At 69.1% G+C, this 55,587-nt stretch carries 52 protein-coding genes and 1 tRNA gene (1 of these 53 only partly in view); 26 read left to right on the plus strand and 27 right to left on the minus strand.

The window, feature by feature from the left end; genetic code table 11:
- Both AC07OQ_RS19115 and icd read left to right on the plus strand, forming a co-directional pair.
- A partial coding sequence (locus tag AC07OQ_RS19115) for an urease accessory protein UreH domain-containing protein (protein WP_495054731.1) occupies positions 1-341 on the plus strand: 341 nt, incomplete at its 5' end.
- Positions 342-475: 134 nt separating this feature from the next.
- Complete coding sequence (gene icd / locus AC07OQ_RS19120; protein WP_495054732.1) at positions 476-1,732, plus strand: NADP-dependent isocitrate dehydrogenase; 1,257 nt, start codon at positions 476-478, stop codon at positions 1,730-1,732.
- Between the two features lie 87 nt (positions 1,733-1,819).
- Here the strand turns inward: icd and AC07OQ_RS19125 are convergent, their stop codons facing one another.
- The 3 genes from AC07OQ_RS19125 to AC07OQ_RS19135 are packed head-to-tail and all read right to left on the minus strand — an operon-like array spanning position 1,820 to position 4,105.
- Positions 1,820-3,010, minus strand: a complete 1,191-nt coding sequence (locus AC07OQ_RS19125; RefSeq protein WP_495054733.1) for a M20 aminoacylase family protein — start codon at positions 3,008-3,010, stop codon at positions 1,820-1,822.
- Positions 3,007-3,705 (minus strand): HAD-IA family hydrolase, encoded by a 699-nt coding sequence (locus AC07OQ_RS19130; protein ID WP_495054734.1) that lies wholly within the window; start codon positions 3,703-3,705, stop codon positions 3,007-3,009. The genes AC07OQ_RS19125 and AC07OQ_RS19130 overlap by 4 nt, the downstream gene beginning before the upstream one ends.
- A 10-nt stretch (positions 3,706-3,715) precedes the next feature.
- The gene (locus AC07OQ_RS19135; protein ID WP_495054735.1) at positions 3,716-4,105 is read right to left on the minus strand and encodes a helix-turn-helix domain-containing protein; all 390 of its coding nucleotides are present in this window, start codon (positions 4,103-4,105) and stop codon (positions 3,716-3,718) included.
- 194 nt (positions 4,106-4,299) lie between these two features.
- Here AC07OQ_RS19135 and AC07OQ_RS19140 point away from each other — a divergent pair, with 194 nt between their 5' ends.
- The gene (locus AC07OQ_RS19140) at positions 4,300-4,659 is read left to right on the plus strand and encodes a cupin domain-containing protein (protein WP_495054736.1); all 360 of its coding nucleotides are present in this window, start codon (positions 4,300-4,302) and stop codon (positions 4,657-4,659) included.
- Between the two features lie 46 nt (positions 4,660-4,705).
- On the opposite strand, the gene AC07OQ_RS19145 is transcribed toward AC07OQ_RS19140, so the two are convergent.
- The 10 genes from AC07OQ_RS19145 to AC07OQ_RS19190 all read right to left on the minus strand — a co-directional run bounded on the left by AC07OQ_RS19145 (position 4,706) and on the right by AC07OQ_RS19190 (position 16,144).
- A complete protein-coding gene (locus AC07OQ_RS19145) occupies positions 4,706-5,926 on the minus strand; it encodes an acetyltransferase domain-containing protein (protein WP_495054737.1) in 1,221 nt (406 codons plus the stop codon).
- Between the two features lie 56 nt (positions 5,927-5,982).
- Positions 5,983-6,768 (minus strand): cobalt ABC transporter substrate-binding protein, encoded by a 786-nt coding sequence (locus AC07OQ_RS19150; RefSeq protein WP_495054738.1) that lies wholly within the window; start codon positions 6,766-6,768, stop codon positions 5,983-5,985.
- Positions 6,769-6,780: 12 nt separating this feature from the next.
- On the minus strand, positions 6,781-8,910 hold the full coding sequence (locus tag AC07OQ_RS19155; RefSeq protein ID WP_495054739.1) for a TonB-dependent siderophore receptor: 2,130 nt from the start codon (positions 8,908-8,910) through the stop codon (positions 6,781-6,783).
- An 89-nt stretch (positions 8,911-8,999) separates the two neighbouring features.
- Positions 9,000-9,362, minus strand: coding sequence for a hypothetical protein (locus tag AC07OQ_RS19160; protein WP_495054740.1), 363 nt, complete (start codon positions 9,360-9,362; stop codon positions 9,000-9,002).
- Positions 9,363-9,472: 110 nt separating this feature from the next.
- The gene (locus AC07OQ_RS19165; protein WP_495054741.1) at positions 9,473-12,625 is read right to left on the minus strand and encodes an efflux RND transporter permease subunit; all 3,153 of its coding nucleotides are present in this window, start codon (positions 12,623-12,625) and stop codon (positions 9,473-9,475) included.
- Between the two features lie 16 nt (positions 12,626-12,641).
- Entirely contained in the window at positions 12,642-13,763 is a 1,122-nt protein-coding gene (locus AC07OQ_RS19170; protein WP_495054742.1) for an efflux RND transporter periplasmic adaptor subunit, read from the minus strand.
- A complete protein-coding gene (locus AC07OQ_RS19175) occupies positions 13,760-14,350 on the minus strand; it encodes a hypothetical protein (RefSeq protein ID WP_495054743.1) in 591 nt (196 codons plus the stop codon). The genes AC07OQ_RS19170 and AC07OQ_RS19175 overlap by 4 nt, the downstream gene beginning before the upstream one ends.
- Positions 14,347-14,880 carry a TolC family protein gene (locus tag AC07OQ_RS19180; protein ID WP_495054744.1) on the minus strand — a complete coding sequence of 178 codons (534 nt, stop codon included), beginning with the start codon at positions 14,878-14,880 and terminating at the stop codon, positions 14,347-14,349. Before AC07OQ_RS19180 ends, AC07OQ_RS19175 begins: the two co-directional genes overlap by 4 nt.
- Entirely contained in the window at positions 14,778-15,560 is a 783-nt protein-coding gene (locus AC07OQ_RS19185) for a hypothetical protein (RefSeq protein WP_495054745.1), read from the minus strand. Before AC07OQ_RS19185 ends, AC07OQ_RS19180 begins: the two co-directional genes overlap by 103 nt.
- 143 nt (positions 15,561-15,703) lie before the next feature.
- Positions 15,704-16,144 carry a hypothetical protein gene (locus tag AC07OQ_RS19190; protein WP_495054746.1) on the minus strand — a complete coding sequence of 147 codons (441 nt, stop codon included), beginning with the start codon at positions 16,142-16,144 and terminating at the stop codon, positions 15,704-15,706.
- A gap of 312 nt (positions 16,145-16,456) precedes the next feature.
- Here AC07OQ_RS19190 and AC07OQ_RS19195 point away from each other — a divergent pair, with 312 nt between their 5' ends.
- Together AC07OQ_RS19195 and AC07OQ_RS19200 are read left to right on the plus strand one after the other, a co-directional pair.
- The gene (locus AC07OQ_RS19195) at positions 16,457-16,924 is read left to right on the plus strand and encodes a (2Fe-2S)-binding protein (RefSeq protein WP_495054747.1); all 468 of its coding nucleotides are present in this window, start codon (positions 16,457-16,459) and stop codon (positions 16,922-16,924) included.
- A complete protein-coding gene (locus AC07OQ_RS19200; protein WP_495054748.1) occupies positions 16,921-19,239 on the plus strand; it encodes a xanthine dehydrogenase family protein molybdopterin-binding subunit in 2,319 nt (772 codons plus the stop codon). Before AC07OQ_RS19195 ends, AC07OQ_RS19200 begins: the two co-directional genes overlap by 4 nt.
- Positions 19,240-19,378: 139 nt before the next feature.
- Here the strand turns inward: AC07OQ_RS19200 and AC07OQ_RS19205 are convergent, their stop codons facing one another.
- The 7 genes from AC07OQ_RS19205 to AC07OQ_RS19235 form a co-directional block, all read right to left on the minus strand.
- Positions 19,379-20,527 carry an NAD(P)/FAD-dependent oxidoreductase gene (locus AC07OQ_RS19205; RefSeq protein WP_495054749.1) on the minus strand — a complete coding sequence of 383 codons (1,149 nt, stop codon included), beginning with the start codon at positions 20,525-20,527 and terminating at the stop codon, positions 19,379-19,381.
- Positions 20,524-21,924, minus strand: coding sequence for an FAD/NAD(P)-dependent oxidoreductase (locus AC07OQ_RS19210; RefSeq protein WP_495054750.1), 1,401 nt, complete (start codon positions 21,922-21,924; stop codon positions 20,524-20,526). Before AC07OQ_RS19210 ends, AC07OQ_RS19205 begins: the two co-directional genes overlap by 4 nt.
- On the minus strand, positions 21,921-22,286 hold the full coding sequence (locus tag AC07OQ_RS19215; RefSeq protein ID WP_495054751.1) for a (2Fe-2S)-binding protein: 366 nt from the start codon (positions 22,284-22,286) through the stop codon (positions 21,921-21,923). Before AC07OQ_RS19215 ends, AC07OQ_RS19210 begins: the two co-directional genes overlap by 4 nt.
- Positions 22,287-22,292: 6 nt before the next feature.
- A complete protein-coding gene (locus tag AC07OQ_RS19220) occupies positions 22,293-22,784 on the minus strand; it encodes an Lrp/AsnC family transcriptional regulator (protein ID WP_495054752.1) in 492 nt (163 codons plus the stop codon).
- Between the two features lie 81 nt (positions 22,785-22,865).
- Positions 22,866-24,266, minus strand: a complete 1,401-nt coding sequence (locus tag AC07OQ_RS19225) for an aspartate aminotransferase family protein (protein WP_495054753.1) — start codon at positions 24,264-24,266, stop codon at positions 22,866-22,868.
- Between the two features lie 288 nt (positions 24,267-24,554).
- Positions 24,555-25,487: a 2-hydroxyacid dehydrogenase gene (locus AC07OQ_RS19230; protein WP_495054754.1), complete on the minus strand. Its 933-nt coding sequence runs from the start codon at positions 25,485-25,487 to the stop codon at positions 24,555-24,557.
- A complete protein-coding gene (locus AC07OQ_RS19235; RefSeq protein WP_495054792.1) occupies positions 25,487-26,305 on the minus strand; it encodes a GNAT family N-acetyltransferase in 819 nt (272 codons plus the stop codon). Before AC07OQ_RS19235 ends, AC07OQ_RS19230 begins: the two co-directional genes overlap by 1 nt.
- A 305-nt stretch (positions 26,306-26,610) precedes the next feature.
- On the opposite strand from AC07OQ_RS19235, the gene AC07OQ_RS19240 reads away from it, so the two are divergent.
- From AC07OQ_RS19240 to AC07OQ_RS19280, 9 genes are all read left to right on the plus strand, one after another.
- Complete coding sequence (locus AC07OQ_RS19240; protein ID WP_495054755.1) at positions 26,611-28,098, plus strand: aldehyde dehydrogenase family protein; 1,488 nt, start codon at positions 26,611-26,613, stop codon at positions 28,096-28,098.
- Between the two features lie 200 nt (positions 28,099-28,298).
- Positions 28,299-28,964 carry a haloacid dehalogenase type II gene (locus AC07OQ_RS19245; RefSeq protein WP_495054756.1) on the plus strand — a complete coding sequence of 222 codons (666 nt, stop codon included), beginning with the start codon at positions 28,299-28,301 and terminating at the stop codon, positions 28,962-28,964.
- A gap of 41 nt (positions 28,965-29,005) precedes the next feature.
- Positions 29,006-30,295 carry an NAD(P)/FAD-dependent oxidoreductase gene (locus AC07OQ_RS19250; protein WP_495054757.1) on the plus strand — a complete coding sequence of 430 codons (1,290 nt, stop codon included), beginning with the start codon at positions 29,006-29,008 and terminating at the stop codon, positions 30,293-30,295.
- A 58-nt stretch (positions 30,296-30,353) separates the two neighbouring features.
- The gene (locus AC07OQ_RS19255) at positions 30,354-31,973 is read left to right on the plus strand and encodes an ABC transporter substrate-binding protein (protein WP_495054758.1); all 1,620 of its coding nucleotides are present in this window, start codon (positions 30,354-30,356) and stop codon (positions 31,971-31,973) included.
- Between the two features lie 22 nt (positions 31,974-31,995).
- Positions 31,996-32,952 carry an ABC transporter permease gene (locus AC07OQ_RS19260; RefSeq protein WP_495054759.1) on the plus strand — a complete coding sequence of 319 codons (957 nt, stop codon included), beginning with the start codon at positions 31,996-31,998 and terminating at the stop codon, positions 32,950-32,952.
- A 15-nt stretch (positions 32,953-32,967) separates the two neighbouring features.
- Positions 32,968-33,843, plus strand: a complete 876-nt coding sequence (locus AC07OQ_RS19265; protein WP_495054760.1) for an ABC transporter permease — start codon at positions 32,968-32,970, stop codon at positions 33,841-33,843.
- The gene (locus AC07OQ_RS19270; RefSeq protein ID WP_495054761.1) at positions 33,843-35,504 is read left to right on the plus strand and encodes an ABC transporter ATP-binding protein; all 1,662 of its coding nucleotides are present in this window, start codon (positions 33,843-33,845) and stop codon (positions 35,502-35,504) included. Before AC07OQ_RS19265 ends, AC07OQ_RS19270 begins: the two co-directional genes overlap by 1 nt.
- Positions 35,505-35,518: 14 nt before the next feature.
- Positions 35,519-36,595: a tartrate dehydrogenase gene (locus AC07OQ_RS19275; protein ID WP_495054762.1), complete on the plus strand. Its 1,077-nt coding sequence runs from the start codon at positions 35,519-35,521 to the stop codon at positions 36,593-36,595.
- A 9-nt stretch (positions 36,596-36,604) separates the two neighbouring features.
- A complete protein-coding gene (locus AC07OQ_RS19280; protein WP_495054763.1) occupies positions 36,605-38,083 on the plus strand; it encodes an NAD-dependent succinate-semialdehyde dehydrogenase in 1,479 nt (492 codons plus the stop codon).
- Between the two features lie 80 nt (positions 38,084-38,163).
- Here the strand turns inward: AC07OQ_RS19280 and AC07OQ_RS19285 are convergent, their stop codons facing one another.
- A complete protein-coding gene (locus tag AC07OQ_RS19285; protein WP_495054764.1) occupies positions 38,164-38,403 on the minus strand; it encodes a cold shock domain-containing protein in 240 nt (79 codons plus the stop codon).
- A 179-nt stretch (positions 38,404-38,582) separates the two neighbouring features.
- On the opposite strand from AC07OQ_RS19285, the gene clpS reads away from it, so the two are divergent.
- Together clpS and clpA are read left to right on the plus strand one after the other, a co-directional pair.
- On the plus strand, positions 38,583-38,951 hold the full coding sequence (gene clpS / locus AC07OQ_RS19290) for an ATP-dependent Clp protease adapter ClpS (protein WP_495054765.1): 369 nt from the start codon (positions 38,583-38,585) through the stop codon (positions 38,949-38,951).
- Positions 38,948-41,272, plus strand: coding sequence for an ATP-dependent Clp protease ATP-binding subunit ClpA (gene clpA / locus AC07OQ_RS19295; RefSeq protein WP_495054766.1), 2,325 nt, complete (start codon positions 38,948-38,950; stop codon positions 41,270-41,272). Before clpS ends, clpA begins: the two co-directional genes overlap by 4 nt.
- Before the next feature lie 121 nt (positions 41,273-41,393).
- Here the strand turns inward: clpA and AC07OQ_RS19300 are convergent, their stop codons facing one another.
- The 5 genes from AC07OQ_RS19300 to AC07OQ_RS19320 form a co-directional block, all read right to left on the minus strand.
- Positions 41,394-42,179, minus strand: coding sequence for a M90 family metallopeptidase (locus AC07OQ_RS19300; protein ID WP_495054767.1), 786 nt, complete (start codon positions 42,177-42,179; stop codon positions 41,394-41,396).
- Entirely contained in the window at positions 42,179-42,949 is a 771-nt protein-coding gene (locus tag AC07OQ_RS19305; protein ID WP_495054768.1) for a UDP-2,3-diacylglucosamine diphosphatase, read from the minus strand. The genes AC07OQ_RS19300 and AC07OQ_RS19305 overlap by 1 nt, the downstream gene beginning before the upstream one ends.
- Positions 42,936-43,442: a peptidylprolyl isomerase gene (locus AC07OQ_RS19310; protein WP_495054769.1), complete on the minus strand. Its 507-nt coding sequence runs from the start codon at positions 43,440-43,442 to the stop codon at positions 42,936-42,938. Before AC07OQ_RS19310 ends, AC07OQ_RS19305 begins: the two co-directional genes overlap by 14 nt.
- The gene (locus AC07OQ_RS19315) at positions 43,439-44,011 is read right to left on the minus strand and encodes a peptidylprolyl isomerase (RefSeq protein ID WP_495054770.1); all 573 of its coding nucleotides are present in this window, start codon (positions 44,009-44,011) and stop codon (positions 43,439-43,441) included. Before AC07OQ_RS19315 ends, AC07OQ_RS19310 begins: the two co-directional genes overlap by 4 nt.
- Positions 44,012-44,077: 66 nt before the next feature.
- Complete coding sequence (locus tag AC07OQ_RS19320) at positions 44,078-44,617, minus strand: tetratricopeptide repeat protein (RefSeq protein ID WP_495054771.1); 540 nt, start codon at positions 44,615-44,617, stop codon at positions 44,078-44,080.
- A 150-nt stretch (positions 44,618-44,767) separates the two neighbouring features.
- Between AC07OQ_RS19320 and cysS the strand changes: the two genes are divergently transcribed.
- From cysS to AC07OQ_RS19350, 6 genes are all read left to right on the plus strand, one after another.
- Positions 44,768-46,147, plus strand: a complete 1,380-nt coding sequence (gene cysS / locus AC07OQ_RS19325; RefSeq protein ID WP_495054772.1) for a cysteine--tRNA ligase — start codon at positions 44,768-44,770, stop codon at positions 46,145-46,147.
- 85 nt (positions 46,148-46,232) lie between these two features.
- Positions 46,233-46,805, plus strand: coding sequence for a DNA-3-methyladenine glycosylase family protein (locus tag AC07OQ_RS19330; RefSeq protein ID WP_495054793.1), 573 nt, complete (start codon positions 46,233-46,235; stop codon positions 46,803-46,805).
- A 58-nt stretch (positions 46,806-46,863) separates the two neighbouring features.
- Positions 46,864-47,835 carry an acetyl-CoA carboxylase carboxyltransferase subunit alpha gene (locus AC07OQ_RS19335; RefSeq protein ID WP_495054773.1) on the plus strand — a complete coding sequence of 324 codons (972 nt, stop codon included), beginning with the start codon at positions 46,864-46,866 and terminating at the stop codon, positions 47,833-47,835.
- A complete protein-coding gene (gene tilS, locus AC07OQ_RS19340) occupies positions 47,804-49,150 on the plus strand; it encodes a tRNA lysidine(34) synthetase TilS (RefSeq protein WP_495054774.1) in 1,347 nt (448 codons plus the stop codon). The genes AC07OQ_RS19335 and tilS overlap by 32 nt, the downstream gene beginning before the upstream one ends.
- A gap of 106 nt (positions 49,151-49,256) precedes the next feature.
- Entirely contained in the window at positions 49,257-50,528 is a 1,272-nt protein-coding gene (locus AC07OQ_RS19345; protein ID WP_495054775.1) for an aspartate kinase, read from the plus strand.
- 47 nt (positions 50,529-50,575) lie between these two features.
- Positions 50,576-50,668, plus strand: a tRNA-Ser gene (locus AC07OQ_RS19350).
- Between the two features lie 790 nt (positions 50,669-51,458).
- Here AC07OQ_RS19350 and AC07OQ_RS19355 read toward each other — a convergent pair.
- A complete protein-coding gene (locus tag AC07OQ_RS19355; protein ID WP_495054776.1) occupies positions 51,459-52,370 on the minus strand; it encodes a YicC/YloC family endoribonuclease in 912 nt (303 codons plus the stop codon).
- A 39-nt stretch (positions 52,371-52,409) separates the two neighbouring features.
- On the opposite strand from AC07OQ_RS19355, the gene AC07OQ_RS19360 reads away from it, so the two are divergent.
- From AC07OQ_RS19360 to rdgB, 4 genes are all read left to right on the plus strand, one after another.
- Complete coding sequence (locus AC07OQ_RS19360) at positions 52,410-53,378, plus strand: serine/threonine protein kinase (RefSeq protein WP_495054777.1); 969 nt, start codon at positions 52,410-52,412, stop codon at positions 53,376-53,378.
- Positions 53,379-53,457: 79 nt separating this feature from the next.
- The gene (locus tag AC07OQ_RS19365; protein WP_495054778.1) at positions 53,458-54,384 is read left to right on the plus strand and encodes a PP2C family protein-serine/threonine phosphatase; all 927 of its coding nucleotides are present in this window, start codon (positions 53,458-53,460) and stop codon (positions 54,382-54,384) included.
- A 19-nt stretch (positions 54,385-54,403) separates the two neighbouring features.
- Positions 54,404-55,132 carry a ribonuclease PH gene (gene rph, locus AC07OQ_RS19370; RefSeq protein ID WP_495054794.1) on the plus strand — a complete coding sequence of 243 codons (729 nt, stop codon included), beginning with the start codon at positions 54,404-54,406 and terminating at the stop codon, positions 55,130-55,132.
- Positions 55,133-55,137: 5 nt separating this feature from the next.
- Positions 55,138-55,587 carry the 5' portion of an RdgB/HAM1 family non-canonical purine NTP pyrophosphatase gene (rdgB, locus tag AC07OQ_RS19375; RefSeq protein ID WP_495054779.1) on the plus strand. The gene runs 156 nt beyond the window's last position, so the window shows 450 of its 606 coding nt (coding positions 1-450); its start codon is at positions 55,138-55,140; the stop codon falls past the right edge of the window.

The following is a 55,587-nucleotide window of genomic DNA, read 5'->3' on the forward strand; positions in this document are numbered from 1 at the left end:
GCGTCGCGCTGGCCGGCATCGGCCGCGGCCGCGCGGTGCTCGGGCGCGCCACGCTGGGCGGCCTGGCCTGGCTGGCCTGGCCCTGCGGGCTGCTGCAGTCGGCCCTGGTGGTGGCGGCGCTGGCCTCGGGGCCGGCGCAGGGCGCGGCGGTGATGGGCGTGTTCGCGGCCGCCTCGGGCCTGGGTCTGGCATTGGGCCCGGCCCTGCTGCAGCGCCTGTTCGGTCTGGGCCAGCGGGGCATGATCTGGGCCGTGCGGCTGGCGGGCCTGGGCCTGGCCGCCGCCTCGCTGTGGGCCCTGGGTCACGGGGTCTGGGCGCAGATCGCGGACCGGTGCCGCTAGCCGCGCGCGGGCCGGTTGCAGACCCAAGACTTATATAAGACTTGGACCCTTGGACGGCCATGCTGGCATAGAATCGATCGACCCTGTCGATTCCCATCCTTAAGTCTTAAGCCGCGCGCGGAAGAAGCTCACACATGTACCAACACATCCAGGTGCCCGAGGGCGGGCAGAAGATCACCGTCAACGCCGACTTCTCGCTGAACGTGCCCGACCAGCCGATCATTCCCTATATCGAGGGTGACGGCACCGGCTTCGACATCACGCCGGTGATGATCAAGGTGGTCGACGCCGCGGTCGGGAAGGCCTACGGCGGCCAGAAGAAGATCCACTGGATGGAGATCTACGCCGGCGAGAAGTCGACCAAGGTCTATGGCCCCGACGTGTGGCTGCCCGAGGAGACCCTGCAGGTCCTGCGGGACTATGTGGTCTCGATCAAGGGCCCGCTGACCACGCCGGTGGGCGGTGGCATCCGTTCGCTGAACGTGGCGCTGCGCCAGGAACTGGACCTCTACGTCTGCCTGCGCCCGGTGCGCTACTTCAAGGGCGTGCCCTCGCCGGTCAAGGAGCCCGAGAAGACCGACATGGTGATCTTCCGCGAGAACTCGGAGGACATCTATGCCGGCATCGAGTTCGAGGCCGAGAGCGAGAAGGCCAAGAAGCTGATCGCCTTCCTGCAGAACGAGTTCGGCGTCAAGAAGATCCGCTTTCCCGAGACCTCGGGTATCGGCGTCAAGCCGGTTTCGCGCGAGGGTACCGAGCGCCTGATGCGCAAGGCCATCCAGTACGCGATCGACAACAACCGGCCCAGCGTGACCATCGTGCACAAGGGCAACATCATGAAGTTCACCGAAGGGGCTTTTCGCGACTGGGCCTATGCCCTGGCGCAGAAGGAGTTCGGTGCCGAGCTGATCGACGGCGGCCCCTGGGTCAAGTTCAAGAACCCGAAGAGCGGCAAGGACATCGTGATCAAGGACTCGATCGCCGATGCCTTCTTGCAGCAGATCCTGCTGCGTCCGGCCGAGTACTCGGTGATCGCCACCCTGAACCTGAACGGCGACTATGTCTCCGACGCGCTGGCCGCCCAGGTCGGCGGCATCGGCATCGCGCCGGGCGCCAATATGTCCGACTCGGTCGCGATGTTCGAGGCCACCCATGGCACCGCGCCCAAGTACGCCGGCAAGGACTATGTGAACCCGGGCAGCGAGATCCTCTCGGCCGAGATGATGCTGCGTCACATGGGCTGGACCAAGGCGGCCGACCTGATCATCTCCTCGATGGAGAAGGCCATCCTGAGCAAGAAGGTCACCTACGACTTCGCCCGCCTGCTGGACGGCGCGACCCAGGTGTCCTGCTCCGGCTTCGGCCAGGTCATGATCGACCAGATGGACTGAAGCGCCGCGGCCGGCTCATGCCGGCCGGCGCATCCCGGAAGCGCCGGTGCCGGCCCGAGAGGGCGGCCCGGCGTTTTGCTTTGTGGCCTAGGCGCCCGCGAGCGCGCGCCGCGCCACGGCACAGAACCAGCGCAGCCCCAGCGGCAATGCGGCATCGTTGAAGTCGTAGCAGGGGTGGTGCAGTGGACGGTAGCTGCCGTCCTCGCCGCCGCCGCCCTCGGCGCGGCGCGGCCCCTGGCCCAGCCAGAGATAGGCGCCGGGCTTCTCGCGCAGCATGAAGGCGAAGTCCTCCGAGGTGAAGGCGGGGCGCGCCGCCGTCTCGGCACGCAGGCCGATCGCCGCGGCGGTCTGCAGCGCGAGCTCGGCCTCGGCCGCGCTGTTGACCGTGGCCGGGTAGTAGCGCGTGTACTTCACCTCGATCTCGCAGCCGCTGGCCAGGGCCTGGCCGGCGGCGGCCGCGCGCAGCGCGGTCTCGATGCGGTCCTGCGTCGCGGCGTCGAAGCTGCGCACGGTGCCGGTGATCTGCACCTCGGCCGGCAGCACATTGTGCGACTGCCCGCCCTCGATGCGGGTCACCGACAGCACGGCCGATTCGGCCGGGTCGATGCGGCGCGCGACGATGGTGTTGAGCTGCGCCACCAGCAGGCTGGCCGCAAGAATCGCGTCCGGCGTGTGCTGGGGCTGGGCCGCGTGGCCGCCGCGGCCGCGCACCGCGATGTCAAAGCGGTCGGCCGCCGCCATGATGGGGCCGGGTCTTGTCTGCGCCTGGCCCAGCGGCAGATCGGGCCAGTTGTGCAGTGCATAGACGGCGTCGCAGGGAAAGCGCTCGAACAGGCCGTCGCGCACCATGGCCTGGGCGCCGCCGCGGCCTTCCTCGGCCGGCTGGAAGATGAACACCACCGTGCCGACGAAGTCGCGCCGGCGCGCCAGCTGGCGCGCCGCGCCCAGCAGCATCGCGGTATGCCCGTCATGGCCGCAGCCGTGATGTCGGCCGCCGAACCGGCTGGCATGGGGCAGGCCGCTCTGCTCCTGCATCGCCAGCGCGTCCATGTCGGCGCGCAGGCCTACCATGCGACCCGCGCCATGGCGCAGCAGGCCGACCACGCCGGTGCCGCCGATGCCCTCGTGCACCTCCAGCCCCAGCTCGCGCAGCGCGGCCGCCACCAGGCCGGCGGTGCGATGCTCGGCATAGGCCAGCTCGGGGTGCGCGTGCAGATCGCGCCGCAGCGCGATCAGGTCAGTCAGCAGGTCGGCAATGTCTTCCGGGTCCGTGCTCACAGCCCGGCGTCGACCGCGTCGGCCAACTGGGCGAGGGTGTGGAAGTGGTAGTCGGGCGTGGTGATCTGCTTGACCTCCAGGGTGCCGCCGAAGCCCGGCTGGGCATGGCGGCGCTCGATCCAGCAGGTCTTCAGGCCCAGGCTCTTGGCCACGCCGATGTCGTGGTACTGGCTCTGCGCGACATGCAGATTGTCGGCCTGGCTGTAGCCGCGGGTGCTGAGGCGACCGCGCGCGAAGGCGAAGAACCTGGGGTCAGGTTTCTCGCACAGCGCATCGTCGCAGGTGACGCTGTCGTCGAAGGGTAGGTCCAGGGTCTGCTCGAAATGGCTCAGGGCCCAGCGCTGCGCATTGGTCATCGCCACCAGCTTGAAACGCTGGCGCAGGCGCTTGAGCGCAGCCACCGAGTCCGGGAAGGCCGGCCAGCGCGGCACCGAGTCGCGCAGCCCCCGGGCCAGTGCGGGCGAGTCGGGCAGGCCAAGCTCGGCGGCGATGGCATGCCAGCAGCGCTCTAGATCGTCGGGATAGGCGATCACGTCCTTGCTGGCGCGGGCGCGGCGGTAGGCGGCGAGGAAGTCCTCGTCGCCGACGGGGCTGTCGGGCAGGGCCTCGCGCAGATAGTTCAGCATGCCGCGCTCGAAGTCGATCAGCGTGCCCACAACGTCGAAAGTCAGAACCTTGAAGTCTTGCAAAGGCATGACAACACCTTCAGAGGGGAGTGGAGGATGGGGTGGCGGACTGCCCGGACTGGTACTGGCCGGGCGTCATGCCGCACAGGCGCTTGAAGCGGCGCGACAGATGGCTTTGGTCGTAGAAGCCCGATTCGCTGGCCGCGCGCGCGACCGGCATGCCCTGGCGCAGCAGGGCCTGGGCGCGCTGCACGCGCCGCTGGTTGATGTAGCGGTAGGGCGACATGCCGATGCGCTCGCGGAACACGGTGGCGAAGCGCCACAGGCTCAGGCCGCTGAGCGCGGCCAGGCTCTCCAGGCGCAGCGGTTCGCCGAGATGGGCGTCGATATGGGCCAGCACCGGGGCCAGCGAGCGTTGCCGCGGGGCGGGCGCGGCGGCGATGTCCAGGGGCTGCGGGGTGTTTGCCATGGCCACAGCTTAAGTCTGCTGCCGCCGTCGATGTGGCCGTAAACCCGGCGCGCGGCGGTAGCGAATTGCGTTTCGCGCGGCCGGCCGCGCAGATTCTGCGGCCTTGCGTGCATCAGCAAAAGCGTCCTATCAAGACCGGGGCCGGGCTCCCTAGGCTGCGGGCCCCGCAACGTCTTTTATCCGCTGGAACGCATATGCCCATCACCATCCTCAAGCAATCCGTCGGCTTCGGCCCCCTGCAGGACGAAGGCCCGGTCGCCAAGCCGCTGAGCCTGCCCGCCGCCACCACGCGCGGCCATGCCGTCAGCCTGGAGGGCGCGGGCGCCAACCGCAGCGGCGTCTGGGAATGCAGCCCCGGCCGCTTCGAGCGCCAGCTGGCCAATGCCGAGCTCATGCACATCCTCAGCGGCGCCTGCAGCTTCACGCCCAGCGGCGGCGAGACGCTGGAGATCGGTGCCGGCGACACCCTGTTCTTCCCGGCCCACACGACCGGGGTCTGGCACATCAGGGAGACCCTGCGCAAGGTCTATGTGGTGATGGCGGCGCAGGACTGAGCGCCGGCCCCGAACGAAAACCGGGAGCCAGGGCTCCCGGTCTGCTTCAGAAGTAGCGCACCCAGGCCTGGGTGGAGCGCCGCTTGTAGGCGGCGAAAGCGCGCACCGGGTAGTAGAGCAGGGGCACCATCGCCAGCCAGACCACCCAGACGATCCAGAAGGCATCGGCATCGACGCCGAAGCGCGTGCCCTGATTGGGGCCGAAGATCGCCAGCAGGATGCGGTAGCCGATCATCAGCACATAGAGGTGCAGCAGGTAGAAGAACATTGGCGCGCCGCCGAAAGTCGAGCACAGCCGGGTGAAGCCGTTGTCGGCGAATTCCAGCGCGGCCAGCAGCAGCATGCCGCCGCCCAGGGTCATCAGCAGGAAGTCCAGCGAGGGCGGGTACTTGGTGAAGTTGAGCCAAGACATCGCGGTCTCGATGCCGCTGGCGCCCGCCACCCAGGGCGCGTTCTCGCCGTAGATGTTGAAGCCGCGCAGCAGCAGCAGCGCGGCCAGGCAGGCCAGGCCGACCGCCACCAGCAACTTGCGTCGGGTCTGCCCGTCCAGGCGCTGCGAGAACAGCGGCGCGAAGCTGTAGCCCAGCAGGATCACGCCGACCCAGGGCAGGGCCGGGTAGGTCAGGCGCACCTTCAGCGCGCCCTCGGCCACCAGCCAGCCGCGATGCAGCATCAAGGTCCAGGGCGCGTACCAGGCGCTGTCCGGCGGGACGATGTAGCCTGCCACGGCGTTGTGGCCGCAGACGATGATCGCGCCCAGGGTGGCCAGGAACCAGCGCGGCAGTCCGCTGAGCAGGGCCAGCACCACCATGCTGAAGCCGATCGCCCACATCACCTGCAGATAGAGCACATGGTAGGTGCCGCTCCAGGCGAAGTTCACCAGGGTCAGCTCTAGCGCAATGATCAGCAGGCCGCGCTTGAGCAGATAGCCGCGCACATCGCGCGTCGTGCCGCTGGGCGGGTTGGCATAGAGCCAGGCCGACAGCCCGGTCAGGAACACGAACACCGGCGCGCAGAAATGTGCGGCCAGGCGGGAGAAGAAGACCTCGGGCGGCGTGCCCGGCACCGTCATCGGGTCGGTGACCTGCAGGTGCAGGTAGAGGGTCTCGCGCACATGGTCGAGCAGCATCACGATCATCACCAGGCCGCGCAGCGCATCGATCGAGGTGATGCGGGCCTTGTGCGCGGCGACGCCGTCGCTGCGCGCCGCCGCCGGGCGCGCGCCCGCCAGCCGCATGCCGGATGAAGGGGAAGAAGAAATGGACATGGTGTGAATTCCTCTCTGGGTGAGGCGGGCCTTGTCTCCGCGGCCCGGGGCTGTGCTTATTTCTTGGCCGCGCTGGCCGGCAGGGTGCGCGGTGCCGTCGGCAGCGGCGGCAGACCGGTAGCGCGGTGGAAGGACAGCGCCGTGTTGTAGCCCTCCAGCTGGTAGGGTTCGGCGCCCTGGGCGCCGGCTCGCTCGCCCGTCACCTCGTCGAGATGGTAGAGGCCGATCACATAGTTGCCGCGCCAGGGCAGGGGAAAGCGGAACTTGCCGTCGATGTCGCTGCTGGCCTGCAGGGTCCAGCCGGAAGGCGTTCCCAGGGCCATCTTGACGCCGGGCAACGCCTCACCGCGGAAGACGACGCGGAACTCGTGCAGCCCGCCGGCGCTGACGCCGGTCGGCAGGATGTCCAGCGGCAGCTTGGGCTCATGGGGGCGCAGCTCGGCCACCCAGCGCGTCGCCGGGATCCAGTAGGTGCGCAGCGACTTGCCTTCGCGCTTGGTGTCGAACATCGGGTAGAGCTTGTCGATCGCGATAAAGGAGTCGCTCTTGCCCGGCAGCACGCGCAGGCCCGGCAGCGCAAAGCCCTCGGTCTGCTTGCTCAGGGCCAGCGGCGTCTCGCCGCTCGGCGACAGCCAGCTGGCGCTGAGCTGGACGAACTTGTCCAGCCCGCCCGGCGACTGCTCGTGCATGTTCACGTCCAGTTCGCCATAGCGGAAGGTCAGGACCTTGCCCTCCTGCTCGAACCAGATCTGGTGGGCGTGCGCGCCGCCGGCCGACGCCAGCAGCGCGGCGCCGAGACACAGGGTCTTGCGAAGGCGGAGTGATGAAAGAGAACGAAGCATGGTGAGGGCTCCTCAGAACTTGTACTGGGCGGTGACGGTGAAGCGGCGGCCGTTGCCCGGGAACACCCACATCTGGCTGTAGGAGCTGGTGTAGAACAGCTTGTCGCTCAGGTTGTCGATGTCCAGCGACAGGCGCAGCTGCTTGCCCCATTGGTAGGACGAGATCAGCTTGACCGTGGTGTAGGCCGGCAGCTTGAAGTCGTCGGTCGCCGTCAGCGGGGCCACGGCGCCATCGCGCTCGCCGATGTAGTTGAGGCCCAGGCCCAGGGTGGCGTTGTTGCCGGCCAGCGCGAAGGACTTCACCAGCATCACGTTGGCGCTGTGGCGTGGCACATTGGCGAGCTGGCGGCCCACCAGGAAGGCGTTGTTGTCCTCGGTGACCTGGGCGTCGGTGAAGGCATAGGCGGCCGACAGGCGCAGGCCCGGCATCAGCTCGCCGGCGACATCGAGTTCGACGCCTTTGCTTTCCACCTCGCCCGCGGCGATCGAGAAGTTGTTCGGATCCACCGGGTCGGGGGTCAGAACATTGTTCTTCGAGATCTTGTAGAAGGCCAGGGTGCTGGTGATCTTGCCGTCGGCGCTGTCGAGCTTGGCGCCCAGTTCGCCCGCCTTGCCCTTCTCTGCCGGGAAGGATTCGAAGGCGCGGCTGATGCCGCTGTTGGGCCGGAAGCTCTTGGAGGCGGTGGCATAGAGCGACAGGCTCTTGCTTGGCTGGTAGACCAGGCCCACGCGCGGCGAGCTGGCGTCCAGGCTCTGTTCGGTGACGCGGCCGTTGCGGTGGTTCAGCACCGACTGCTCGTACTTGTCGTAGCGCAGGCCCAGCAAGGCCTTCCATTGCGCGCTCAGGTCGATCTGGTCCTGCGCATAGACCGAGTGCGCGCGCTGCTTTTCGCGCGTGTCGGTGTTCAGCGTCATCGGCGGCGCCACCTGGCCGTAGACCGGCGCATAGATGTCGATCGAGCTGGCATTGGCGACGCGGAACTGGCGGCGCTCATCGGTGAAGCGGTAGGCGTCGACGCCCACCAGCACATGGTGGGTCAGGCCCCAGCCGCGCAGCTTGCCCAGCAGCTCCAGGCGGCCCGAGACGTCGCGCGCCTCGTTGTCGCGCGTGCGGCGCTGGCGCACCAGGGTGCGCTGGTCGGCCTGCAGGAAACGGCCCTCGGTCGATATGCCCTCGATCGAGCTGTCGCGGTAGCTGAAGCCGGTCTGCACGGACCAGTCGTCGTTGAAGTAATGCTGCAGGAAGACCTGGTTGCCGGTGGTCTCGATCGTGTGCTTGCCGTCGGCCGGTTCGCCCAGGAAGCGCGAACGCGGCACGACGCCCAGGCGGCCGTTGATCGCCAGCACGCCGCGGTCGAAGGTGGCGCGCTGCTTTGAGACCTCCAGCTCGTAGGACAGCGTGGTGTCCGGCGTCAGCAGCCAGATCACCGAGGGCGAGAGCAGGTAGCGCTCCGAGCCCACATGGTCGCGGTAGCTGTCGCCGCGCTCGGCCGCGGCATTCAGGCGGTAGGCGAAGCGTTCGCCGATCGGGCCGGTCAGGTCGGCGGTGGCGCGCCGGGTGTCGTAGCTGCCGGCCGAGATCTCCAGGGTCTGGGCCGGCTGGAACAGCGGCTTCTTGGTCGTGATGTTGACCGTGCCGCCGGGCTCGCCGCGGCCGTAGAGCGCCGAGGCCGGGCCCTTCAGCACCTCCACCGTGGCGGTGTTGGCGGCGTCGCGCACGCCGTTGTAGCCGCGGCTGTAGTTGAAGCCGTTGACCATGTAGTCGGAGCCGAAGTTGGGGTCGCCGGTGAAGCCGCGCATGGCGTAGCTGTCCCACAGCCCGCCCAGGTTGCTCTGCTTGGAGATGCCGCTGCCCAGCTCCAGCGCCTCGGCCAGCTTGGTCACGCCAGCGTCCTGCAGCACGTCGGCGCTCAGCACCCGCACGCTCTGCGGCAGATCCTTCAGGAGCGCGTCGCTCTTGGTCGCGCCGGTGGCCGAGAGATTGCGGTAGGGCTGCTTGACGCCGTTGACCTGCACGGTCTCCAGCTGCGTGGCGGAGGCCGCGGGCGCGGCCTCATCGGCCGCCCACAGGGACGGGCTGCAGGCCAGGCAGGCGGCAGCAGGCAGCAGGGCCAGACGGGGAAGGGCTTGGGTGGACATCATCGTTCTACTCCGGAAGGGTTTTTGCGAAGAGCTCGAACAGCTGAGGGAGGGAAAAGAGCGGAAGGGAAGCGACGGGGCGGCGCTGCGCTTCAGCGCAAGGTGAAACGCACCGACAGGGTCTGGTTCTGGGGCGTGGTGATCACCGCGACCGCCTTGGCGCCGGCGGCCAGCTTCAGGCCCTCGGCCAGCAGCTTGTTGGCGCCGGCCGGCTTGAGTGGGGCGTCGGTCTTGACGCCGTTCAGCAGCACGCTGAGCTTGCCGCCATAGCCGGCGGTGCTGAGCGCTTCCCCATGGTCCTCCACATAGAGCATGGCGGAGCCGTCAAGCCCCACCAGCTCGAAGCTGAGGTCGTTGGCGCTCTGCACCACGCCGCCATGCTTGGGCGTGCCGTCGCCATGGGCCATCAGCAGGCCCGATGCCGTCAGCAGCAAGAGGGCCAGCAGTCGTTTCATCGTTGCGTTCATCGTGGTCAATCTCCGGCAAGCAGTTCATCGATCGGCGCACTTGAAAAAGGGCGGCGCCACCAGCCCGTGAAGAAGCAGTGAGGGTGTCGGGGGGCAGCTCAAAAGGCCTCGCGGGTCGGCGCCAGCGCGGCGGCCGTTTCCGCCTCGTCGTCGGCCGCCATCAGGCGCGCGGTGGCGCGCTCGCCGACCAGCCAAAACACCAGCGGCGTCAAGAGGGTGTCGAGCAGGGTCGAGCTGATCAGCCCGCCGAAGATCACCACCGCCACCGGGTGCAGGATCTCCTTGCCGGGGGCGTCGGCCGCCAGCAGCAGCGGGACCAGGGCGAAGGCCGCGACCAGGGCCGTCATCAGCACCGGCGTGAGCCGCTCCAGCGAGCCGCGCACGATCATGGGCGGCCCGAAGCGCTCGCCCTCGAAGCGGCACAGATTGATGTAGTGGCTGACCTTCAGGATGCCGTTGCGGGTCGCGATGCCGGCCAGCGTGATGAAGCCCACCATCGAGGCCACCGACAGGCTGACCCCGGCGATCCACATCGCCGCCACGCTGCCGATCAGGGCCAGCGGGATGTTGGCCATGATCACGCCGGCCAGCACGGCCGAGCGGTAGCGCGAATAGAGCACCAGGAACACCATGGCCAGCGACAGCAGCGACAGGCCGGTGATCAGCCGGGTCGCCTGTTCCTGCGCCTGGAACTGGCCCTCCAGACTGACGAAGGTGCCGGCCGGCAGCTTGCTCTGGGCGATCACCCGGCGGATGTCGGCGATCACGCGGCCCATGTCGCTGCCGTCGGTGTTGGCATAGACGACGATGCGGCGCCGGCTGTTCTCGCGGCCGATCTGGTTGGGGCCGTCGCTTTCCTCTACGGTGGCGATGCTGGCCAGCGGCAGGCGGCCGGCTGGCGTGTCGATCAGGGTGCGGGCCAGGTCCTGCGGGCTGCGACGGCCGTCGGGCAGGCGCAGCACCAGGTCGTAGCGGCGCTGGCCATCGACGATCTCGGCGCCATGCGCGCCGTCGGTCAGGGCCTGCAGCATGCGCATCGCCTCGCCGGGCGCGAGCCCTGCCTGCGCGGCGCGGCGCTGGTCCAGGCGCACGGTGATCTGCGGGATTAGCACCTGCTTCTCGACCGTCAGGTCGACGAGGCCGGGCACGCCGGAGAGGCCCTGGCGCATCTGCTCGGCCAGGCCGCGCAGGGTGTCGGTGTCATCGCCGAAGATCTTGATCGCGATCTGGGCCCGCACGCCGGACAGCAGATGATCCAGGCGGTGCGAGATCGGCTGCCCCACCGCGACCTGAGCCGGCAGCACCGCGAGCTTTTCGCGGATCGCGGCCATCACGGTCTCGCGGTCGCGTCCGCCCGTGCGTTTCAGGTCGACGTCGATCTCGGAGGCATGCACGCCCTCGGCATGCTCGTCCAGCTCGGCGCGGCCGGTACGCCGGCCCACCTGCGTGACCTCGGGCACCTCGCGGATCAGCGCCTCGGCCAGGCTGCCCAGGCGGTTCGCCTCGTCCAGCGAGGTGCCGGGGTTGAACATCATCCCGAGTACCAGCGAGCCCTCGTTGAAGGCTGGCAGGAAGGCTCTGGGCATGAAGGGCACGCTGGCCGCCGCAGCCAGCACGGCGATGCCCGCCAGCGCCACCAGGCCGCGGGCGCGCGGGAAGGACCAGGCCAGCAGCCGCGCGTCGTGGCGCTTCAGCCAGCGCACCAGCGGGCTGTCCTCGTGGTCCAGCTTTTCCTGCATCCGCGGCAGCAGCCAGGCGCACAGCACCGGAGTCAGGGTCATCGACACCGCCATCGAGGCCAGCACCGAGGCGATGTAGGCGATGCCCAGTGGCGAGAACAGCCGGCCCTCGATGCCAGGCAGGGCGAACAGCGGCACGAACACCAGCACGACGATGGTGGTCGCGTAGACGATGCCCGAGCGCACCTCGACGCTGGCGCGCAGCACCACCTCGCGCACTGGCAGGGGCTTGGCGGCCGCGCGGTTCTGCTTCAGGCGGCGCAGGATGTTCTCGACATCGACCACCGCATCGTCCACCAGCTCGCCGATCGCGATCGCGATGCCGCCCAGTGTCATCACATTGATCGACTGGCCCAAGAGCTGGAACACCAGGGCCGTCACCGCCAGCGACAGCGGGATCGCGGTCAGCGAGATCAGCGTGGTGCGCGCCGACAGCAGGAAGGCGAACAGCACGATGGCCACCATGATGGCGCCGTCACGCAGCGCTTCGGTGACATTGCCCACCGAGGCCTCGATGAAATCGGCCTGGCGGAACAGCACCTTAGGCGCGCTGATGCCGGCCGGCAGGCCCGGCTCCAGCTCCTTCAGCGCGGCCTCGATCTGCCGGGTCAGCTGCACCGTGTCGGCGCCGGGCTGCTTCTGCACGCTGACGATCACCGCCGGCGCGCCGTTGTAGCCGGCATCGCCGCGCTTCATCGCCGCGGCGATGCGCACGTCCGCTACCTGCTCCAGCAGGATGGCGCGGCCGTCTTTCCAGGCCACGGCGATGCCGCGCAGGTCCTCGATGCGTTGGGTGCGCGCCATGTGGCGGATCAGGTACTCGCGGCTGTTCAGGTCGATGAAGCCGCCGCCGGCATTGCCGGCGAAGCCCTGCAGCGCCGCCTCGATCTGGCTCAGCGAGACGCCGGCCTGCGCCATGCGCAGGGTGTCGGGCTCGACGCGCAAGGTACGCACCTCGCCGCCGATCGGTATCACCTGCGACACGCCCACCAGGGACAGCAGGCGTGGCCGCAGCACGAAGTCGGCGTACTCGCGCACCTGCATCGGTGTGGCTTTGCTCGCGCCCTGCGCCTGCAGAGGCAGCGCGATCAGCATCACCTCGCCCATGATGGAGGACACCGGCCCCATCACCGGCGTGATGCCGGCGGGCAGTTGCTCGCGCACCAGAGCCAGGCGCTCGGCGACGATCTGGCGGTTGCGGTAGATGTCGGTGCCCCAGTCGAACTCGGCGTAGTGAATGGCAAGGCCGACGCCTGAGGTCGAGCGCACGCGCGTGACGCCTGGCATGCCGTTGAGCGCGGTCTCGACCGGCACCGTGACCAGCTGCTCGACCTCCTCCGGCGCCATGCCGCCGGCCTCGGTCAGCACCGTGATCAGTGGTTTGTTGAGGTCGGGGAACACATCTACCGGCGTGCGCCAGGCGGTGAGGGCGCCGTAGACCAGCAGCAGGGCGGCGAATGCCAGCACGAACAGGCGGTTGTGCAGGCTGAAGCGGACGATCCAGTTGAACATGATGGCAAGCTCCCGTTCAGCGGATCTGGGCCACCAGCGCCGCGCCCTGGATCAGCACGCGGTTGCCCTCGCCCAGCCCCTGGGTCACGACCACGGTGCTGCTGTCCAGCGGCCGGTACTGCACCGGCTGCGGGATGTAGCGCTCGGCCCCCGACTTGATCCAGACGACGGCCTCGTTGGCCGGGTTGCGCACCACGGCCTGGGCCGGCAGCACATAGCCCTTGAGCTGGGTCCTCAGGCTGACGATCACGCCCAGCGGCTGGCCCAGCGCCAGCGGCGCGGCGCCTTTGTCGAGCCGCGCCCGGAAAGTCAGCGGCAGCAGGCCGTCGCGCAGACCGCCGCCGGCGCCGGCCAGGCTCAGCCTGACGCCGGGCTGGCCCGCCAGATGGGCGCCGGCGATGCGGGGCACGATGGCCGGGTCGGCCGTGCCGGCCTCGACCAGCAGGCGCGCCGGGTCGACCACCTCGAACAGCATGTCGCGCGGCTCCACCACCTGGCCCGCCAGCGCCTCGGCGCGGGCGATCACGCCGTCCACCGGCGCCAGCAGCGCCTCGCGCGCCTGCAGACTGGCGCCGATATCGCGCTCGCGCGCTGTCAGGCTCTGCAGCTCGGCCTCGGCCGCCTCGATCTCCTTGCGCGGCACGCTGCCTTCCAGGCCGTGCAGGCGCTGCACGCGGCGCTCGGCCAGCGTGCGGTTGGCGCGCAGCTCGTTGAGCTGGGCCTGCTGGTTGGCGCGCGCATAGGGCTCGGCGTGGAAGCGCACATAGGCCAGCAGCTCGCCGCGCCTAACCGCCTGGCCGGCCAGCGGCAGGCCCTTGGGGCCGGGCTCGACGCGGCCGCCCTGCGCGGTCTGCACGCGGCCGCCGGCATTGGGGTCGATGACGACGCGGCCCGGCAGTTCCAGCGCGGCCGGCGCGTCGGACAGCGGCACGAAGCGGGTACGCAGGCCCATGCGGCGCTGTGCCGGTACCGGTACCTGCACGCTGCCGTCGGGCAGGCGCGCCAGGCCGCTGGCCTGGACGGCCGCGGGGCCGTCGAGATGTTCGCCGTTCGGGCCGTGGGCGCCGGGCGAAGCCTGGGCGGCGGTGGCCAGCAGCAGGAGCGGGAGCAGGATCGGCAGGGCAGGGATTCGCTTCATCGTGCGGCTCCGAAGGTGTTGGAACGGCGGGCGCGCTGCCGCACCACGCGCAGGCCGGCGATGCCGACCACGACCAGGCCCAGCAGGGCTGCCGCGCCGTAGCCGGCACGGACCAGGCCGGCCGACTCGGCGTCGTGCCGGGTGTCCTGTGCGGCGACGGTCAGGCTGCCGTCCAGCAGGTCGGTCTCGCCGCCGGCCGTGACGGTGAAGACCAGCGCATGCCGGCCCGGCCGCGCCAGCGCGGCCAGCAGGGCCCGGTCGGCGACGGCGTAGGCGCCCGGCTCGGCGCGGTAGACGGCGGCCGCCTTGGCGCTGCCGAGTTCGAGCTCGACCTTGGCACCCAGCACCGCCTCGTTGCTCTCGTAGCGGTTGATGAACAGCAGCAGCTCGCCGCTGCCGAGCTGGCCGACGATCTCGAACAGCTCGGAATGAGCCTCGAAGCGCGGCTGCTGGCCGGCGCCGGCCTGGGCGGAGGGCGGGCCGTCCAGGTGCTCGCCATTGGGCCCATGGGCGCCGGGCGAGGCCCAGGCCGGTCCGTTCAGGGCCAGGCCCAGCAGCAGGGACAGGAAACAGAAAACAGATCTCATGGCAACAACCCGGAAGCTTGGAGAAGGCGCGCGCGGGCCAGGCCCAGCGCGGCGTGATGACGGGCCTGAATCGCCTCGGCCTGGGCGGTGGCCTGGACGGCCAGCAGCAGCTCGGGGAGGGCGGTCTCGCCGGCACGGAAGGAGCGCTCCAGCAGCGCGGCGCGCTGGCGCAGCAGTTCGGCGCGCTGTTCCTGCAGCCGGGCCTGCTGCTCGGCGCCGAGCAGGGCGCCGCGCGCCACGGCCAGCTCGGTCTCGAGTTCCTGGCGCAGCCGCAGCAGCTCGGCCTCGGCCTGGTCCAGCGCAGCCTGGGCTGCGGCCTGCAGCGGCGCGTTGCGCATGTCGGCGCCGAAGGGCAGGCGCAGGCCGATGGCCATGCTGCGCTCGGTGGCCTGGCCGCGCTCGCTGCGGTCCTCGCGGTAGCCCAGGGTCAGCTCCGGCGCCTCGCTGCGGTTGCGCCGCTCAAGCTCGAGCTGGCGGCGCGCGGCCTCGACCGCCTGCAGCGCCTGCAGCAGGGCCGGATGGCCGTCCACCGGGGCGTCGCCCCGGGGCTCGGCCGGTTCGCCGGGCTCGATCTCGGCGGGCAGGCCGGTAAGGGACTGCCAGCGCAGGCGCTCGGCCGCAGGCGCTGGCTCCCCGCCATGGCCTCGGTTTCGGCCGCCAGCAGCTCGCCCCTTGCGGCCAGCGCATCGCTATGGGCCAGCTCGCCGGCGCGCACCCGACGTTCGACGTCACGGCCCAGCTCGCGCAGATAGCCCTGCTGCGCCTCGGCGGCCCGGGCCTCGGCCTGCAGGCCCGTCAGGCTCCAGGCCAGCTCGCGCAGCTGGCCGGCCAGGCGCAGCCGGGCTGCCTGGGCGCTCAGCTCGGCCAGCCGCAGCTCGGCCGCGGCGGCCGCCTGGCGCGCGCCGCGCTGGCCGGGCAGCCACAGCGGCAGCGCGATGCCGATCTCGCGTTCCTGCAGGCCGCGGTTGCGCTGCCAGCGGTCCTGGCGATGCGCCAGTTCCAGCGCCGGCGGCGCGGCCAGCAGGCTGGCGGCGGCGCGCTGCTCGGCCGTGGCGCGCAGCAGCTGGCCCTGCGCGGCCGCGCCGGCCTGGGTGCGCTGCCAGGCCGCATCGAGGGCCTGTGCGAGGTTGCTCGGTGGCGCGGCCAGCACCGCGCAGCACCAGGCGCTTCCCGCGAGGACGAGGGGAAGCTTGCGTAGGTCGATCTTCAAGAAGGGCCTGCCGATCTCGGGGCGAGCAGGGCCGGGCCGGCGCGAACGGGCGCGCGCGGTCGGCGGGGCTCAACAGCGTGGAATCGCTCTGCGCCCGGCGCGCGCCGGAGGGCGCCGCCGCGGTGGCGAGAGGCCTGAGGAGATCAGGCGCGGGTCTTGGGCGGCTTCTTCAGGCCTTCGAGGAACGGCCCCTCGGGCGCGTTCTCGGCCAGCGGCAGAGGGTGGGTGGCCGCGGCGCCGCGCGAGCCCGGGCCGTCTATGCAGGAGGGGATCGGACCGATGCCGCTGAGGCAGCCGTCGATGCCCATGTGCATGGCGGAGTCGCTCGACTGGTCCTGGTGCAGGTCCGGCGCGCTGACCGGCGTGGCGGCGGCCAGTTCCTCGGCGAAGGCCTCGAAGCCCTGCAGGGCTTCGGCGGCATCGGCATGCTGCGCATGGTGATGATGGGCGCTGCCGGCCCAGTGCAGCAGTGCGTGCACGGCCTGCTGCACATTGCCCGCGCCGGCCCAATGCCCGCCCAGCGATACCACATGCAGCAGCATGGACAGCAGCAGGATCAGGAACAGGGGGCGGCGGCGCGACATGAACGGATTATGAAATTCGTGCCGTGCAGGGCCTGCTGTTTGTGGCCCTCTGTGCGCAATCTTCCGTTGAACTGGCCCGGGGGCGGCAGCACGGGCTGCCGAATCTCACGCCCTGGTGCGCCCTGCGCGCGGCTGGTGCGGGCCGCCGCACCAGGATGGAGGGCCGCCGCGACGGACCGCGAACCCATTGCAAAAAGGAGCCGAGCGGGCGCAAGATGCGTCGCCGGACGGTCCGGCGACCGGATCAGCCGGATCGGGGGTGAGAGCGGCGCCCGCCGCCATCGTGGCTTCATGGACGGATGGAGAGATTCGATGACCAGCTTGCAAATCAATGGAAAGACGCTCAGCGTCGACGCGGCCGCCGACACGCCCCTGCTATGGGTGCTGCGCGACCATCTAGGCATGACCGGCACCAAATACGGCTGCGGCCTGGCCCTGTGCGGCGCCTGCACCGTGCATGTCAACGGTGAACCGGTGCGCGCCTGCCAGACGCCGCTGTCGGCCGCCACCGGCAAGCGCATCACCACCATCGAGGGTGTCGGCGCGACGCGCCAGGGCAAGGCCGTGCAGGCGGCCTGGGTCAAGCTGGGCGTGCCGCAATGCGGCTATTGCCAGGCCGGGCAGATCATGAGCGCGACGGCCCTGCTGCAGCGCAAGCCCAGGCCCAGCGACGCCGAGATCGACGCGGCGATGAGCGGCAACCTGTGCCGCTGCGGCACCTACACGCGCATCCGCAGCGCGATCAAGAGCGCCGCCGGCCTGCCGGGAGATGCAGCATGAACACGCCGCACGAAGCCCTTCACGCCCTGTCTTCCGGCATCCGCCGCCGCAGCCTGCTGGGTGGCGCCGCCTCGCTGTCCGGCCTGGTGCTGGGCATCGGCCTGCCCGGCGCGGCGCGCGGCGCCGACGAACCGGTCAAGTACGGCGGCGACGGCATGCCCCATGGCATCCAGGAAAGCCCGCTCACCTTTGTCTCGATCGCGCCCGACGGCATCGTCAGCATCCTGGTCAACCGCTCCGAGATGGGCCAGGGCGTGCGCACCAGCCTGCCCAAGGTGCTGGCCGACGAGCTGGAGGCCGACTGGAAGCGCGTGCGCGTGGTGCAGGCGCCCGGCGACGAGGAGAAATACGGCAACCAGGACACCGACGGCTCGCGCAGCCTGCGCCACTGGTTCGAGCCGATGCGCCGCTGCGGCGCCAGCGCCCGCATGATGCTGGAGCAGGCGGCGGCCCAGCAGTGGCAGGTGCCGGTCGAGCAGGTCGAGGCGAAGAACCACCAGGTCCTGCACAAGCCGAGCGGCCGCAAGCTCGGCTATGGCGCGCTGGCCCAGGCGGCGGCGCGGCTGGAGGTGCCGGCGCGCACCAGCCTGAAGCTGAAGGACCCGAAGGACTTCCGCTATATCGGCAAGGTGGACGCCCATCTGGTCGATGCCGAGGTGATCGTGACCGGCAAGTCGCATTACGGCATCGACACCCGCCTGCCGGGCCAGCTCTACGCGGTGATCGCGCGCCCGCCGGTGCTGGGCGGCAAGCTCAAGAAATTCGACGCGGCCGAGGCGCTGAAGGTGCCCGGCGTGCTGAAGGTCTTCGAGCTGGCGGGCACGCCGCCGCCCTCGGAGTTCCAACCGATCGGCGGCGTGGTCGTGGTGGCCAAGGACACCTGGGCCGCGATCAAGGCGCGCGGCCTGCTGAAGATCGAATGGGACGACGGCGAGCATGCCGGCTACGACTCCGCCGCCTACCGCCGCGAGCTGGAGGCCGCGGTGCGCAAGCCCGGCGGCAAGGCGGTGCGCAACGACGGCGACGCCTATGCCGCGCTGGGCAAGGCGGCCAAGCGCGTCGAGGCCGACTACTACGTGCCGCATCTGGCCCATGCCACCCTGGAGCCGCCGGCCGCCACCGCGCGCATCGTCGACGGGCGCTGCGAGGTCTGGGCGGCGGTGCAGTCGCCGCAGGCCGCGCGCGATCGCGTGGCCAAGCGCCTGAACCTGGACTTCGCCAAGGTGACGGTCAACGTCACCCTGCTGGGCGGCGCATTCGGCCGCAAGTCCAAGCCCGACTTTGCCGTCGAGGCCGCGCTGGTCTCGCAGGAGATGAAGGGCGCGCCGGTCAAGCTGACCTGGACCCGCGAGGACGATCTGCAGCACGACTATTACCACGCCGTCTGTGCCCAGCATCTGGAGGCCGCCCTGGACGGCAGCGGCAAGGTCGGCGCCTGGCTGCACCGTTCGGCCGAGCCGACCATCCTGTCGATCTTCGCGCCCGACCCCAAGCAGCTGGCGGCCTTCGAGCTGGGCATGGGCCTGATCAACCTGCCCTTCGACGTCCCCAATGTGCGTTTCGAGAACCCGGCCACCACGGCCCATGCGCGCATCGGCTGGTTGCGTTCGGTCAACAACATCCAGCATGCCTTCGCGACCCAATGCTTCGTCGCCGAACTGGCCCAGGCCGCGGGCAGGGACCACCGCGACTTCCTGCTGGAGCTGATCGGCCCGGCACGCCAGATCGCACCGCCCAAGCTCAGCGACAGCTGGAACTATGGCGAATCGCCCGAACGCTACCCGGTCGATACCGGGCGGCTGCGCCGCGTGATCGAGGTGGCGACGCGCGAGGCTCGTTGGGGCCGCAAGCTGCCGGCGGGGCAGGGCCTGGGCCTGGCCGCGCATTACAGCTTCGTCACCTATATGGCCGTGGTGGCCCAGGTGGCGGTCAACGCCAAGGGCGAGCTGAGCGTCCCGCGCATCGACGTGGCGGTGGACTGCGGCCCGGTGATCAACCCGGACCGCGTGCGCTCCCAGGTGGAGGGCGCCTGCGTGATGGGCCTGAGCCAGGCCCTGTTCAGCGAGATCACCTTCAAGAACGGCCGGGTCGAGCAGAGCAATTACCACGACTTCGAGATCGCGCGCCTCAACGCGGCGCCGAAGAAGATCGTCGTGCACCTGATGCCCGCCAGCGGCTACGACATGCCGCTGGGCGGCGTCGGCGAACCGGCGGTGGGCCCGATCGCGCCGGCGCTGATGAACGCCGTCCACGCGGCCACCGGCAAGCGCATCCGCCAGCTGCCGCTGCGCGATCAGCTGGCGGCGAAAGCTTGAACAGCCCCTACGCGCTTCGCGCCCCCCGAGGGGGCACGCCCGCAGGACCGGCAAAGCCGGATCCGCGGGCGTCGCCGGGTTGGGCTTGTCCAATGCGCCGGGGGCGCCGCGAAGCGGCTTGTAGAACCAGAGACTCGGCTCAGCCGGCCGCGAAGCGGGCGATGGAGAAGGCGTCGATCGGCGTCGAGGTCCGGCCCGTCGCCAGCAGCTCGGCCATCACCTCGCCGACGCCGGGGCTGATCGCGAAACCCTCGCCGTTGAAGCCGAAGGCGTAGTGCAGGCCCGGCACGCGGGCGCTGGGGCCCAGCACCGGCGCCCAGTCGGCCGTGTAGCCCTCGATGCCGCTCCAGACACGCAGCAGCTGCACGTTCGCGAAGGCCGGCACGAAGCGGCGCAGCTCGCGCAGCTGGCGCAGCTGGTTCTCGGGCGTCGAATAGGCGCGGATCTGCTCGGCATCGGCCGGGCCCTTGAGCCCGCCGCCGAACACGATGTTGCCGCGCGCGATCTGGCGGAAGTACAGGCCCTCGGTCTCGATCGGCGAGGACAGGCCAATGGAGGGGCCGATCGCATAGGGCAGCGGCTCGGTCACGCCCATCTGCGGCCCGCGCGCGTCCAGGGGCACCGGCTCGCCGAAGGCCGCGGCGAAGCGGCCCGACCAGGCGCCGCTGGTCACCAGCAGCTGGGCCGCGCGGTACTGGCGGCCGTCGCTCGTGTGGGCGATGAAGTCGGCCCCGTCGCGCTCGATATGGGCCACCTCGCTGTGCTCGTGCACCGCCGCCCCGGCACGCTGCGCGGCGCGCCCGAAGGCCGGCCCGGCCAGACGCGGGTTGGCATGGCCGTCCACCGGCGACAGCGAGCCCGCCACCACCTCGGGGCTGAAGATGCCCCAGCGCCGGCGCAGGCCCTCGGCGCTGAACAGCTGAAGCTCCAGCCCCAGCGGCTTGGCGTCCTTCGCATGCTGCTCGATCGCCGCGGCCTGCTTCTCGGTATAGCAGACGCGCAGATGGCCGTAGGGCAGGAACTCCAGGTCCTCGCCCAGCAGCTCCCTGATGCGCCCCCAGACCGCGCGGGCGCGATTCGCGAGCGGCATCTGCGCGAGGTCGCGGCCCTGGCGGCGCACATTGCCGAAATTGGTGCCGCTGGCCTGGCGGCCGATCAGCTCCCGCTCCAGCAGGGTGACGCTCAGGCCATGCTGGCGGCGCAGGAAGAAGGCGGTGGTGGTGCCCATCAGGCCGCCACCGATGATCAGCACATCGCTGCGTTGCACGTTCTTGCTGCCGTCGCTCATGCCTGCACCTCGCGCGCATTCATCAGCAAGGGCTTCACCGGCGCCTGACCGCGGATGCGGCCGACGCGCTCGACCGGGATATGGGCCTCGGCCGCGATCAGCTCGGCCGCGGCATGGCCGCAAAAGCGGCCCTGGCAGCGACCCATGCCGACACGGCTGAAGGCCTTGGCGCGGTTCACTTCCTGGCTGCCGAGCTCGCGCACGCAATGCCGCAGCTCGCCGGCGCTGACGCCCTCGCAGCGGCACACCACCGCCTCGTCCGGCAGCGCGGCGGCCTGGGTATGCGGCCAGGGAAAAGCCAGGGCCAGGCCCTGGCGGAAGCGGTCCATGGTCCGCAGGGTGTCGCGCAGCGCGGCCTGCTCGGCAACGTAGCGCTGGCGGCCGGTCTCATGCTGCAGATCGCTCAGGGCGGCCAGCGCGGCCAGCCGGCCGGCGGCCTCGGCCCCGTCCGCGCCGAGGATGCGCGCGCCATCGCCGGCCAGGTAGACGCCCGGCGTGCTGCTGCGGCCGTCCTGGTCGATGCGCGGCAGCCATTGCCGACTCAGCGGCTCGAAGGCGAACTCGCAGCGCGCCAGGTCGGCCAGCTGCGACTCCGCGCGCAAATGCCAGCCCAGGCCCACCGCATCGCAGGCGAAGCGCTGCTCATGGCCCTGGGCGTCGCGCACGCGCACGCCGGCCACGCCGCTCTCTGCCTGGCCCTCGATCTGCAGCGGCGTCACGCCGTTCAGCAAGGTCACGCCCGCGCGCTTCAGCTGCGATTTGAGCCGCAGGCCCGTCCACAGCAGGCGTGGCCGGCTCAGCAGCCCGCGCAGGGCCTGCAGCGAGGGCACGGCGGCCGAAGTGTCCAGCACCGCGGCCACCCGGGCGCCGGCCTTCACATATTGCGCGGCCACCAGGTAGAGCAGGGGGCCGCTGCCGAGGAAGACCACATGCGCGCCGATGCTGCAGGCCTGGGCCTTCAGCGCGATCTGCGCGGCGCCCAGGCTGTAGCAGCCGGCATAGTGCCAGCCCGGCACCGGCATCAGCCGGTCGGTGGCGCCGGAGCAGACGATCAGCGCGTCAAAGGCGATCTCGGCGGTCTCCGCGCTGGCCGGCCGCACCGTGTGGAGTCGACCGGCCGTGAGGTTCCAGGCCAGCGTGTCGGGCCGGTAGTCGATCTTGTCGTCGCGCAGCAGCGCGTCGAAGCTGTCGTGCAGGGCCTGCGCCTTGGCGGCCTCGCTGCCGTACAGGGTCGCGTAGTCGCGCTTGAAGCCCTGCGGCTGGCGGCGGTAGATCTGGCCGCCGCTGCGACTGCCCTCGTCGACGACGATGGGTCGCAGGCCGGCCTGCACCAGGGCCTCGGCCGCCCGCACGCCAGCCGGACCGCTGCCCACCACCACCATCTTCGGTGCCGTCATGCCTCGCGCTCCTGCACGATCTTCAGGTCCGGCGTGGCCGGCCAGTAGTGCGCCGGCGGCGCCGTGCACACGGCCATGCCCTCGGCCACCGGCGTCGAGCAGGCGCGCAGGCGGCTGCCGCTTTCGTCCCAGACCCAGCAGTCCTGGCAGGCACCCATCAGGCAGAAGCCGGCGCGGGCTTCCGCCGCGCCGAACTCCGAACGGCGCAGATGGCCGCGCTGGCTCAGCAGCGCCACCAGCAGGCTGTCGCCCTGCAGCGCCTGGGCGCGCTGGCCGTCGATGCTGAGGGTCACGGCGGCGCGGCCGGTCTCGGCCAGGCGCACGAAGCGCTGCGCACCCGGCGCGGGGAAGGGTTCACTCATGGGCTTTCAGAGCGTCGGCGGGAACAGGCGCTCGATCGGGTAATGGTTCTTGATGAAGGGGGACTTGATGACGATGAAGCTGAAGTACTTCTCGATGCCGATATTGCGTTCCAGCAGCTCCTCGATGATGGCCTGGTAGTGGTTGACGCCGCGCGTCGTGAACTTCAGGAGGTAGTCGTAGCCGCCGCTGACCAGATGGCATTCGAGGATCTCGTCCACCTCGCGGATCGCGGCCTCGAAGCGCACGAAGTCCTCGCGATGGTGGTCGGTCAAGGTCACCTCGGTGAACACGGTCAATGTGTCGCCCAGCTTCTCGAGCCGCAGCTGCGCGCCGTAGCCGGCGATATAGCCGGCCTGTTCGAGCCGCTTGACCCGGATCAGGCAGGGGCTGGGCGACAGGCCCACCGCGTCGGCCAGGTCGACATTGGTGATGCGGCCGTTCTTCTGCAGCTGGCTCAGGATGCGCAGGTCGAGGCGGTCTAGCTTGAGTGGGCCCACGGTGTACTCGTTACATAGTCCAGGAACGGGTCGATTTTGCGTCGCCGGCGCCCGGGCGCCGTACGTCCAACTACGACCTTGTCAGGACTTCAGCGCGGCCCGCACATCGGGCGCGGCCAGCAGCTCGTCCAGGGTCTTGCGCAGGCGTTGGCCCATCTGCTCGAACTCGCCCTCGGTGAAGCACAGCGCGGGCGCAAAGCCGAGGATATGGTCGGCGAAGGAACGGAACACCAGGCCGTTGCGGTAGCCGCTCTCGAACAGCCGGTCCGACAGGCCCAGGGCCGGGTCGAAAGCGCGCTTGCTCGCCTTGTCGCTGACCAGCTCCAGCGCGCCCAGCAGGCCGCGATGCCGCGAGTCGCCGACCAGCGGATGCTCGCGCAGCGAGTCCAGCACATGGGCGAAGGCCGGCGCCACCCGCTGGCCGTTGGCCAGCAGGCCGCCTTCCTCGTACAGGCGCAGCACCTCCAGCGCCACCGCGGCGCTGACCGGATGGGCCGAATAGGTGGCGCCATGGCCGATCGCCGCGCCGGCCGGCGCGCCGTCGGCGATGCCGGCATAGACCCGCTCGGACATCAGCAGTGCGCCCATCGGCGCATAGCCGGCGGTCAGGCCCTTGGCCACCGTCATCAGATCCGGCTGCACGTCTTCGGCCTGGCAGGCGAACATCGGGCCGGTGCGGCCGAAGCCGGTGATGACCTCGTCGACGACGAAGAGGAGATCCAGCTCGCGGGCCGCCGCGCTCATGGCCTTCAGCCAGCCCTTGGGCGGTACGATCACGCCGCCGGAGCCCTGGATCGGCTCGCAGAAGAAGGCCGCGACCTTGTCGCTGCCGCCCAGCTCGGCCACCTTGGCGCGCAAGGCCGCCACCGAGGCGGCGATCTGGGCAGCGTCGTCCAGGCCGCTCCGGTAGCTGTAGGGCGAGGCGATGTAATGCTGGGTCGGCAGCGGCATGTCGAAACCGCGATGGAAGGCCGGCAGCGCCGTCAGGCCCGAGCCGGTCGACGAGGAGCCGTGATAGCCGCGCTCCAGCGCGATGAACTGCTTCTTCTGCGGCCGGCCGGTGTTGTTGTAGTACTGCGTGATCAGCCGGATCGCCGCATCGATGGCGTCCGAGCCGCCCAAGGTCAGGTAGACCCGGGTCAGCGAGGCCGGGCTGATCTCGACCAGCTTGTCCGCCAGCAGGATGGCCGGCTCGCTGCCGAAGTGAAAGTAGCCGGTGGCGTACGCAAGCTTGCGCATCTGCGCGGCCGCGGCCTGCACCACGCTCTCGTGGCCGTAGCCGATGTTGACGCACCACAGGCCGGCGAAGGCGTCGAGCAGTTCGTGCCCGCTGGCATCGGTCAGCCAGGCGCCCCGGCCCGACTCCAGCACCGTGACGCCGCGCTGCTCATGCTTGCGCCAGGGGGCGACCGGATGGATCAGGTGCGCGCGGTCGAGGGTGATCAGCGCGTCGAGATTGCTAGCGAGTGCGTTGGACTGCATGGGGCGCTCTTCCATTCATTGATCGTCATCTTGAAGAGGCTCCAGCTTAGGGGGGGGCGCGCAGCGGGTGGTGCTGCAATGGGGGCCGTGGCTTGGCTCCACGCGCTGTTCTTTGGGTGGGGACGGCAGAAGATTCTGCGGCCCCGGGATGGGGCGGGCCTGCATGAGGCACCGAGGTTTGGGAAGAGTTTGATGCCCGTAGCGATGATCTGCTCCATCGCTACACACTTCAACTCGGCCTTCCGCCGAGCCGGCATGGAGGGTAGTCGGTGCTCCGTCAATCGGGGCTCAATACCCCAATCCCCGATCCACCACCCCCACCATCGCCTCTCCCGCCTCAAACCTCCTGACGTTCTCCAATGCCACCCGCGCCGCCGTCTCCGGCTGCGTCATGCTGGCGATGTGCGGCGTCAGCCAGACCTGCGGGTGCTGCCAGAAGGCGTGAGTCGCCGGCAGCGGCTCGGGATCGGTGACATCGAGCACCGCATGTGAGAGCCGGCCGCTGCCCAGCGCCGCCAGCAGGTCGGCCTCGACCAGTTGCGGGCCGCGGCCCACATGCACGAGCCCGGCGCCGGCGGACAGTTGGGCGAACAGCCCGGCGTTCAGAAAGCCGCGCGTCGCGTCGGTCAGCGGCAGCAGGCAGACCAGCAGTTCGCTGCGGGCCAGGAAGGCCGGCAGTTCGTCGGCGCCGGCAAAGCACTGCACGCCCTCGATCGCGTGGCGTGAACGGCTCCAGCCGGCGCAGTCGAAACCGAAACCATGGCGCAGCTGGCCCAGCACGGCCCGGCCCAGCGAGCCCAGGCCCAGCACGCCGATGCGGCGCTTGGCCGCGGGCTGCACCTGGATCGGACGCCAGCTCGCCGCACGCTGCTGGCGCTGGTAGGCCGGCATGTCGCGGTGCAGGCTCAGCACGGCCCAGCTTACATACTCGACCATGCCCTTGATGATGCCGGGCTCGACCATGCGCACCACGGGCAGGTCGGCGGGCAGTTCATCGAACCTGAACTGGTCGACGCCGGCACCCGAGGAGAACAGCACCTGCAGGTTCGGAAACAGGCCGCGGATGTCGGCGGGCGGCTCCCAGGCGGCCAGATAGCGCACCGCGGCCGGATCGTCGCCGATGTCGGGCCAGATCCGGAAGTCCAGCTGGGGTGCCTCGCGCGCGAAGATCTCGGCCCAGACCCGGCCGCGCACCGGATCGGCCTTGTAGACGAAGCGCATCAGCCCAGCGCCTGGGTCACGAGCGCGTAGCCGCGCGCATCGGCGCTGCGGGCCGGCGGCGTACCGCGCACCATCTCGGTGGGCGCGTCGACGCGCTGCAGGCCCAGGGTCTCCAGCCATTCGGTCAGCCCGGCATCGAAGTCCACGTCGATGCGCACGAACTTGCCGGCGCTCAGGCCGGCCAGATGGGCGATCAGGGCCTTGGCGCCCTCGGTGTCCGGCGCCACCACCGGACCGATGATCAGGCCGCGGCCGAAGCGCCGCAGCATCGCGAAGCCCTTGGCCTCGCCCTCATGGTCCAGCACCACGGTGTCGGCATGGGCCAGCAGCTCGGTGATCAGCGGCTCGCGCGGCATGCCGCGGCCTTGCGCATCGAGCCGGATCAGGCTGAAGGCATCGTTGTGGTCGGCCGGGCGCAGGCGCCAGCCCTCGCCCAGCGCCACCAGCGGGGCGGGCAGGGCGGTGCCCTGGTGCTGGCGCACCTCGCCCGTGCGCACGAAGCCCAGGCGCTCGTAGAGTCCGCGGCCCTCGGGCGTGGCATGCAGCAGCACGTTCAGGCCCTCCAGCCGCTGCAGCAGGGCCTGCATCAGGTGCAGGCCGATGCGACGCCCCTGGCAGCGCGGGTCGACGATTACCAGGCCCAGCGTGGCATGCGCCGGGCCCCAGCGCCAGTAGAGGGCGGTGCCGACCAGTTCGCCGTCCCGCTCGGCCACGATGCCGCCGCCCAGGGTGAAGGCGGCCTGCCAGTCGGCCAGCCGGTGCGGCCAGTGCACGGCCAGCGACAGGGCATGGGCGGCCTCCAGATCGGCCGCTCCCATGTCCCGCAGGGCCACGCCGTCGGGCAGCGGCGCCCTTGTTGCCGCTGCTGCTGCTGTTGCCGCGCTTGATGGGTGGCTCACGAAGATCTCCTGAACGCGAAGCTTTGTTGCGCCCAATGGTTGCCGGCTTGCCGGGGCGGCGCTAGGACATTCTTGCTGTTTTTACGCATACCGCATCTTCGGCTGCGCGGCCCCCGCGACTCGCAATTTGCTGCCTCTCGCCGCCCCGCAACGCCAGCATATTCCGCACCAGTCTCCCTAGGATTCCGGGGTCGAAACGACGACGCCCAACCACAGGTCAGACCGTGCAACTCTTCGATCCCCAAAGCATCGCCGTGCCCAGCGGCCACTACATCGATGGCCGGCTGCTGCCCGGCCGCCCCGACCATCGGCTGGAGGTGCTGCGTCCCTCGGACGGGTGCGCCTATGCGGCGCTGCCGGTCGCCGACGCCGAGCTGGTGGACCGCGCGGCGCAGAGCGCCTGGTCCGCCTGGCGCGGCGGCGACTGGGCCCGCCGCGCGCCGCGCGAGCGCGCCCGGGTGCTGAGGCGCTGGGCCGACCTGGTGGAGGCCGACGGCGCCGTGCTCGGGCCGCTGGAGGCGGTGGGTTCGACCCGGCCGCTGAAGGACGTGCTGGCCTGGGACATCCCATTCACGGCCGAGGGCCTGCGCTTCTTCGCCGAATACGCCGACAAGCTGGGCGGCGAGGTGGCGGCCACGCGCGCCGACCACCTCGGCATGACGGTCAGCGAGCCCTATGGCGTGGTCGGTGCGATCACGCCCTGGAACTTCCCGCTGGTGATGGTGTCCTGGAAAGTGGGCGCGGCGCTGGCCGCCGGCAATGCCGTGCTGCTCAAGCCCTCGGAGCTGACGCCTTTCTCGGCGCTGCGCCTGGCCGAACTGGCCACGCAGGCCGGCGTGCCGGATGGGATCTTCAATATCGTGCAGGGCGACGGGCGCGAGACCGGCGACGCACTGAGCCGGCACCCGCGCATCGCCAAGATGACCTTCACCGGCTCCACCCGCACCGGCGCGGCCATCATGGCGGCCTGCGCCCAGCATGGGCCCAAGCCGGTGACCCTGGAGCTGGGCGGCAAGAGTCCGCAGCTGGTGTTCGACGACGTGCCCGACCTGGACCGGCTGGCCGGCCTGGTGGCCGGCGCCATCACCGGCAATGCGGGCCAGGTCTGCGTGGCGGGCTCGCGGCTGATCGTGCAGCGGGGCATCGCCGAGGCCCTGCTGGAGAAGCTGGCCCTGCGCTTTGCCGCCACGCGGCCCGGCGCCACCTGGGATGCCGGCGCCGGCCTGCCGCCGATCATCTCGCGCGCCCAGGCCGCGCGCATCGACGACATCGTGCGGCGCTCCGTGGCGGCCGGCGCCGAGCGCCTGTGCGGCGGGCTGCGGCAGGACATCTGCGCCGACGGCGCCTACTACCTGCCGACCCTGCTGCACCGGGTGGACGGCGCCAACCCGGCGGTGGAGGAGGAGATCTTCGGTCCGGTGCTGACGGTGCAGACCTTCGACACCGAGGAGGAGGGCCTGGCCCTGGCCGCCCATGCGCATTACGGGCTGGCGGCCGGCGTGCACACGGCCGACCTGGGCCGGGCCCTGCGCATGATGCGCGGCATCTCCGCCGGCACGGTCTGGATCAACCGTTACGGGCGCACGGCCGACTTCGTGATCCCCACCGGCGGCTTCGGACAGTCGGGCATCGGCAAGGATCTGGGCCGGCAGGCGGTCGAGGCCAATCTGCGCCTCAAAAGCGTGCTGATCGACTTCGCGCCGCCGCAATGAAGTGCACCGGCGCCCAAGCCCGGAGCACGCCGCAGGCTATGCCGTGCGGGCCGCCCCAAACCACAGTTTCATGCGCCTGCGCGTGGCAAATCCCGGCATATCACTCCGGCTCACATGCTTCAATGAAATCCTGATGACAGCAGCCTGAGCGAGATTTTCTTCTTCCTCTTCATCACCTCACCCGACCACAGGACACCTCCATGGCCTTCCGTCCCAAATACATCTCCTTCGACTGCTACGGCACGCTGACCCGCTTCCGCATGGGCGAGATGACCCGCGACATCTTTGCCGACCGCATCAAGCCCGAGCAGATGGAGCGCTTCATCGCCGACTTCAGCGCCTACCGCTTCGACGAGGTGCTGGGCGCCTGGCAGCCCTACGAGGTGGTGCTGAAGAACGCGGTGCGGCGCCTGTGCAAGAAATGGGGCATCCAGTACTTCGACCACGAGGCCCAGCAGTACTACGACGCCGTGCCCACCTGGGGCCCGCATGACGACGTGCCGGCCGGCCTGGCCCGGATCGCCAAGGAGATCCCGCTGGTGATCCTGTCCAATGCCTCGGACGACCAGATCCAGAAGAACGTGACCCTGCTGGGCGCGCCCTTCCACCGCGTCTACACCGCCCAGCAGGCCCAGGCCTACAAGCCGCGCCTGCAGGCCTTCGAATACATGCTGGACTCGCTGGGCGCCAAGCCGGAGGAGATGCTGCATGTCTCGTCCAGCCTGCGCTACGACCTGATGTCGGCCGACGACCTGGGCATCCGCAACAAGGTATTCGTGAACCGCGGCCATGGCCCCGGAAATCCGGCCTACAACTATGTGGAGATCGCCGACATCGGCGGCCTGGCCGGCGTCGTCGGCCTCTGATTCGCGTTTTCCGTCCTCGCCTGCCGCAGCCAGCGCCCACCATGAAGCTCGACTCCTACTGGACCGATTCGGCCCCCGCCTTCCAGCCACAGCCCCGCGAGCTGCCAGGCACGGCCGATGTGCTGATCGTCGGTGCCGGCTTCACCGGCCTGTCGGCCGCCCAGGCGCTGGCGCGGCGCGGCGCCTCGGTGGTGGTGCTGGAGGCCTGCGACCGTATTGCCAAGGAAGCCTCGGGCCGCAACGGCGGCCATGTCAACAACGGCCTGGCGGTGGACTATGCCGCCGCCGCCGAGCAGCATGGCGTCGAGAAGGCGCGCGCCTGGTACCACGAGTTCGATGCCGCGGTGGACACGGTCGAGCGCCTGGTGCGCGAGGAGGGCATCGCCTGCGACTTCCAGCGCAACGGCAAGCTCAAGCTGGCCACCAAGCCCGCCCATTACGAGGCGCTGGCGCGCAGCTGCGAGCGCATGGCCCGCGAGGTGGATGCCGACGTGGAGCTGGTCTCGCCGCAGCGCGTGCGCCACGAGGTGGCCAGCGACTGCTATGTCGGCGGCCTGCTGCAGAAGAAGAGCGCCCAGATGCATATGGGCCGCTTCGCCGCTGGCCTGGGCCAGGCGGCCGAGCGCGCCGGCGCGGCCATCCACCTGAACACGCCGGCGCTGCGCCTGCAGCGCCAGGGCCGCACCCACGAGCACCTGGTGGACACGCCGCGCGGCAGCGTGCGCGCCAAGCAGGTGCTGCTGGCCACCGGCGCCTCGCTGCATGGTGGCTACGGCTCCTTCGGCTGGCTGCGCCGCCGCATCGTCGGCGTGGGCAGCTTCATCATCGTCACCGCCCCCTTGGGCGCCGAGCGCGCCCGGGCCCTGCTGGAAGGGCGGCGAACCTATGTGACGGTGGCCAATATCCACCATTATTTCCGCCTGACGGCCGACCACCGCCTGGTGTTCGGCGGCCGGGCGCGCTTCGCGGTCTCCAACCCGACCTCGGACCAGAAGAGCGGCGCCATCCTGCGCCGTGGCCTGACGCAGATATTCCCGCAGCTGGCCGACATCGGCATCGACTACTGCTGGGGCGGCCTGGTCGACATGACGCAGGACCGCCTGCCCCATGCCGGCGAGCGCGACGGTCTCTTCTACTCGATGGGCTACAGCGGCCATGGCACGCAGATGTCGGTCCACATGGGCCAGCGCATGGCCGCTACGCTGGCCGGCGAGCGCGAGGCCAACCCTTGGCGCGACCGCGCCTGGCCTGCCATCCCCGGCCATCTGGGCCCGCCCTGGTTCCTGCCGGCGGTCGGCCTGTACTACCAGCTCAAGGACAAGCTTTCCTGAGCCCCCGCATCTCCCTTGTCCCTTCCTCACCCCGCACATCCCATCACCGGAGCCAATCATGAGCGATAGCAAGAAGCTGCAAAGCCTCGTCGGTCCCCAGGAAAGTACACGCATGATGGAGGCGATCAAGCGCGGCGCGACGCGCCGCGACATCCTCACCATGCTGATGGCCGGTGGCATGCAGATGGGCCTGGCCGGCGGCCTGGCGGGCACGGCCCTGTCGGCCTATGCCCAGACGCCGCGCCGCGGCGGGCGCATCCGCGTGGCCGGCGCCACCGCGGCGATCACCGACACGCTGGACCCCGCCAAGATGTCCAACCAGACGGACTATTCGCGCGGCACCATGCTCTACAACGGCCTGACCACGCTGGACGGCAGCCTGACGCCGCAGCCGGCGCTGGCCGAGGAATTCACGACCAAGGACGCCAAGACCTGGATCTTCAAGCTGCGCAAGGGCGTGGTCTTCCATGACGGCAAGGCGCTGACGCCGGCCGACGTCGTGTTCTCGATCAGCCGCCACAAGGATGCAGCCACTGCCTCCAAGGCCAAGGCCCTGGCCGACCAGATCGACACGGTCAAGGCCACCGGTGCCAACGAGGTGACGATCACGCTGAGCGCGCCGAACGCCGACCTGCCGGTGATCCTGGGCACCTTCCACTTCATGATCGTCAAGGACGGCACGACCGACTTCTCGACCGGCATCGGCACCGGACCCTACAAGCTGAAGGAATTCAAGCCCGGCGTGCGCTCGATCGCGGTGCGCAACGAGGCTTACTGGAAACCCGGCAGGCCCTATCTGGACGAGATCGAATTCGTCGGCATCGGCGACGAGGGCGCGCGCGTCAATGCGCTGCTGTCGGGCGATCTGGATCTGGTCGGTGCCGTCAACCCGCGCTCGGTGGACCGCGTCAAGAGCACGCCCGGCTACACCGTCTTCAGCACCCAGGCCGGCCAGTATTCCGACCTGGTGATGCGCCGCGACATGGGCCCGGGCGCCAACCCCGACTTCGTGCTGGGGATGAAGCACCTGTTCGACCGCGAGCAGATGCGCAAGTCGATCGCGCTGGGCCATGCGGTGATCGCCAACGACCAGCCGATCGACCCGACCAACCGCTTCCACTTCGCCGGCCTGCCGCAGCGCCCCTACGACCCGGAGAAGGCCAAGTTCCATCTGAAGAAGGCCAATCTGGGCAGCGCGCCGATTCCGGTGGTGGTGTCGCCGGCCGCACTGTACTCGGTCGAGACGGCCCTGGTGCTGCAGCAGGCGGCGCAGCGCGCCGGCCTGAACCTGGACGTCAAGCGCATGCCGGCCGACGGCTACTGGGCCAACCACTGGCTCAACAGCCCGGTGGGCTTCGGCAACATCAATCCGCGCCCCAGCGCCGACGCCCTGCTGACCCTGCTGTTCAAGTCGGACGCGGCCTGGAACGAGTCGCGCTGGAAGAACGAGAAGTTCGACCAGCTCTTGATCGGTGCCCGCGCCGAGACCGATCTGGCCAAGCGCAAGCAGATGTATGCCGACATGCAGACCATGATCCACCATGAGGCCGGCATCGGCATTCCGCTGTTCCTGGCCAGTCTGGACGGCCACAGCACCAAGCTGAAGGGCCTGTCCCCGATCCCGCTGGGCGGGCTGATGGGCTATTCCTTCGCCGAGCATGTCTGGCTGGACGCCTGACCGCGCATAAGCTCTGACCATCATGAACCTGCTGATCCTGCGACTCATCGTCAACCGCGTGGCGCTGGCCCTGGTCTCGCTGCTGGTGGTGTCCGCGGTCGTTTTCACGATCACGGCGCTGCTGCCCGGCGATGCCGCGCAGGCCCAGCTGGGCCAGGAGGCCACGGCCGAATCGCTGGCCGCGCTGCGCGAGCAGATGGGCCTGAACGTGCCGGCCCATCTGCGCTACTGGGCCTGGCTGTCGGGCATGGCCACCGGCAATCCCGGCCAGTCCATCGTCACCCATCTGCCGGTGGCCGACATGATCTCCAGCCGCCTGCCGAACTCGGTGAAGCTGGCGGCGATCACCGCGGCGATCGCCGTGCCGCTGGCGCTGGCGCTGGGTATCGCCTCGGCGATGTGGCGCGGCTCCTGGTTCGACCGCCTGGCCAGCTCGGGCGCGGTGGCGGTGGTCTCCGTGCCGGAGTTCCTGGTCGCGACCCTGGCGGTGCTGATCTTCGCGGTGGAGCTGCGCTGGCTGCCGGCCTTGTCGTATAGCAGCAGCGTCGATTCGATCGGCCAGATGCTGCGCGCCTTCGCGATGCCGGTGCTGAGCCTGTGCTGCGTGACGATGGCGCAGATGATGCGGATGACGCGCGCGGCCGTGGTCGACCAGCTGCGCGCGCCCTATATCGAGATGGTGCGGCTGAAGGGCGCCTCGCCGACGCGCATGGTGCTGGCCCATGCGCTGCCGAACGCGATCGGACCGATCGCCAACGCGGTGGCGCTGTCGATGTCCTATCTGCTGGGCGGCGTCATCATCGTCGAGACCATCTTCAACTACCCCGGCATCGCCAGCCTGATGGTGGACGGCGTCAGCCAGCGCGACATGCCCCTGGTGCAGACCTGCGCAATGCTGTTCTGCGCCGTCTATCTGATGCTCGTGACCCTGGCCGACATGTGCAGCATCGTCGCCAACCCCCGCCTGCGCCATCGCTGAAAAGGCCTCACCTCCATGTCCACCCTGACACCCGCTTCGGCCGAGCCCGCCGCACCGCGCGCGCGGCGGCGCCTCGTGCCTTCGATGAGCTGGCCCGGCCTGCTGGGCCTGTCCGTGCTGCTGGCCTGGCTGCTTGCTGCGCTGATCGGTCCCAGTCTGCTGGGCCAGGGCGGCGCCGACATGGGCGCTGGCGATGTGTTCGCCGGCGTCAGCGCCCAGCACTGGCTGGGCACCGACTACCTGGGCCGTGACATGCTGGCCCGCGTGATCGAGGGTGCCCGCTACACGGTGGGCGTGGCCCTGATCGCGACCCTCTCGGCGAGCGGCACCGGCACCGTGCTGGCCCTGCTGGCGGCGTCCAGCGCACCCTGGCTGGATGGCGCTTTAAGCCGCGGCATCGATACCCTGACCTCGATCCCCTCGAAGATGCTGGCCCTGATCATGGTGGCGGCCTTCGGCTCCTCGCTGACGATGCTGATCGTGACCGCGGCCGTGATCTATGTGCCCGGCGCCTACCGCATCGCGCGCTCGCTGGCCGTCAACATCAACGCGATGGACTATGTGGTGGTGGCCCGCACGCGAGGCGAGGGCAAGCTCTACATCATGCTGCAGGAGATCCTGCCGAACATCGTCAACCCGATGCTGGCCGACCTGGGCCTGCGCTTCGTCTACGTCGTGCTGCTCCTGGCCTCGCTGAGCTTCCTGGGTCTGGGCGTGCAGCCGCCGGCGGCCGACTGGGGCTCGCTGGTGCGCGAGAACATCGGCGCGCTGCCCACCGGCGGCGCCGCCATCATCGCGCCGGCGCTGGCCATCGCCAGCCTGACCATCGCGGTGAATCTGCTGATCGACAATCTGCCGGGCCGTGCGGCTCGCGAAGGCGGGGTGCACTGATGGGCGCGCCGGTCACCGTGCGCGGCCTGCGCATCGTCGTCGACAAGGAGAATGGTGGCGGCGAACACGCCATCGTCGACCAGCTGAATTTCTCGATCGCCCCCGGCGAGGTGCTGGCCCTGATCGGCGAGTCCGGCTCGGGCAAGACCACGACGGCGCTGGCCCTGATGGGCTATGCCCGCCATGGCTGCCGCATCGCCGGCGGCAGCATCACGATCGGTGCCACCGATGTGCTGGCGCTGGGCGAGGCGCAGCAGCGCGCGCTGCGCGGCCGCACGGTGGCCTATATCGCGCAGAGCGCGGCGGCCTCGTTCAATCCCTCGCGGACCATCATGGACCAGGTGGTCGAGCCGGCGCTGATCCACCGGCTGATGCCGCGCGCCGCGGCAGAGGCCAAGGCGGTCGAGCTGTTCCGCGAGCTGGCCCTGCCGAATCCCGACAGCATCGGCTCGCGCTACCCACACCAGGTCTCCGGCGGCCAGCTGCAGCGCCTGATGGCGGCAATGGCCCTGATCAGCGACCCGGATCTGGTGATCCTGGACGAGCCGACCACGGCGCTGGACGTGACGACGCAGATCGAGGTGCTGCGCGCGTTCCGCCGCGTCGTGCGCGAGCGTCGCGCCACCGCCGTCTATGTCAGCCACGACCTGGCCGTCGTCGCGCAGATGGCCGACCATATCCTGGTGCTGCGCGACGGCACGATGCGCGAGATCGGCGCCACCGAACAGATCATCACGGCCCCGGTCAACGACTACACCCAATGCCTGCTGGCCGCCGCGCGGCCGCGCGAGCGTGCGGGTGGCCAATGCTCGACCCAGGCCGGCGCCAGCCAGCCGCTGCTGGAGGTCAGGAATCTGTCGGCCGGCTATGGCCCGGTCGACAGGCAGGGCAAGCCGGCCATCCTGATCCTCGAGGACATCAATCTGAAGCTGTATCGCGGCCAGGCCATCGGCGTGATCGGCGAATCGGGCTCGGGCAAGACGACCCTGGCGCGCGCGATCGCCGGCCTGATCGCACCGAGCAAGGGCCAGCTGCTGTTCAACGGCAAGGCCCTGCCGCCCGCGCTGGCCGGGCGCAGCAAGGACGAGCTGCGCCAGGTGCAGATCGTGTTCCAGATGGCCGACACGGCGCTGAACCCGAGCCACACCATCGAACGCATCCTGGCCCGGCCGCTGCAGTTCTACAAGGGCCTTTCCGGCAAGGCGCTGGACAAGCGCATCGCCGAGCTGCTGGACCTGGTCAAGCTGCCGGCCGCCAGCGCCCAGCGCCGGCCGGGCGGGCTGTCGGGCGGGCAGAAGCAGCGCGTCAACCTGGCGCGCGCGCTGGCCGCCGAGCCCGACCTGATCCTCTGCGACGAGGTCACCTCGGCGCTGGACACCGTGGTCGGCGCCGCGGTGCTGGACCTGATCGCCGAGCTGCGCCGCGAGCTGGGCCTGTCCTATCTGTTCATCAGCCACGACCTGCACACGGTGCGCTCGGTCTGCGACGAGATCGTCGTGATGCAGCACGGCCGCAAGCTGACCCAGGTGGCGCGCGCCGACTACGAGCGTGGCCCGCACCATCCCTACTACGAGCTGCTGGCCCGCTCGGTGCCCGAGCTGCGCCAGGGCTGGCTGGACGAGCTGCAGCCGCAGCAGCAGTCACCGGCATTGACCTCCTGAATCGGAACGAACCCATGAGCAGCAAGACATTCAAGATCGCGGTGATCCCCGGAGACGGGATCGGCAAGGAAGTGATGCCGGAGGGCCTGCGCGCGCTGCGGGCGGCCTCCGAGCGCTTCGGCTTCAAGCTGGAGCTGACGGAGATCGAATGGGCCAGCTGCGACTACTACGCGGCCCACGGCCAAATGATGCCGGACGACTGGAAGGCCCGGCTGCAGGGCATGGACGCGATCCTGTTCGGCGCCGTGGGCTGGCCGGCCACCGTGCCCGACCATGTCTCGCTGTGGGGTTCGCTGCTGAAGTTCCGCCGCGAGTTCGACCAGTACATCAATCTGCGCCCGGTGCGCCTCTTTGACGGCGTGCCCTGCCCGCTGGCCGGGAGGAAGGCCGGCGAGATCGACTATTTCGTCGTGCGCGAGAACACCGAGGGCGAGTACACCAACCTGGGCGGCGTGATGTATGCCGGCACCGAGCGCGAGATCGTGATCCAGGAATCGGTCTACTCGCGCTTCGGCGCCGACCGGGTGCTGAAGTACGCCTTCGAGCTGGCCGACAGCCGCCAGCGCAAGCACCTGACCGTGGCCACCAAGAGCAACGGCATCGCGATCTCGATGCCCTGGTGGGACGGGCGCGCCGATGCGGTGAGCCAGGGCTATCCCGAGGTCACGGTGGACAAGCAGCATATCGACATCCTGAGCGCACGCTTCGTGCTGCAGCCGGGGCGCTTCGACGTGGTCGTCGCCTCCAACCTGTTCGGCGACATCCTCTCGGACCTGGGCCCGGCCACCACCGGCACGATCGGGCTGGCCCCCTCGGCCAACCTGAACCCGGAGCGCAAGTTCCCCTCGCTGTTCGAGCCGGTGCATGGTTCGGCGCCGGACATCTACGGGCAGAACATCGCCAACCCGGTGGCGATGATCTGGTCGGCGGCGCTGATGCTGGACTTCCTGGGCGAACGGGCCGCGCATGACGCGATCCTGAAGGCCGTCGAGACCGTGCTGGTCGAGGGGCCGCGCACGCGGGACCTGGGTGGCCAGGCGTCCACCACCGAGATGGGCGAGGCGCTGGCCAAGCTGATCGGCCGGGCCTGAGGAGCGCATATGAGCCTGAACGAGAGCCTGGCCCTCAGCCGCCCCGAGCTGCAGCGCACGCAGAACTTCATCAATGCCGAATGGCTGGCCGCGCTGGACGGCCGGCACCTGCCGGTCAGCGATCCGGCCACCGGCGCGGTCTTCACCGAGGTGAGCGACAGCGGCGGCGCCGATGCGCGGGCCGCGGTCGATGCTGCCCATGCCGCCTTCGCGGCCTGGCGCGCGACGCCGGCCAGGCAGCGTGCCCAGTTGCTGAAACGCTGGCATGCGCTGATCATCGAGCACCAGCAGGACCTGGGCCGGCTGATCTCGCGCGAGCAGGGCAAGCCGCTGGCCGAGGGCCTGGGGGAGGTGCTGTATGCGGCCAGCTATGTCGAGTGGTTCGCCGAGGAGGCGACGCGCATCTGTGGCGACATCATCGCGCCGCCGGTGGCGGGCCGGCGCATGCTGGTGCTGAAGGAGTCGGTCGGCGTGGTTGCCGCGATCACGCCCTGGAACTTCCCGGCCGCGATGATCGCGCGCAAGATCGCACCGGCGCTGGCGGCCGGCTGCACGGTCGTCGCCAAGCCGGCCGAGGACACGCCGCTGACGGCCCTGGCCCTGGTCAGGCTGGCCGAGGAGGCTGGCTTCCCGGCCGGCGTGCTCAATATCGTCAGCGCCTCGCGCGAGCGCACGCCCGAGGTGGTTGATGTCTGGCTGGCCGACCCGCGGGTGCGCAAGATCACCTTCACCGGCTCGACGCCGGTGGGCAAGCATCTGGCGCGCGCATCGGCCGCCACGCTGAAGAAGCTGTCGCTGGAGCTGGGCGGCAACGCGCCCTTCATCGTCTTCGAGGACGCGGACCTGGACGCGGCGGTCGAGGGCCTGATGGTGGCCAAGTTCCGCAACGGCGGCCAGACCTGTGTCTGCCCGAACCGGGTGTTCGTACATGGCGCGGTGCATGACGCCTTCGTCGACAAGCTGGCGGCACGGGTCGGCGCCCTGAGGGTGGGGCCGGCCAGCGATCCGGCCAGCCGCATCGGGCCGATGATCAATGCCCGGGCGGTGGCGAAGATCGCCCATCATGTCGAGGACGCGGTCGCGCGCGGCGCCCGGGTCGTCGTCGGCGGGCAGCGGCTGCCGCTAGGGCCCAACTACTATGCGCCGACCGTGCTGGTCGACGCCGATGCCACGATGGCCTGTGCCTGCGAGGAGACCTTCGGCCCAGTGGTGCCCGTCACCCGCTTCGAGAGCGAGGCCGAGGTCGTCGCGGCGGCCAATGACACCCCGTTCGGCCTGGCCGCCTACTTCTATTCACGCGATGTCGCGCGCATCTGGCGCGTGGCCGACGCACTGGAAAGCGGCATCGTCGGCATCAACGAGGGGGCGCTGGCCGCCGAGGCCGCCCCCTTCGGCGGGGTCAAGGAGTCGGGCTACGGGCGCGAGGGCTCGCGTCATGGCCTGGATGACTATATGCACATGAAGTACCTGTGCCAGGGGCAGCTCTGAAGGCCGGCCCCGAGCCGGGATCCGGTCGACCATGAAAGAAGCCCGCAACAGCGGGCTTCCTTGCTTGCGGGGGGCCGACCTCAGGCGGCGCTGCGCTCGACCTCCTGCAGGCCTTCGTCCAGCGGCGTGATGTTCTGCGCCAGCTGACCCTTGGGGCCTTGCACCAGATCGAAGCTCACCTTGCCGCCCTGACGCAGGGTACGGAACCCCTCCATCTGGATGGCGGAGAAATGTGCGAACACATCATCCCCGCCCATTTCTGGTTCAATAAAGCCAAAACCCTTGGCATCGTTGAACCATTTCACTGTCCCTACAGCCATAGCCGTCTCCATCCCGGTGTATTTACTCCGGCGCGGATTCTCAAAGCCCTGTCAGAAGCCTGTCAATTCGGTACCTCCCCGGGGGTAGTACTACGGGTATGCAATGTGGCAGGCTGTACACGCGGCCGTCTATGCCCTCTTGCAGCATGCGGTTGGTGCCCCATCTATAGAATCGGACCATGCCAGATTTACCCGATCAGCCACCGGTGCCACCGCCCCCAACGCCCCCCGCCCAGCCGGGGCGGGAGGACGGGGAGGGCACGACCATCCTGGAGAGGGTGCCGCAGAAAACGGAGCCGCCGCGCCTGTATCAGGTGCTGATGCTCAACGACGATTTCACGCCCATGGAATTCGTCGTCATGGTGTTACAGGAATATTTTCGTCATGACCTGGATACGGCGACCCAAATCATGCTGAAAATCCATCACGAGGGCCGCGGCGTTTGCGGTGTATTCACCAAGGATGTGGCGGCCACCAAGGTCGAATTGGTGCTGGCGGCCGCACGGCGCGCCGGTCACCCACTGCAGTGCATTATGGAGGCCGCATGATTGCGCAAGAGCTTGAAGTCAGCCTGCACATGGCGTTTGTCGAAGCGCGTCAGCAGCGCCACGAATTCATCACCGTGGAGCACCTGCTGATGGCCCTGCTGGACAACCCGTCGGCGGCCGAGGTGCTGCGGGCCTGTTCCGCGAACATCGATGATCTGCGCAAGAGCCTGGCGCAGTTCATCAAGGAAAACACGCCCACCGTGGGCGGCACCGATGAGGTGGACACCCAGCCGACGCTCGGGTTCCAGCGCGTGATCCAGCGCGCCATCATGCATGTGCAGTCCACCGGCAGCGGCAAGAAGGAAGTCACCGGCGCCAATGTGCTGGTGGCGATCTTCGGCGAGAAGGATTCGCACGCGGTCTACTACCTGCACCAGCAGGGCGTGACCCGTCTGGACGTGGTGAACTACATCGCCCATGGCATCAAGAAGAGCGAGCCGCCGGAGCCGCCCAAGGGGCAGGAAGGCGGCGGCGGCAACGAGGCCGAGCGCGAGGAGGCCGAGGGCCAGGGCGGCGGCAAGGGCTCGCCGCTGGAGCAGTTCACGCAGAACCTCAACCAACTGGCCAAGGACGGCAAGATCGATCCCTTGATCGGTCGTGAGGGCGAGGTCGAGCGCGTCGTGCAGGTGCTGTGCCGCCGGCGCAAGAACAATCCGCTGCTGGTCGGCGAGGCCGGCGTCGGCAAGACCGCGATCGCCGAGGGCCTGGCCTGGCGCATCACCGAGGGCGAGGTGCCCGACGTGCTGGCCGAAGCCGTCGTCTATTCGCTGGACATGGGCGCGCTGCTGGCGGGCACCAAGTACCGCGGCGACTTCGAGCAGCGCCTGAAGGCGGTGCTGAAGCAGCTGAAGGACCAGCCCAATGCGATCCTGTTCATCGACGAGATCCATACGCTGATCGGTGCCGGTGCGGCCTCGGGCGGCACGCTGGATGCCAGCAATCTGCTGAAGCCGGCGCTGTCCTCCGGCGCGATGAAGTGCATCGGCGCGACCACCTTCACCGAATACCGCGGCATCTTCGAGAAGGATGCCGCGCTCTCCCGGCGCTTCCAGAAGGTCGACGTGGTCGAGCCCTCGGTGGAACAAACCGTCGAGATCCTGAAGGGCCTGAAGTCGCGCTTCGAGGAGCACCACAGCGTCAAGTACGCGCTGGGCGCGCTGCAGGCGGCGGCCGAGCTGTCGGCCAAGTACATCAACGACCGCCATCTGCCGGACAAGGCGATCGACGTGATCGACGAGGCCGGTGCCGCGCAGCGCATCCTGCCCAAGAGCAAGCAGAAGAAGACCATCACGCGCAACGAGGTCGAGGACATCGTCGCCAAGATCGCGCGCATCCCGCCGGCCTCGGTGTCCAGCGACGACCGCGGCAAGCTCAAGAGCCTGGACCGCGATCTGAAGAGCGTGGTGTTCGGTCAGGATCCGGCCATCGATGCGCTGGCCGCCGCCATCAAGATGGCGCGCTCGGGCCTGGGCAAGCCGGACAAGCCGATCGGTTCCTTCCTGTTCAGCGGCCCCACCGGCGTCGGCAAGACCGAGGTCGCGAAGCAGCTGGCCTATGTCCTTGGCATCGAGCTGATCCGCTTCGACATGTCGGAGTACATGGAGCGCCACGCGGTGAGCCGCCTGATCGGCGCGCCTCCCGGCTATGTGGGCTTCGACCAGGGCGGCCTGCTGACCGAGGCTGTTACCAAGAAGCCGCATTCGGTGCTGCTGCTCGACGAGATCGAGAAGGCGCATCCGGACGTGTTCAATGTGCTGCTGCAGGTGATGGACCATGGCGCGCTGACCGACAACAACGGGCGCAAGGCCGACTTCCGCAACGTGATCATCGTGATGACCACCAATGCGGGTGCCGAGACCATGAACAAGGCCACCATCGGCTTCACCAATGCACGCCAGCAGGGCGACGAGATGGCCGACATCAAGCGCCTGTTCACGCCCGAGTTCCGCAACCGGCTGGACGCGATCGTGTCCTTCCGCGCGCTGGACGAGGAGATCATCCTGCGCGTTGTGGACAAGTTCCTGCTGCAGCTGGAAAGCCAACTGGCCGAGAAGAAGGTGGAGGTCTCCTTCACCGACACGCTGCGCAAGCACCTGGCCAAGAAGGGCTTCGATCCGCTGATGGGCGCGCGCCCGATGCAGCGCCTGATCCAGGATACGATCCGCCGCGCACTGGCCGACGAGCTGCTGTTCGGCCGGCTGGTCGATGGCGGCCGCTTGACGGTGGATGTGGACGAGGCCGGCGAGGTCCAGCTGGACATCCAGCCCGCCGGTGGCAAGAAGGACAACAAGCCCAAGGCCGAGCCGGCAACGGCAGGCTGATCGGCCCATCCCCTACGCGCTGCGCGCGCCCCCTCAAGGGGGCAAGCCCGATGGACCGGCAAAGCCGGATCCATGGGCTTCGCTGAGGAAGTGCGAAGAGACCTTCGAGGTCTCTTCGCACTTATAGGGCCGGGTCTTGCCTGAAGTAGCCGCTCAGCAAGTGGTAGAGGGCCGGCTGTTCCAGTTTCAGCTCGCCCGGCGCGACGAAGAAGGCCTCGGCGGCGACCGCGAAGAACTCCTCCAGGCTCTCGGCGCCGTAGGGGTCGATCAGCGTGGCATGGCCGGCATCGACCTGCTCGCAGAACCACTGCCATTCGGCCTCGATCACGTCCAGCCAGCGCTCGCGCTCGGCCAGGCCTCCCAGCGGCGGCACGCCGTCGGCATAGCCGTCGCCCATGTCCAGCACATGGGCGAACTCATGGATCACGACGTTGTAGACGCTGTCCAGCCCGGCGGCGGGATCCGCTCCGGCCGCGACCTGGCCCCAGGCCAGCATCAGCGGGCCGCCCTCCATCGCCTCGCCGGCCAGCTGCTCCTCGTAGCGGTGCACGATGCCGTCCTCGTCCATCACCTCGCGCTGCGCCAGCACCTCGTCGGCATGCATGACGATGCCGACAAAGCCGGCATAGGGCGACAGCCCCAGGCGCAGCACCGGCAGGCAGGCCTGGGCGGCGACCGCCAGCGCCACCTCGTCCGTGACCTCGAAGCCCGCCGCGCCATGGAATTCCTTGCCGGCCAGGAACAGCGAGCACAGGCGCCTCAGTTCGGCCAGGTCCGCCGCGCTGCGCGCGGCCAGGAAGGGGTAGCGTGCCAGGGTCAGTCGCCACAGCGGCTCGGGGATGGCATGGTCGCGCAAGGCCCGGGCCTCGCGACGCCGCCTCCAGGCGGACAGCAGGCGGCCCAGCATCAGGCCGCGGGCAGTGGCAGGCGCAGCAGTCCGCTGGTGCTGAGGCGCAGCAGGTCGCCGCGCGGCGGCGTGCTATCCAGGTCCCAGTCCGACAGCACCCAGCGGCTCAGGCCGGCGCCCAGATCGTGCACGGCCGGCCGGTGCGTGTGGCCGTGCAGCAAGACCTGGCACTGCGCGCGGCCCAGCCAGTCGCGTGCGGCATCGGCATCGACATCGGCCCACAGCTCCGGGCTCTGCTGCCGCTTGGCACGTTCGCTGGCCTCGCGCATCTGGCGGCCGATCGCGCGGCGGGCTTCCAGCGGCTGGGTCAGGAACTGCGCCTGCCAGGCCGGGTCGCGGACCTGGGCGCGAAAACGCTGGTAGGCCTGGTCATCCAGGCACAGCGCGTCGCCATGGCTCAGCAACAGGCGCTGGCCGCAGGCCTGCAGGACGAGGGGGTCGGGCAGCAAGCGCAGGCCTGCATCGCGCGCCATGGCCTCGCCGAGCAGGAAGTCGCGGTTGCCGGCCATGAAGAACAGCGGGCGGATCTCCGCGGCCTCGCGCAGCAGGGCCAGGCATGCCGCCTCGAAACCCTCTTCGAGGCGGGCATCGTCGCCGATCCAGACCTCGAAGATGTCGCCCAGCAGGAAGACGGCATCCGCAGGCGTGTCATGCAAATGCCGCCGCAGCGCCGCCAGGGTCCTGGGCGTGGACGGCGACAGATGCAGGTCGGACAGGAAGTCGATCGCGCCCCAGCTGGCCGGGGCGTTCAGAACCTCAAACGACTTCAACCGCGCGCTCGATCACGACGTCTTCCAGCGGCACGTCGTCATGGAAGCCGCTGCGGCCGGTCTTGACCTTCTCGATCGCGTCCACGATCTCGGTGCCGGCCACGACCTTGCCGAACACGGCATAGCCCCAGCCCGAGGGGCTTTCGCTCTTGAAGTTCAGGAAGCCGTTGTCGGTGGTGTTGATGAAGAACTGGGCCGAGGCGGAGTGGGGCGCATTGGTGCGCGCCATCGCCAGCGTGTAATGCTCGTTCTTCAGGCCGTTGTTGGCCTCGTTCTGGATCGTCGCCTCGGTGGGCTTTTGCTTCATGCCGGCCTCGAAGCCGCCGCCCTGGATCATGAAGCCCTTGATGACGCGGTGGAACACCGTGCCGTCGTAATGGCCCTTGCGGACGTAGCTCAGGAAGTTCTCGACGGTGAGGGGCGCCTTGGCGGCGTCCAGCTCGACCTTGATCAGGCCATGGTTGGTATGCAGTTCAACGGTCTTGGTAGTCATTTCTTGGGCTCCACAACGGCCTTGGTGATGATCACGGGTTGCAGGGGGATGTTTTGATGCATGCCCTGGTTGCCCGTGGGTTTGAGTCGGATCTTGTCGACCACCTCCATGCCCTCGACGACGCGGCCGAACACCGCATAGCCCAGGCCGTCGCGCGCATTGGCAGCGTCGAGGAAGGGGTTGTCGACCACATTGATGAAGAATTGCGCGGTGGCAGAATTCGGGTTGCCGGTGCGCGCCATCGCCAGACTGCCTCGCAGGTTCGTCAGGCCGTTGGACGCCTCCAGCGGGATCGGCGGGCGGGTGGGCTTCTGTTCCATCTTGGTGGTGAAGCCGCCACCCTGGATCATGAAACCCTCGATCACGCGGTGGAAGATCGTGCCGTTGTAGTGGCCGGCCTTGACGTACTTGATGAAGTTGTCGACCGACTTGGGGGCCTTCTCGGCGTCCAGTTCGATCAGGATGTCGCCCTCGCTGGTGCTGAGCTTGACGGTCTGGGCCGCGGCCGGCATTGCGAGCAGCAGCGTCAAGGGCAGGGCGAACAGGGCGGTCGAGGTCTTGAATCGCATGGGGTTTCGTCGGTCGGCAGGGAGGCTGGAACGGAAAGGAGGGGGCCTTGCGGTCCGCATTGTCGCTCAGCGCTGTGCGCCGACCGGCTCCCTGATCAGTGTCTGCAGTTGCTCCAGCTTGCGCTGCAGCGCGCTGGTGTCGCCATGACCCTGGCGCAGGGCCAGGCCATAGGCCCGGGAGGCCAGCCGCAGCAGCACATCGCCCAGATTCTCCTGCGCCTGGAGATGGTCGGGCTGCAGGCGCAGCGCCTGCTCCAGCGCCGCGCGGGCCTGGTCCAGCTCGCCGCGCGCGGCATGCAGCACGGCCAGGTTGTTATAGGGATCGGCCAGATCCGGGAAATCCTGGGTCAGCGCCTGCAGGCCGGCCTCGGCCTCGGCGGTCCGGCCCAGGTCCATTTGCATCACGGCGCGGGCGAAGCGCAGCTTGGCGTCGTTGGGGTTCTTGGCCAGGGCCTGCTGAACGGTGTCGAGCGCCTGCTGGCGCTTGCCTTGCAGCCATTGCGCCTGGGCCGTCTCCAGATCCTGGGCATGCGCCAGGCCGCTGCCCAGCAAGGCCAGGCCCAGCAGCAGGCTTCGAACCAGGGCGAGAGGTGAAGAAGTTTGCATGGTGTGCTGTTGGGCGCGGCAGGGCGCCGGGGCTGCTCCGGGGGGAGCCGCTATACTGACCGATTCTACGGGGCCCGTCGCCGCTTCATCGGCCCCAGACCAGTGCAAACGCTGCTCCGGCCCACGACAGACGCTGGCAACACGAATCCCATGTCCTCCCTGCGCATATATAACTCGCTGACCCGAGCGGTACAGCCTTTCGCCCCTCTCGAACCCGGTCATGTCCGCATGTATGTTTGCGGCATCACGGTCTACGACCTTTGCCATATGGGCCATGCCCGTATGAATATGGCGTTCGATGTGGTGTACCGCTGGCTCAAGGCCAGCGGCTATGGGGTGACCTTCGTGCGCAACATCACCGACATCGAGGACAAGATCATCCGCCGAGCGCTGGAGCGCGGCATCACGATCCGTCAGCTGACCGACGAGATGATCGCCGCGATGCACCGCGATTTCGGTGCCCTGGGCATCAGCCAGCCGACGCATGAGCCGCGCGCCACCGACTATGTGCCGCAGATGCAGGACATCATCGGCAAGCTGGAGTCCAAGGGCCTGGCCTATCGGGCGCAGGACGGCGACGTGAACTACGCCGTCCGTAAGTTTCCCGGCTACGGCAAGCTCAGCGGCAAATCGCTGGACCAACTGCGTGCCGGCGAGCGCGTCGCCGTGATTGAGGGCAAGCAGGATCCGCTGGACTTCGTGCTGTGGAAGTCCGCCAAGCCCGAGGAGCCGGCCGAGGCCAAGTGGTCCAGCCCCTGGGGCGAGGGGCGTCCGGGCTGGCATATCGAGTGCTCGGCGATGAGCTGCGCCTTGCTGGGCGAGCGCTTCGACATCCACGGTGGCGGCCTCGACCTGCAGTTCCCGCATCACGAGAACGAGATCGCGCAGAGCGAGGGCGCCTTCGGCCGGCCCTTCGTCAACGTCTGGATGCACAACGGCTTCCTGAATGTCGACAACGAGAAGATGTCCAAGAGTCTGGGCAACTTCTTCACCATTGCCGATGTGCTGCAGAAGTTCGATGGCGAGGCGATTCGCTTCTTCATGCTGCGCACCCATTACCGCAGCCCCTTCAACTTCAGCGACGTGAGCCTGGACGACGCGCGCACCGCGCTGCGCCGGCTCTACACGGCGCTGGACGGCGCTGTCGTGGACTCGGCGGCAACCCTCGATTGGCAGCAGCCCCAGGCCGCGGCCTTCAAGGCGGCGATGGACGACGACTTCAACACGCCGGCCGCGCTGTCGGTGCTGTTCGAGCTGGCCGGCGAGGTGAACCGCGGCGGCTCGGTTGCGGCCGCGACCCTGCTGAAGCAGCTGGGTGGCGTGCTGGGCGTGCTGCAGCAGGTGCCGCGCCAGTATCTGCAGGCCGGCAGCGGCCTGGACGAGGCCGCGATCCAGGCGCAGATCGAGGCCCGCGCCGCGGCCAAGGCGGCGCGCAACTTTGCCGAGGCCGACCGCATCCGCCAGGAACTGCTGGCGGCCGGCATCGTGCTGCAGGACTCGCCCCAGGGCACCAGCTGGATGAAGGCCTGAGCCCGTGGGACGCGCTGCAGCGGGGGTTGTGACCCCGGATTACTGGGACGAGGCGTGCCGCCATCTGGCCAAGCGCGACCGTGTGATGAAGAAGCTGATCCCGCAGTTCGGCGAGGGCCGGCTGCAGGCGAAGGGCGACGCGTTCACCACGCTGGCCCGCTCCATCGTGGGGCAGCAGATCTCGGTGAAGGCCGCGCAGTCGATGTGGGACAAGTTCATCCAGCTGTTGAGCGGACCGTCCACCCGCATCCAGCCGCTGGCCGTGCTGGGCCTGCCGGTCGAGCAGCTGCGCGGGGCCGGTCTGTCGGTCCGCAAGGTGGAGTATGTGCGCGACCTGGCCCAGCATTTCGAGGATGGCCAGGTCCATGTGCGCCAATGGACGCAGATGGACGACGAAGCCATCATCGAGGAACTGGTGGCGATCCGCGGCATTGGCCGCTGGACGGCCGAGATGTTCCTGATCTTCCACCTGATGCGGCCCAATGTGCTGCCGCTGGACGATCAGAGCCTGATCAGCGGCATCAGCCAGAACTATTTCTCCGGCGAGCCCGTGTCGCGGGCCGAGGCCCGCGAGGTGGGCGAGGCCTGGGCGCCGTATCGTTCGGTTGCCACATGGTACATTTGGCGCAGCCTCGATCCGCTGCCCGTGGAAATATGAGCAAGCGCTCCGCCGACCCGGTGCCAGGCGCATTTCATCGCTGAAAGACCCAAGCAGGATGAGCAAGAAACATTTTCTCGAATTCGAGCAGCCCATTGCCGAGCTCGAAACCAAGATCGAAGAGCTGCGCTACGTGCAAAGCGAGTCGGCCGTCGACATCTCCGAGGAGATCGACCGCCTCTCCAAGAAAAGCCAGCAGCTCACCAAGGACATCTACGCCAATGTGGCGCCATGGCAGGTCTATCAGATCGCCCGCCACCCGCAGCGTCCGCAGACCCTGGACTACTGCGCCGAGGTGTTCACCGAGTTCCAGGAACTGCATGGCGATCGCCATTTCGCCGATGATGCCGCCATCGTCGGCGGTCTGGCGCGCTTCAACGGCCAGGCCTGCATGGTGATCGGTCACCAACGCGGTTCGGACGCCAAGGAGCGCACCCAGCGCAACTTCGGCATGCCGCGCCCCGAGGGCTACCGCAAGGCGCTGCGCCTGATGAAGCTGGCCGAGAAGTTCGGCCTGCCGGTGTTCACCTTCATCGACACCATGGGTGCCTATCCCGGCATCGGTGCCGAGGAGCGCGGCCAGTCGGAGGCGATCGGCCGCAATATCTTCGAGATGGCCCAGCTGGAAGTGCCCATCATCGCCACGGTGATCGGCGAGGGCGGCTCGGGCGGCGCGCTGGCGATCGGCGTGGCCGACCAGGTGCTGATGCTGCAGTTCTCGGCCTATTCGGTGATCTCGCCGGAAGGCTGCGCCTCGATCCTGTGGAAGACCTCCGAGCGCGCGCCTGAGGCCGCCGAGGCCCTGGGCATCACCGCGCACCGCCTGAAGGCCATGGGCCTGATCGACAAGATCATCAGCGAGCCGGTCGGCGGCGCCCATCGCGACAACAAGGCGATGGCCTCCTACCTGAAACGCGCGCTCAACGATGCGCTGCGCCAGGTCAGCGACTTGAAGCCCAAGGAGCTGCTGGAGCGCCGCTACGAGCGCCTGCAGGCCTATGGCCGCTTCGGCGACACCAAGAACCGCTGAGCTGCTCCACGCCTCTTCGGGCCTGACGGCGGTTGCCTACAGCGGCGGCCGCGATTCCACCGCGCTGCTGCATGCCACGGCATGCCGGGCCCAGGCCTTGGGCCTGCGCGTGCTGGCCCTGCATGTGCACCATGGCCTGAGCGCCCGGGCCGACGCCTGGCTGGCGCATTGCCGCTGGCAATGCGAGGTCTGGGCGGCGCAGGGCCTGCCCGTCGAGTTCCAGTGCCGTCGGCTGATGGATCGCCCGGCAAGCGGGCAGAGCATCGAGGCCTGGGCCCGCGAGGGCCGCTACCGGGCGCTGGACGAGATGGCCCGTGCCGCGGGCGCGGACCTGCTGCTGCTGGCCCAGCACCGCCGCGACCAGGCCGAGACCCTGCTGCTCCAGGCCCTGCGCGGCGGCGGCCTGGCGGGACTGGCGGCCATGCCGCGTGCCCAATGGCGCGACGGTCTGCGGTGGGCCCGGCCCTGGCTGGAGCAGCCGCGCGAGGCCATCGAGGCCTATATGCGGCAGCATGGCCTGAGTCATGTCGAGGATGACAGCAATGCCGACCCGCGCCATGCGCGCAACCGCCTGCGCCTGGCCGTCTGGCCGGCGCTGAGCGGAGCTTTTCCCGAGTCCGAGGCCGGGTTGGCCCAGGCCGCGGGCTGGGCGCAGCAGGCCCTGGCCCTGCAACGCGAGCTGGCCGACGAAGACCTGTGCCGCCTGGAGGACGAGGCGGGCCGGCTGGACTGGCAAGGTCTGACCCTGCTGTCCGAGGCGCGGGCCAGCAATGCCCTGCGGGCCTGGCTGCAGCGCCGTCTGGGAGCACCCGCGCCGGCCAGTCTGGTGCTGCGTGTGCTGGACGAGGGGGCGGACGGGGCGGCCTGCTGGCCCTGCGAGGGGGGGCAGATCCGGCGCTACCGCGGCCGGCTGGACTTCGTGCCGGGCGCGCCGGCGGTGGCGGCGGCGATGCCGTCGCTGATGCTGGATCTGAGCCGTCCGGGGCCGTATCCGGTGCCGGTCTGGCGGGGCGCCTGGCAGGTCGAGACCGTGGACGCGGGCGGTCTTCCGTCCGCGCTGCTGCGCCGGGCCCTGTTGCGCGAGCGCGCCGGTGGCGAGCAGTTCCAGGCCCATGCCAAGAGCGTTCCGCGCAGTTTGAAAAAGGCTTACCAGAGCGCCGCCGTGCCGGCCTGGCAGCGCCAGGGGCCGCTGCTGTTTGCCGGCGAGCGGCTGCTTTTCGTGCCCGGGCTCGGGCCCGATGCACGTGCGCTGGCGCGACCCGGCGAGCCGCAGCTGACCTTGCGATGGCTGCCCGATCCTGTGCCCGCGCCGTAACGCCGGCGTGTCAGGATTGCTGCACGCCGCAGCTAGAATCGGGGGCTGCGAAAAGCGGCGCACCCGCCCGATTCCGGGCCCTCGACCCCCGCGTTGAAGAAACCCCATGGCCTTGATAGTTCATAAGTACGGCGGCACCTCGATGGGCTCGACCGACCGTATCCGCAACGTCGCCAAGCGCGTCGCCAAATGGGCGCGGGCCGGGCATCAGATGGTGGTCGTGCCCTCGGCGATGAGTGGCGAGACGAACCGCCTGCTGGGCCTGGCCAAGGAGCTCTCGCCCGCGTCCAGCAGCCCCGAACTGATGCGCGAGCTGGACATGATCGCGGCCACCGGCGAGCAGGTCTCGGTGGGGCTCTTGGCCATCGCGCTGCAGGCCGAAGGCCTGGAGGCGGTCAGCTACACCGGCTGGCAGGTGCCCGTGCAGACGGATTCCTCCCACACCAAGGCGCGCATCGAGAGCATCGATGACGCCAAGGTGCGCGCCGATCTGGCCGCCGGCAAGGTGGTGGTGATCGCCGGCTTCCAGGGCGTGGACGAGGAGCGGAACATCACCACCCTGGGCCGCGGCGGCTCCGACACCTCGGCCGTGGCGATCGCCGCCGCGATGAAGGCCGACGAATGCCTGATCTACACCGATGTGGACGGCGTCTACACCACCGATCCGCGCATCGTGCCCGAGGCGCGTCGCCTGCACACCATCAGCTTCGAAGAGATGCTGGAGATGGCCTCGCTGGGCTCGAAGATCCTGCAGATCCGCTCGGTGGAGTTCGCCGGCAAGTACCGCGTGCCGCTGCGTGTGCTGTCCAGCTTCACGCCCTGGGATATCGATATCAACGAGGAAGCCAAGTCCGGCACCCTGATCAGTTTTGAAGAGGACGAAAAAATGGAACAAGCCGTCGTGTCGGGCATCGCCTTCAACCGTGACGAGGCCAAGGTGACCCTGCTGGGCGTGCCCGACAAGCCCGGCATCGCCTTCCAGATCCTGGGCCCGGTGGCCGAGGCCAATATCGACATCGACGTGATCATCCAGAACGTCTCGCAGGACGGCAAGACCGACTTCAGCTTCACCGTGCACCGCAACGACTACGCGCGCACGATCGAGCTGCTGGAGAAGACCGTTGGCCCGGCCACCCAGGCGGCCAAGGTGGTGGGTGATCCGAAGATCTGCAAGGTCTCGATCGTCGGCATCGGCATGCGCTCGCATGTGGGCGTGGCGTCCAAGATGTTCCGCGCGCTGAGCGAGGAGGGCATCAACATCCAGATGATCTCGACCAGCGAGATCAAGACCTCGGTCGTGATCGACGAAAAGTACATGGAGCTGGCGGTGCGCGCGCTGCACAAGGCCTTCGATCTGGATCAGGAACTTTCTGCCTGAATTTTCTTGAAGCCTCGCAATCTTGATATAGAATGCGAGGCTCTGCTGGAGTCGTGACCGAGTGGCCGAAGGTGCTCCCCTGCTAAGGGAGTATGTGGGCAAAACCTGCATCGAGAGTTCGAATCTCTCCGACTCCGCCAGTTGACTGCTTGTTGCAGTCCCATGGCATTCCAAGAAACCCCGTGAGTCTTTGACTTGCGGGGTTTTTTGCTTTCCGAAAGCTCTCTCGCGATGCTGGCAAATCCCATCGCCTCCAGTTGCGCCCGCGGGGCAAGGCGTGGGGAACGCGAGGCGCAGTGGACGAGAAAGGCTCTTTGCGCGTTGGCACGTGATCTCCCCGCCTGGCCTTGATCGCCTCTGCGAGGACCGGGTTGCGCCGGGACGCGGGTGTGCGCAATGGCTCCGTGTCCCCCGGGCCGCCAGCGGCCCTCCTCCTTCATCTGCGCAATTGCGCACACCCGCATCCCGGCTTCTCCACCGCAGGGCTCTCGCGGAGAAAGCCAAACGCAAGGCCAAGCAGGAGGACGGGCGGGCCTGATACGGAGGTCAAGGAGGAGGCCGCGTAGCGGCCGGGGGATTGAGCCCGGACACCGGAAGTCCGGTGGACTTCCGGTGCCTGGCGAAAGGCAGGGCCGGGAGGCCCTGGCACGCAGCAGCAGGTCTGCCCGTCCTCCTGCGCCCAGGCCGTCGTCATTTCAGCATCACCAAACAACACGCAAAGCGCCAAAGAAAATGCGCCCGGTGGGAAATGCGGTGGACCCTGCGCAACACCCTCTTGTAAGCGGGCCTTCGATCTCAGCACAAGGCGGCCGTAGCCGCGGCAGGCACCTCTGGGAAGCCCGTCCGGATCAACGGCGGGGAAGGCTCATGCTCGTGGCTCCCGCAAGTGGTGCGTGCCGAGTGTGGGATGCCGTGAGACATGTGGAAAAACTACTCAATGTTTTGCACCTGTTCGCGCATCTGCTCGATCGCGACCTTCATTTCCACGGAGACATTGGTCAGTTCCAGCGCGGCGGACTTGGAACCCAGGGTGTTGGCTTCGCGGTGTAACTCCTGTATCAAAAAATCCAGCCGCTTGCCGATCTCGCCACCCTTCTTGAGCAGGCGGGCGATCTCCTCCAGATGCGCGCGCAGGCGCGCCAGCTCCTCGGCCACGTCGATGCGGATCGCGTAGGCGGCCGCCTCATTGAGCGCGCGCTCGCGCAGTTGGTCCTCCGGAATCGACTGGGCGGCGCCGGTGGAGACCAGGGCCTCCTGCCAGCGCTCCAGAAAGCGCTGCTGCTGGCGCTGCACGACGGCGGGCACCAGGGGCTCGGCCTGGGTGGCCAGTTCGCGCAGGCGCTCGATGCGCTCCATCAGAATGGCCACGAGCTTCTCGCCCTCGCGCTCCCGCGCCTCGGCAAGGCCCGTCATGCAGGCGCGCGCCGCCTGCAGGGTGGCCTCGTCCAGCTTCTCGGCCGTGCCGCCACCCTTGCACCATTGCAGCACCTCGTGCACCGAGAGGGGCTGGGCCTTGGGCAACCAGCCTTGCACGGTGCTTTCAAGCCGGGCCAGGCGGTTCAACTGCTCGGGCTGGGGCTGGGGCCAACTGGATTCGCTGTCGCGCTGGGTGTTGATGCGCAGCTCGATCTTGCCGCGCTTGAAACCGCCGCTGAGCAGCTCGCGCAGGGCCGGCTCCAGGCCGCGCAGGTCCTCGGGCATGCGCAGGGCGAGGTCGAGAAAACGCCCATTGACCGATCGGAGTTCGACCGTCACGCTGGCATGAGCATGCGCGCCGGTTTCACTGTGGGGTACGGGCTGCGAGCTGGCGCTGGCATAACCCGTCATGCTGTAGACTGGCATTTCTCTCGCAATCGGTGTAGCTAACAAGACGCGACGATTATGTCAAAGCCGAAACCGGCACCCCTGCCGGCGGGAACGGTGGTTGGGGGCTACCAGATCATCAAGAAATTGGCGGCGGGCGGATTTGGCGTGGTCTATCTCGCCGAGGATCCCGAACACCATCTCGTCGCACTCAAGGAATACCTGCCCTCGTCGCTGGCCGAGCGTTCGCCCGGCGAATTGACCCCGCGCGTCAAGCCCGAGAAGCAGCCGCTGTACCGCCTGGGGCTGCGCAGCTTCTTCGAGGAGGGGCGCTCGCTGGCGCAGATCTCGCATCCCAGCGTGGTCTCGGTGCTGAACTTCCTGCGCGAGAACGAAACCGTCTACATGGTGATGAACTACCTGCAGGGCGACACCCTGCAGGACTTCATCGTCACCGCACGCGACCTGAAGCGCGACAAGGTGTTCCGCGAGTCCACCATCCGCAGCCTGTTCGACGAGATCCTGCGCGGCCTGCGCATCGTGCATCAGCACAAGATGCTGCACCTGGACATCAAGCCCGCGAACATCTTCATCACCAACGACAACAAGGCCGTGCTGCTGGACTTCGGCGCGGCGCGCGAGGTGCTGAGCAAGGAAGGCAACTTCATCCGGCCGATGTATACGCCGGGCTTTGCCGCGCCCGAGATGTACCGGCGCGACGGCTCGCTGGGCCCCTGGACCGACATCTATGCGATCGGAGCCTGCATCTACGCCTGCATGCAGGGCTATCCGCCCAACGACGCGCCGCAGCGCCTGGACAAGGATCGCCTGGCGCTTTCGCTGTCGCGACTGCGCAATGTCTATTCCGACAACCTGCTCGAGGTGACCGAGTGGTGCATGTCGCTGGACCCGCTGTCGCGGCCGCAAAGCGTGTTCGCGCTGCAGAAGGAACTGGCCCGCGAGACCGAGAGGCGCTACACCAAGCTGAGCTTCAGCGAACGGCTGAAGCTGCAGCTGGAAAACCTCAAGACCGGGGCGAAGGCTTGATGAGCCCCCACGCTCACATTCGTTCGCTGCTCCCCGAGGGCGCGCCGCGCTCCCTCGGGACGGCCCGTCGGGAGCGCGCATGAAGTTCGGCGTCTACCAGGTCAGTCGACGCGGAGGGCGTGAGAAGAACGAAGACCGCATGGGCTATTGCTACACCCGCGAGGCCGGCCTGTTTGCACTGGCCGACGGCATGGGGGGCCATCCCGAGGGCGAGGTGGCGGCGCAGATCGCGCTGCAGACCCTGGCTGCGATGTTCCAGCGCGACGCCAAGCCGGTGCTGGACGACCCGGCGAGCTTCCTGGAGGCCGGCGTGCTGGTGGCCCACCAGACGCTGCTGCAGTACGGGGCGGCGAAAGGCCTGCCCGACACGCCGCGTACCACCGTGGTGGCCTGCGTGCTGCAGAACGGCCAGGCCCTCTGGGCCCATTGCGGCGATTCGCGCCTCTACCTGATGCGCGCGGGCCAGGTGATCGCGCGCACCCGCGACCACTCCTACTCCGAACTCCAGGAGGCCCTGGGGCGCGCTCAGGTCGGGGCCGAACGCTTCAATCGCAATGTGCTGTTTACCTGCCTGGGCAGCCCCGGCAAGCCGATGGTGGACATCAGCGGCCCGCTGAATCTGGAGCCCGGCGACCGGCTGATGCTGTGCTCGGATGGGCTCTGGGGCACGGTGCCGGAGCCGCAGATCGTCGGCCACCTGGCCGAGGGCCCGATCGCCGAGGCCGTGCCCGATCTGGTCGAGCTGGCGCTGCGCAATGGCGGCCCGCGCTGCGACAATGTCACCGTCCTGGCCGTCGAATGGGAGGGCGAGGACGAACCCGAGGACGCGATCTCCACCCAGGATCTGGGTGACGAGGGTTTCGCGTCCACCATCCAGGCCGGGGTCGGCGCGCAGGAGCGCGGCGGCAAGAGCGAGATGGATGAGGCCGAGATCGAGCGCTCCGTGCGCGAGATCAACGAGGCGATACACCAGGCGCAGCGGCGCCTGGTGCAGAAGAGAAACTGAAAGGTCCCCCATGACTGCAATGAATCCCGCGCCGCGCGCCTCGGGCCGCGCGGCCGACGCCCTGCGCCCGGTGCGCCTGACGCGCCAGTACACCCGCTATGCCGAAGGCTCGGTGCTGGTGGAGTTCGGCGAGACCAAGGTGCTGTGCACCGCCTCGGTGGAGGAGAAGGTGCCACCCCACAAGCGCGGTTCGGGCGAGGGCTGGGTCACGGCCGAATACGGCATGCTGCCGCGCGCCACCCACACGCGCGGCGACCGCGAGGCCGCGCGCGGCAAGCAGAGCGGCCGCACGCAGGAGATCCAGCGCCTGATCGGCCGTTCGCTGCGCTGCGTGTTCGACCTGAGCGCCCTGGGCGAGCGCACCATCTCGCTGGACTGCGACGTGATCCAGGCCGACGGCGGCACCCGCACCGCGGCCATCACCGGCGCATTCGTCGCCGCACATGATGCGGTCAGCTGGCTGCTGTCCCAGGGCAAGATCACGGCCTCGCCGATCAAGGATGCGGTGGCCGCGATCTCGGTGGGCATCGTCGACGGCGTGCCGCTGCTGGATCTGGAATACACCGAGGACTCGGCCTGCGACACCGACATGAACGTGGTGATGACCGGCCAGGGCGGCTTCGTCGAGCTGCAGGGCACGGCCGAGGGCGCGGCCTTCACGCGCGCCGAGATGAACAGCCTGCTGGACCTGGCCGAGAAGGGCATCGGCGAGCTGCTGGCCGCGCAGCAGGCGGCGCTGGCTCGGTGAATCCCATGAAGCTCGTTCTGGCCTCCAACAATGCCAAGAAGCTCGCCGAGCTGCAGGCCCTGTTCGGGCCGCTGGGCATCGAACTGGTGACGCAGGGCTCGCTGGGCATTGCCGAGGCCGAGGAACCGTTCGACAGCTTTGTCGAGAACGCGCTGACCAAGGCTCGCCATGCGGCCCGGGTCGGCGGGCTGCCGGCCCTGGCCGACGATTCCGGCCTGGCCGTCGAGGCCCTGGGCGGCGCGCCGGGCGTGCTGTCGGCACGCTACGCGACGCTGTTCGGCCGGTCCAAGAATGACGCTGAGAACAATGCGGTGCTGCTGGAGAAGCTGGCCGGCGTCGAGCAGCGCGCGGCGCGCTTCGTCTGCGCCCTGGTGGCCGTGCGTTCGGCCGAGGACCCGGAGCCGCTGATCGCGATGGGCCGCTGGCAGGGCCAGGTCTTGCCGGCACCGCAGGGC

The organism is Roseateles sp. GW821-FHT09B06 (assembly GCF_059418245.1).

What these genes read in the sequence shown, in the direction of transcription:
- icd (WP_495054732.1), top strand. Translation starts at nt 476, where the DNA reads ATGTACCAACACATCCAGGTGCCCGAGGGCGGGCAGAAGATCACCGTC.
- AC07OQ_RS19130 (WP_495054734.1), bottom strand. Translation starts at nt 3,705, where the DNA reads ATGCCTTTGCAAGACTTCAAGGTTCTGACTTTCGACGTTGTGGGCACG.
- AC07OQ_RS19135 (WP_495054735.1), bottom strand. Translation starts at nt 4,105, where the DNA reads ATGGCAAACACCCCGCAGCCCCTGGACATCGCCGCCGCGCCCGCCCCG.
- AC07OQ_RS19140 (WP_495054736.1), top strand. Translation starts at nt 4,300, where the DNA reads ATGCCCATCACCATCCTCAAGCAATCCGTCGGCTTCGGCCCCCTGCAG.
- AC07OQ_RS19145 (WP_495054737.1), bottom strand. Translation starts at nt 5,926, where the DNA reads ATGTCCATTTCTTCTTCCCCTTCATCCGGCATGCGGCTGGCGGGCGCG.
- AC07OQ_RS19150 (WP_495054738.1), bottom strand. Translation starts at nt 6,768, where the DNA reads ATGCTTCGTTCTCTTTCATCACTCCGCCTTCGCAAGACCCTGTGTCTC.
- AC07OQ_RS19155 (WP_495054739.1), bottom strand. Translation starts at nt 8,910, where the DNA reads ATGATGTCCACCCAAGCCCTTCCCCGTCTGGCCCTGCTGCCTGCTGCC.
- AC07OQ_RS19160 (WP_495054740.1), bottom strand. Translation starts at nt 9,362, where the DNA reads ATGAAACGACTGCTGGCCCTCTTGCTGCTGACGGCATCGGGCCTGCTG.
- AC07OQ_RS19165 (WP_495054741.1), bottom strand. Translation starts at nt 12,625, where the DNA reads ATGTTCAACTGGATCGTCCGCTTCAGCCTGCACAACCGCCTGTTCGTG.
- AC07OQ_RS19170 (WP_495054742.1), bottom strand. Translation starts at nt 13,763, where the DNA reads ATGAAGCGAATCCCTGCCCTGCCGATCCTGCTCCCGCTCCTGCTGCTG.
- AC07OQ_RS19175 (WP_495054743.1), bottom strand. Translation starts at nt 14,350, where the DNA reads ATGAGATCTGTTTTCTGTTTCCTGTCCCTGCTGCTGGGCCTGGCCCTG.
- AC07OQ_RS19190 (WP_495054746.1), bottom strand. Translation starts at nt 16,144, where the DNA reads ATGTCGCGCCGCCGCCCCCTGTTCCTGATCCTGCTGCTGTCCATGCTG.
- AC07OQ_RS19195 (WP_495054747.1), top strand. Translation starts at nt 16,457, where the DNA reads ATGACCAGCTTGCAAATCAATGGAAAGACGCTCAGCGTCGACGCGGCC.
- AC07OQ_RS19200 (WP_495054748.1), top strand. Translation starts at nt 16,921, where the DNA reads ATGAACACGCCGCACGAAGCCCTTCACGCCCTGTCTTCCGGCATCCGC.
- AC07OQ_RS19205 (WP_495054749.1), bottom strand. Translation starts at nt 20,527, where the DNA reads ATGAGCGACGGCAGCAAGAACGTGCAACGCAGCGATGTGCTGATCATC.
- AC07OQ_RS19210 (WP_495054750.1), bottom strand. Translation starts at nt 21,924, where the DNA reads ATGACGGCACCGAAGATGGTGGTGGTGGGCAGCGGTCCGGCTGGCGTG.
- AC07OQ_RS19215 (WP_495054751.1), bottom strand. Translation starts at nt 22,286, where the DNA reads ATGAGTGAACCCTTCCCCGCGCCGGGTGCGCAGCGCTTCGTGCGCCTG.
- AC07OQ_RS19225 (WP_495054753.1), bottom strand. Translation starts at nt 24,266, where the DNA reads ATGCAGTCCAACGCACTCGCTAGCAATCTCGACGCGCTGATCACCCTC.
- AC07OQ_RS19230 (WP_495054754.1), bottom strand. Translation starts at nt 25,487, where the DNA reads ATGCGCTTCGTCTACAAGGCCGATCCGGTGCGCGGCCGGGTCTGGGCC.
- AC07OQ_RS19235 (WP_495054792.1), bottom strand. Translation starts at nt 26,305, where the DNA reads ATGGGAGCGGCCGATCTGGAGGCCGCCCATGCCCTGTCGCTGGCCGTG.
- AC07OQ_RS19245 (WP_495054756.1), top strand. Translation starts at nt 28,299, where the DNA reads ATGGCCTTCCGTCCCAAATACATCTCCTTCGACTGCTACGGCACGCTG.
- AC07OQ_RS19250 (WP_495054757.1), top strand. Translation starts at nt 29,006, where the DNA reads ATGAAGCTCGACTCCTACTGGACCGATTCGGCCCCCGCCTTCCAGCCA.
- AC07OQ_RS19255 (WP_495054758.1), top strand. Translation starts at nt 30,354, where the DNA reads ATGAGCGATAGCAAGAAGCTGCAAAGCCTCGTCGGTCCCCAGGAAAGT.
- AC07OQ_RS19260 (WP_495054759.1), top strand. Translation starts at nt 31,996, where the DNA reads ATGAACCTGCTGATCCTGCGACTCATCGTCAACCGCGTGGCGCTGGCC.
- AC07OQ_RS19265 (WP_495054760.1), top strand. Translation starts at nt 32,968, where the DNA reads ATGTCCACCCTGACACCCGCTTCGGCCGAGCCCGCCGCACCGCGCGCG.
- AC07OQ_RS19270 (WP_495054761.1), top strand. Translation starts at nt 33,843, where the DNA reads ATGGGCGCGCCGGTCACCGTGCGCGGCCTGCGCATCGTCGTCGACAAG.
- AC07OQ_RS19275 (WP_495054762.1), top strand. Translation starts at nt 35,519, where the DNA reads ATGAGCAGCAAGACATTCAAGATCGCGGTGATCCCCGGAGACGGGATC.
- AC07OQ_RS19280 (WP_495054763.1), top strand. Translation starts at nt 36,605, where the DNA reads ATGAGCCTGAACGAGAGCCTGGCCCTCAGCCGCCCCGAGCTGCAGCGC.
- AC07OQ_RS19285 (WP_495054764.1), bottom strand. Translation starts at nt 38,403, where the DNA reads ATGGCTGTAGGGACAGTGAAATGGTTCAACGATGCCAAGGGTTTTGGC.
- clpS (WP_495054765.1), top strand. Translation starts at nt 38,583, where the DNA reads ATGCCAGATTTACCCGATCAGCCACCGGTGCCACCGCCCCCAACGCCC.
- clpA (WP_495054766.1), top strand. Translation starts at nt 38,948, where the DNA reads ATGATTGCGCAAGAGCTTGAAGTCAGCCTGCACATGGCGTTTGTCGAA.
- AC07OQ_RS19300 (WP_495054767.1), bottom strand. Translation starts at nt 42,179, where the DNA reads ATGCTGGGCCGCCTGCTGTCCGCCTGGAGGCGGCGTCGCGAGGCCCGG.
- AC07OQ_RS19310 (WP_495054769.1), bottom strand. Translation starts at nt 43,442, where the DNA reads ATGACTACCAAGACCGTTGAACTGCATACCAACCATGGCCTGATCAAG.
- AC07OQ_RS19315 (WP_495054770.1), bottom strand. Translation starts at nt 44,011, where the DNA reads ATGCGATTCAAGACCTCGACCGCCCTGTTCGCCCTGCCCTTGACGCTG.
- AC07OQ_RS19320 (WP_495054771.1), bottom strand. Translation starts at nt 44,617, where the DNA reads ATGCAAACTTCTTCACCTCTCGCCCTGGTTCGAAGCCTGCTGCTGGGC.
- cysS (WP_495054772.1), top strand. Translation starts at nt 44,768, where the DNA reads ATGTCCTCCCTGCGCATATATAACTCGCTGACCCGAGCGGTACAGCCT.
- AC07OQ_RS19330 (WP_495054793.1), top strand. Translation starts at nt 46,233, where the DNA reads ATGAAGAAGCTGATCCCGCAGTTCGGCGAGGGCCGGCTGCAGGCGAAG.
- AC07OQ_RS19335 (WP_495054773.1), top strand. Translation starts at nt 46,864, where the DNA reads ATGAGCAAGAAACATTTTCTCGAATTCGAGCAGCCCATTGCCGAGCTC.
- tilS (WP_495054774.1), top strand. Translation starts at nt 47,804, where the DNA reads ATGGCCGCTTCGGCGACACCAAGAACCGCTGAGCTGCTCCACGCCTCT.
- AC07OQ_RS19345 (WP_495054775.1), top strand. Translation starts at nt 49,257, where the DNA reads ATGGCCTTGATAGTTCATAAGTACGGCGGCACCTCGATGGGCTCGACC.
- AC07OQ_RS19355 (WP_495054776.1), bottom strand. Translation starts at nt 52,370, where the DNA reads ATGCCAGTCTACAGCATGACGGGTTATGCCAGCGCCAGCTCGCAGCCC.
- AC07OQ_RS19360 (WP_495054777.1), top strand. Translation starts at nt 52,410, where the DNA reads ATGTCAAAGCCGAAACCGGCACCCCTGCCGGCGGGAACGGTGGTTGGG.
- AC07OQ_RS19365 (WP_495054778.1), top strand. Translation starts at nt 53,458, where the DNA reads ATGAAGTTCGGCGTCTACCAGGTCAGTCGACGCGGAGGGCGTGAGAAG.
- rph (WP_495054794.1), top strand. Translation starts at nt 54,404, where the DNA reads ATGAATCCCGCGCCGCGCGCCTCGGGCCGCGCGGCCGACGCCCTGCGC.